A 57,671-nucleotide genomic window follows, 5' to 3' on the forward strand; every position below is an offset into this window, starting at 1 on the left:
TCAAACTGGGCGGATCGTCGACTGTGGCGCGCGTCGAACAGGGCGCTCGGCAACTGGTCATCAAGCGCTACAACATCAAGGGTTTCGGTCACTGGCTAAGGCGTTTCTGGCGCCCGAGCCGTGCGTGGCACAGTTGGTGCGAGGGCAATCGCCTGGAGTTTCTCGGCATCGCCACGCCCAAGCCGCTGGCTGTGTTGGAGCGACGTACCCTGTGGCTGCGCCGCCAGGCGTATCTGATTACCGAACACTCTCCGGGTGTGGATATAATTACCCGTTTCGCGCCCTACCAGGCAGACGAATTGCCGCCAGAGGCGGACCTGCAGGCGCTGCAGACCTTGTTCGCGACGCTGATGCGTGAGCGCATCAGTCACGGCGACTGCAAGGGCACCAACATTTTGTGGCAGGCCGGCCGCTGGGCATTGATCGATCTGGATGCCATGCATCATCACGGCAACGCCAGCAGCTTCAATACCGCCTACGCGCGGGATCGTGCGCGCCTGTTGCGCAACTGGCCGGCCGGGAGCGCTCTGTATCAAGAGCTGGACCGGCGTTTACCGACTATCACCTGAGCCCGCTCCAGGCGTGCTTGGCGAAACCAAACAATCGCGGTTGTCGACGCTCGGCAAACGCACTAAGAGGCTTTATCCGTGGCATTGACGATTCTTGGCCTATCCGGCGCCCTCAGCCATGACCCATCCGCTGCGCTGTACATCGACGGCAAGTTGATCGCGGCCGCCGAAGAAGAGCGCTTCGTGCGCGACAAGCACGCGAAGAATCGCATGCCCTATGAGTCGGCCAAGTTCTGCCTGGAGCAGGCTGGCATCAAGCCCTCGGATGTCGATGTGGTGGCCATTCCCTTCGCCCCCATCAGTTTGTTCGGCAAGGAGCGCTGGCACTACGCCAAGCGCTATTGGTATGCGCCCGATCGCGCGCTTGACGCCATCCTGATGGGCAACCGCCGCTACAAGCGCTATCGCAAGAAGATCGTCTGGTGCCTGGAGCAACTGGGCTTTGACGCCAAGAAGGTCAAGATCGAGCCGGTCGAGCACCACCTGGCACACGCCGCCAGCGCCTACCACTGCTCGGGCTTCACCGAGAAGACCGCCATCCTCGGTATCGATGGCAAGGGCGAATACGCCACGACCTTCTTCGGGTATGGCGAGAACGGCCGCATCCACAAGATCAAGGAGTTCTACGACCCGGATTCCCTGGGCGGTCTGTATGGCGCGGTCACCGAATTCCTCGGTTTCGAGATGCTCGACGGTGAATTCAAGGTCATGGGCATGGCGCCCTATGGCGATGCCAGCAAATACGATTTTTCCCGCCTGGCCAAGTTCGAGAATGGCGAGCTGGTGATCAACACCGACTACGCCAACGTCATCGGCCTGCGTCGCTACAAGGAAAAGGGCAAGGGCTTCTACTTCTCGCCCAAGCTGATCGAGTGGCTGGGGCCCAAGCGGGAGGGCGATATCGCCGACGATCCCTATATCCACTATGCCGCCAGCATGCAGGCGCTGTTCGAGAAGCTGGCGCTGGAGATGATGGATTACTACCTGGGCGACATCATCCGCGAAACCGGCAAGATCGCCTTCGCCGGCGGCTGCGCGCTGAACGTCAAGCTCAACCAGAAGATTATTGCCCGGCCCGAGGTCAAGGAACTGTTCGTTCAGCCGGCCTCCGGTGACGCAGGCACCGCGGTCGGCGCTGCCGCCTACGTGTCGCACAAGCGTGGTGTGCCGGTCGAGAAGATGGAGCACGTGTACCTCGGCCCGGCCTATAGCAACGAAGACGTGATTGCCGCCTGCGCACGCCATCCGAACGCGCCGAAATGGCAGAAGATCGAGGACACGCCGCAGCGCATCGCCCAGATCATGGTCGACGGCAACCCGGTGGCCTGGTTCCAGGGCCGCATGGAATTCGGTCCGCGCGCCCTCGGCGGCCGCTCGATCATTGGTTGTCCGAGCATCCCCGGCGTGGCCGACCGTATCAACGAGCAGATCAAATTCCGCGAGCGCTGGAGACCCTTCTGCCCGTCGATGCTCGACACCGTTGCCGAGCAGATGCTCAAGGTCGATCACCCGAGCCCGTTCATGACCTTCACCTTCGAGGTTAACGACGAATGGAAAGCGCGCGTGAGCGAAGTCGTCCACGAAGATGGCACTTCCCGCGCCCAGGTGCTCAAGCGTGAATACAACCCGCGCTGGTACGACCTGATGCTGGAGCTGGAAAAACTCACCGGCAACGGCGTGTCGCTGAACACCTCGCTGAACCGTCGCGGCGAACCGATGATCTGCTCGCCGACCGACGCTCTGAACATGTTCTTCGGCTCGGATCTGCAGTACCTGATCATGGAAGATATTCTGGTGATCAAGGACGATGTCGTTGCGCCGAGCAGTGACCCGTCCGGTAGCGTGGAGTCCTAGGTTTGGCTGGTAGCCAGGCAGGGTTGAAGACGCTGCTGTTCAACGACACGTCTTCGGAAGGTCACCACGGCTGCCATTTGGTGATGCAGCAGATCTACACGCTGGCCGAGCAGGCTGGCATGGAGATTCTGCGCGCCTGCCCCATGCACCATGACTGGCAGACAGATGAGCAGCTGCAACGTGACATTCGCGCTGCAGATATCTGTCTGGTCAATGGCGAAGGCACCATGCACGATGATGCGCCGCTGGCCCTGCGTTATGGGGCACTGGCGCGGTATTGTCGGGAGCATGGCGTGCCCTGTTTTCTGATCAATTCGGTGTGGCAGAACAATGTGCGGCTCAATGCCGATGCGCCCTTGTTCACGCGCATATTCGTGCGCGACGTGCTGAGTCAGGCTGCGTTGGGTGAGATCGGTGTGTCGGCCGAGGTTGTTCCGGATCTGACGCTTTCTTATCAATACCAGGGGGCTGCGCCCGCTCGTCAGGGCCTGCTGATCAACGGCAGTGTGCTCACGGAGCGGTTGCGCGAGGCGTGGCGCATCAGCTGTGCCAATCCTCACCTGCGCTATCCGCACCCTTGCAGCTGGACAAGGGCTTCAACGTCTATCTGCGCAAGAATCTGCGCAAGCGGCTGAAAGCCTATCGGCGTATCGCCGCCAGTTATCTGCACCGTTATCCGGCCGAGTTGCCCGGTTCGCGGATCGACAAGTTGCGCTGGCGTTATGCCGTGCTCGCGCCGCGCCGCTTCCTCGGCCTTTTGCGCCGTTCGCAGGGAGTGATCACCGGGCGTTTTCATCTGGTGACCTTGTGCCTGGTCACCGGCACCCCTTTCTATGCCATCGCTTCGAATACCCACAAGATCGAAGCCTTGCTTAAGCAGGTCGGATTAGGCGAGCGCCTGCGCTCCTCGTATGAGGAGGCTGTTAGTGATGCGCCGCGCATCGTATTCAGCGAAGCGGAGCAGTCGGGTATCGAAAGCTTCCTGCAGGATGCTCGCGGTCAGGCCTGCGCGATGTTTGCCGGGATGGCCCAGGTAGCCAGAGATCGGCGCGCTACGCGATAGCGGTGCAGAGAGCAGCCGCGGGCTGTTTTGCATGTGACCGAACGGTCAGAAAAATCCGCTCGGGCGCCGCTCATCAAATTCATTGAACGATGCGAATTCATGCATCTCCGACTGTGATGGTCGAGGTTTCGGCTGCGCGAAAATCAGGCTGGCATGCCTGATTTTCAGCTGCAGCCGATGCGACTTTGCCGGGTGCTTACCTGCACCTGAATCGTTGCCGTGAAAAGAGTTGGATCGATGAATACTAATAATATGAGCCAGGCATGGGTGCTGCAGATCTGTCATGGCTACGACGGGCCGTTTCTCGACTGTGCTCGACAATATGCCGTGCTTTTTGCCGACAGCCCTTACAAGGTCATGACCGTGTACCTGAGTGGCAAATATGACGCTCAGGTTGAAGCAGGGTCGGCCTCCGATGAGGTGGTCTTTCTCGAATACAGCAGCAAGGCGCTCAGAGGGCTGAAGCTCGGCGCGATTCGCGCGATTCGTCGGATCGCTTCTGAGCGCAACTTCACGCTGTGCATCGCCCATCGCTTCAAGCCAACCTATATCGCCTGTCTGGCCACGCGGGTACCCGTCATCGGTGTGAACCATGCCTTCGGTGTATATCACAGGCGATTTCGCCAATGGTTCGCCAATGCCTTCAGCAAGCGTCTGATGCTGCTCGGTGTGTCCAATGCCGTGCGTGACGATCTGCGTGCGAGCCTGCCTGCTTGGCCTGAGGCGCGCATCGAAACCTTGTACAATCGCATCGATATCGAGACCTTGAAGGCGCAGCAGGTAACGCGCGAGGATGCCAGGGAGTACCTCGGCTTGCCTCAGGATGTGTGGGTCGTCGGTAACGTAGGGCGTTTGCATCCAGACAAGGATCAGGAAACGCTCATTCGCGGCTTCGCCAAGGCCCTGCCGGATTTGCCTGCGGGTAGCCTGCTGGTGATCGTTGGTCGCGGGCGCCTCGAAGCCAGGTTGCGAGCCTTGACTGAAGAATTGGGCGTGGGGCACGCCGTACGCCTGCTCGGGCAGATCCCCAATGCCAAATACTATTTCAAGGCATTCGACGTCTTCGCCTTGACCTCGGATCATGAGCCCTTCGGCATGGTGCTCTTGGAAGCAATGGTGGCAGGGGTGCCGCTAATTTGTTCTGATTGTGGGGGCGGGCGTGAAGTGGTCGACAGCGTTGGCATACTGTTCCCTCAAGGCCAGATCGATGCGCTCTCGCAGAAAGTTGCAGCGGTCTGCACTTCAGCAGATGGCGAACTCAAGAACTACCGATCATCAATGATTGCTCGCCTGAATGATCAATTTTCCGATCAGGCGGTCGAGTCGCGCTTTTGGTCCTTGCCCTTCCTTTCCCGCTTATCCTGATTGACCCGGACGCGTATTAATGACATTGCTGCGAACCGTTGAAAACGGTTTACCACGTATCCGTTTTCTCATTCCGTATTTCGGGCGATGGCCATTCTGGTTTGCGTTTTTTCTGGAAAGCTGTCGACGTAATCCGAGCATCGACTGGCTGTTGTTTACTGATTGCGAAGTGCCTGAAGAAGCACCTGAAAACGTGCAGTTCGTTCAGATGTCCTATGCAGATTATTGTGCAAAGGTTTCTGAGCGGCTGGGTATCGATTTTCACCCTGGCAATGCGTACAAGCTGTGTGACATAAAGCCAGCCTTGGGTGCAGTGCATCAGGACGCGCTAGAAGGCTACGACTTCTGGGCGTTTGGTGATATCGACATCGTTTACGGAGACCTGCGCAGATATTTTACGGCGCAACGCTTGAGCACCAAGGACTTGTTTGCAACTCACCCGCGACGCATTTCAGGCCACTTGTGTCTATTGCGTAATACTCCGCTCATGCGCAACGCCTTCCGGCTGATACCGGGTTGGCAGAAGCGTTACGAGGATGAGAAACACCAGGCCTTGGACGAAGGGGCGTTCAGCCGCCTGTTCATCCGCCACAAGAACTGGCCTGAGCCGTTGCGCCGGCTCGCATCTCGATTTAATTCCTGGAACAGGCGTAGTGAATTTATTGAGGCACATAGCACCTACACGCTCCACGCCGATGGCCGTCGGGTTGTTGCAGATAGCTGGTTCTATCGTGATGGACTTTTGACCAATAGCGAGCAGGGCGAACAGATTCTTCCGTATCTACATTTTATGGTCTGGAAGAACGCGGACTGGAAAGGTCGGGTACCGGAAGAACTGCTGGGGCCAACGAACTTGCATCTTGCCAATTCTTGGCGAATCGATACTCAGGGCTGGCATGCCTGGCCGCAACAGGAGGCTGGCGCGTGAGTGTCTTAGAGCGGCCGCTCGTTTCAGTAATTGTGCCTTGTTATAACTATGCCGCCTATGTCGCCGATGCGCTGCGCAGTGTCTTGGCCCAGGATTATGAGAACTTCGAGCTGATCGTCATTGATGACGGTTCTTGTGATGAGAGCGCCGAGGTCATTGAGCAGGTTCTGCAGGCTCATCGTCAGTCGAGCAAGGTCAAGCGAATCGAGTTTGTCAGGCAGGAAAACCAGGGGGTAAGTGCCGCGCTTAACACCGGCCTGGCCTTGGCCAGCGGGGTTTTCGTGGCGACCTTCGATGCTGACGATGTAATGCCGGCTGGTCGCTTGGCGCTGCAGGCCGCCTATCTTGAAGGGCATCCGGAGGTAGGGTGCCTGGGAGGGGTGGCCGTGAGGATCGACGAGCACGGGACGGTTCTGCCCAAAAGGGACAAGAAACGCTTGGTTCGTCGCTATGACTTCCACGCAGCCCTAGCCATAGCGCTTGTGGTAGGTGGCAACATTGCCGTCTATCGCCGTGACGCCATGCATTCTGTTGGGGGCTACGATCCGGCGATCAAAGTGCAGGATTTCCAGATGACGCTAAAGATCGTCCACGCGGGATTTTACGTGGATGTGCTGCCCGACGTGGTAACGCTCTACCGTAAACATCCACACAGTTTGTCGAAGCAATACAAGTCTGAGTACGACTATGGAATGCAGGTGATAGAGGCATACCGTGATCATCCAGCCTATCCGTCTGCCAAGGCGCGGCTGATTACCAAGGCGCTACGTATGGCTGTCACCGACGACAAGGCATATGCCTGGCAGCTGTTGCGCCAGGTTCCGCTTAGGCAGTGGGATCGGCAGTTGCTCAAGCGCGTGAGGCACCTGCTTTTGAAAAAGGGCAGGGTAGAGAGAGAAGAGCATGTGTGAAACCATGGTTCAAGTTCGAGCACCATCAGATCAAGCTGTCTCTCTGGACGTAGTAATACTCAGCTTCGCCAAAGACGCGGCCTTGCGACAGGTCACCGAGCATTGCCTCGATTCGCTGGTGGCATCCGAAGACCCGGAGCGGATTCGCCTCCGTATCTGGGTGCTCGAGTCCAATGCTCAGGCACCGGCTTATACACAGCCGGGGGTTGCAACGCTCTATCCCGAGGCGCCCTTCAACTACCACGCCTACATGAATATTGGCATTCGCGAGGGGCAGGCGCCCTTCGTGGCTATCTGCAACAACGATCTGTCTTTCCATCCCGGCTGGGCTTCGGAACTGCTGCGCGTGTTCGAGCAAGATCCGAGCGTCAGCAGCGCCAGCCCTGCCTGCTCCCTGCACCATCCTCGCAATGGTTTCGCGCTCAACAGCGGTGTCTATCCAGGCTATGGGGTGCTGAAGGAAATTTCCGGATGGTGCCTGGTCTTTCGCCGCTCCATCCTCGAGGTGATCGGCGCTCTGGATGAGCGGTTTTTCTTCTGGTACGCGGACAACGACTATGCGCTGACGCTCCAGTCCAAGGGATTGCGGCATGTGCTGGTCACTTCTTCGGTCGTCGATCATCTCGACAGCCGCACGCTGCGTACACACACCTCGGCTCGGCAGTGGTTGATGACCAAGCGCGCCAAGTACACCTTCGAAGAAAAATGGCTTGGTCGCAGCAAGGGCTACCTGATGCGCAAGAAACTCAAGCTGTACCTCAAGTTTCCACTCTATTACCTAGGGCTGAAGAAAGTTAAATGAACGAGCGTTTTTCGCGGTGCCGGAGTTGATCTCCGTCATCATCTGCAGCGCCCAGCCCGCGCGGTTACAGACAGCGACCCGCAATATCGAAGCCACGATCGGTGTCGAATACGAGCTGATTGCCGTGGACAACAGCGTCGAGGGCCGAGGTATCTGCGCGGTCTACAATGAGGGCGCCTCCAGGGCGCGCTATCCGTTCCTGTGCTTTGTGCATGAGGATGTGGAGTTCTTGAGTCAGGATTGGGGCGTGCGGGCGCTCGCTCATTTTTCGCACGACGAGGGTCTTGCCCTCATTGGTCTGGCGGGGAGTCGCTACAAAGCGTTAACACCTTCTGGCTGGCACAGCGGTGATGACGACGATCTCTGTATCAACGTGCTGCATGGTGCGTCGAGAGCAAGTGCCAAGGCGGCTTTCTTCAAACCAACCGACAGCGGTTCGGCGACCTGTGTACCGGTCGTGGCGCTGGACGGTGTCTGGTTGTTCGCTCGTCGTACGGCGTGGGCCGAAACACGCTTCGATGAGCGGTTGGGCGGCTTTCATTTTTATGACGTCGATTTCAGCCTGCGTGTTGCCCAGCGAGGCAAGATCGCCGTCGTCTTCGATATCGAACTTTTGCACTTTTCCCTGGGCAGCTTTGCTGAGGCGTGGGCTAGGCAGGCGCTCGCCTATGCCGCTGCGGCACCAGTGGCACTGCCGTTTTCTTGCGCCACGCCCTCGAACCCGGGCCTGATGTGCCGCAAGGAGGCGGCGGCAGTGCGTTACTGGCTGCGCCTGTTGAGGCGAGCGCAACTGCCATGGGCTTTGCGGATTCGCTGGCTCCGGGCTGTCGGTATCCTGCGCTACCCCGCCCAGTGGCGCGTGGCGCTCAAGTTTCTGCTGCGTTGATGATTTCAGCGTAGCGGAAGCAGGATGCCCCCAGGATGTAGTCGGCGAGCTGGTGCGTGTCGATGGGGGCATCCGCGAGTTGCGCCAGTTCGTCGGCAATGGAAAAGCTGGGTATGCCATCGGCTATCAGGTTCAGGCTGCTCGCTTGGTACATGGCACAAGGTACGCCGAACAGCGTTGCTTCAAACAGGCTGGTGGTATTGAACCCAACTGCCAGGTCATAACCTCCGGCACGTAGCGCGTGTGCGAGGGTTGGGCTGTCGTCGAGCGAGGCGCTTGATGGCAAAGCAGCCATCAGTGCCGCGTCTTTGGCGAGCAGCGGGTGCAGACGCACCGTCAGCCGATAGTGCGCAGGCAGCGACGCCAGTAGATGGAGCAGTTGGATGCTGTCGGCCACATAGCGTTTGCCCGGCAGCACGCAGAGCAGGTGTTTGTGCAGTGTGGGCGATGGCCGCGACCCAGGCTGAGGCGCGGGTGGGTCGATATAGCCGGCGATCTGTATCCGGTAATCGGGAGTGCGGCCGATTTCACGGTGGAATGCAGCAATTTCGGCGCGGCAGAACTCGCTCCAGACCAACAGGGTGCTGGCCGTGACGTTTTCATAGTTGATGATGTCGATCGGTTGCTCGCCGCGATAACGATGATAAAGCCCGTGCTGCAGTGAGTAGGTCGGCAGGCCGTGATGTCGGCAGGCGGCGACCAGAAAGCACTCGGGAATGTTGGCGCTGTTGAAACTGACCAGTGAAGTCAGCTGTTGAGGGATCTGCAGCCTGTCGATGGCTCTGAAGTGCTTGATGGTATGGCACAGCGCGCTGAATACGTAGAACTGCAGCAGCAGGGGCAGCGAACAGCGCCGTGTTATCCTCCAGGCCGCGTACATGGCGCGCCAGTCCAGCGATTTGCTGGCGTCCTCCTTGATGGCAGGCATGTAACTTATGTTCCGAGGCTGCTTTTCGCTAAGCCGGTTGCCGATGCTCAGGGCAAGCTTGGTCTGGTCGTCGCGATCGCAGTGCCAGATGTAGGCGTCACCCTTGAGCTGATCATGGTGGCGGTAACGCGGGGTCAGGCGGATCAGCTTGAACGCGTTGCGGATCTTTTTACGGGCCGAGCGGTTGTCGAACAGCAGGTGCGCCAACACCGCTGCCGTTGGGTTGCAGAGGTTGTAGCCGCGGTAGGTGGCGAACCTGAGCTTTTCTTTTGTCTGGGCGTAGAGGCTATACATGAACCGGTCCATGGGGCAGCGGCATGCTGCACTGCAAGCACCTGATGCTCGCGGGGAGGCTTGAGGTGGGCAAGACCCTAGTCTTTCAAAATGAGCGCATCGGGCGCAAACAGATCCGGGCTTTATTGGCGCTTCTCATCGACCTCGAGGATTTTGCACCCGCCCGTGCGGTTGCCAGGATAGGCCAGGGAGACGAGGCGTTGTTCGTCAAACGCTATCGACGCTCCATGAAGCCCTGGTGGAAGCGGATCCTGCGCCGGCCCTATCAGTCTCCGCTGCGCAACGAGGCGATGCTGCTCGCCAGGCTGCAAACGCTTGGTTTTCCAGCGCCTGAGCCGCTGCTGTACACCGAGTCTCGGCATCCGGGGTTTCATCAAAGCCTGCTGCTCACGCGCTTCTTGCCAGGTGTGCCACTGGCTACGCTGACGGGGGAGGCATTGCAGCGAGGTGCGCACCAGGCACTGAGCCTGCTTGCCCAGTTGCATGCCCATGGGATCGCCCACGGCGACTGTAACCCATATAACTTTCTGGTGGCCGAGCAGGCTTATCTGCTGGATTTCGAGCGGGCGGATGATTTCAGCCGGGAAGCTGCCATCGATGACTTCAAGAAGATCATGCTGCGCCTGCGTGACCTGGGTTTGAGTGACCAGGTGCTCGAAGCGCTTGCCGCAAGCTACGCTTCAGAGGCCGATTCGCCTGTGCTCGATGCCAGGGCGATACTGGCCGAACTGCAAGGGTTGAGTGTGGTTCGCAAGCCAACGCGTTGGCGGCCACCCCAGCAGTTGCAAGGTTTACTCTGAACAGCAAGCCGGCAGCCATGCATTTTGCGGTGCGTGGCTCGCCGGCGTTCAGGCGCATTTGGTTGCGTGGTGCCTGATGGTACAATCGCAGGCTTAATCCTAGAGCCAGCATCTTATGCCTGATTCAAGCGCCAAATCGCCTTCGATCTCCAGCTTCAAGTTGTACATGCGGCTGTTGAGTTATATGAGGCGTTACTGGTTCATGTTCGGCGTCAGCATGATCGGTTACATCATCTTCGCCTCGACTCAGCCGATGCTCGCCGGGCTGCTCAAGTACTTCGTCGACGGCCTTGCCGCGCCCGAAGCCGGTATGGTCGAGTTACCGCTGCTGGGCAACATGCAACTGCTCTATGGTGTGCCGCTGGCGTTGTTGCTGATCACCATCTGGCAAGGCTTAGGCTCCTTTCTCGGCGGCTATTACCTTGCCCGGGTGTCGCTGGGGTTAGTGCAGGACTTGCGCATCGCGCTTTTCAACAACCTGCTGACACTGCCCAACCGTTATTTCGACAACCACTCCACGGGCTACCTGATTTCCCGCATCACCTACAACGTCGGGTCGGTTACCGGGGCGGCGACCGATGCCTTGAAAGTCATGGTGCGCGAAGGTCTGACGGTGGTTTTCCTGTTCGGTTATCTGCTGTGGATGAACTGGAAGCTGACCATGGTGATGGTGGCGATCCTGCCGCTCATTGCACTGATGGTTAAGAGCGCGAGCAAGAAATTTCGTAGCCAGAGTCGCAAGATCCAGAGCGCCATGGGCGAATTGACCCACGTGTCTTCCGAGACCATCCAGAACTACCGCGTGGTGCGCAGCTTCGGTGGCGAGCGCTACGAGCGTGAGCGCTTCTACGAGGCGAGCGAGGACAGCACCCGCAAGCAGCTGCGCATGACCCGTACCAGTGCGATCTACACGCCCAGCCTTCAACTGGTGAACTACGCCGCCATGGCGTTCCTGATGTTCCTGGTGCTGTTCCTGCGCGGCGATGCCAGCGTGGGTGATCTGGTGGCCTACATCACTGCGGCAGGGCTTCTACCCAAGCCGATTCGCCAGCTTTCGGAGGTCAGCTCAACCATCCAGAAAGGCCTTGCCGGCGCCGAGAGTATCTTCGAGCAGCTGGACGAAGTGACGGAGCCTGATAACGGCACGATCGAGAAAGAGCGGGTCAGCGGTGCGCTTGAGGTTAAGCACCTGAGTTTTGTTTACCCCGGAACCGAGAAAATCGTTTTGCAGGACATCAGCTTCACCGTCGAGCCCGGTCAGATGGTGGCACTGGTGGGCCGTTCGGGCAGCGGCAAGTCGACCCTGGCCAACCTGATTCCGCGTTTTTATCAGCATGATCAGGGACAGATTCTGCTCGACGGCACGCCGATCGAAGACTATCGCGTGGAAAACCTGAGAAAGCATATCGCCCTGGTCACCCAGCAGGTTTCGCTGTTCAACGACAGCGTCATGAACAACATCGCCTATGGCGACCTTCGTAACCTGCCGCGCGAGGCGGTCGAGCAGGCCGCCGAAGCCGCTTATGCCCGCGAATTCATCGATCTGCTGCCCCAGGGCTTCGAAACCCGGGTAGGTGAGAACGGCGTCATGCTGTCGGGCGGCCAGCGTCAGCGCCTGGCGATTGCCCGGGCATTGCTCAAGAGTGCGCCCGTGCTGATTCTCGATGAAGCGACCTCGGCCCTTGATACCGAGTCCGAGCGCTATATCCAGGCGGCGCTGGACAGGGTCATGGAAGGTCGCACGACGCTGGTCATTGCGCATCGGCTGTCGACCATCGAGAAGGCCGATCTGATCCTGGTCATGGATAAGGGACGCATCGTCGAGCGCGGTACTCACGAATCGCTATTGGCGCAAAACGGTTACTACGCCCGCCTGCATGCCATGGGACTCGAGGACAAGGATGAGCCGCAAGAGCAAGAACAGGCCGAGACCTGAGCCCGGCTTGGACGTTGAAGTAATAGCTCCATGGCGCTTCTAATGAGCGGATGCGCCCCGGTGAAGGTTTGCAGTACTTGATCATGGACGATTGTGGATTATGCGGGGAGTTCTGATGGCCGAGGTTTTAACGCACACTGATGCCCATCTATCAGTGTTGCCGGCTGATTGTCGGATCGCATTGGTGCCTTCTATGGGGCTCGGTGATGGATGCATTTACCTGGTGCTGGCGGCCAACCTGGCGCGTGCTGGCTATCAAGTAACGGTGTTGAGCAATCACTTTGGGGCGCTTAACGACTGGTTTCCGTTGTTCGAGGCTCGACCGTTGCCGGCGCCTGCGGAAACCTTTGCGGTGCTCGATGATTTCGATCTGGTCATCTCCGACCTGGGCAGCATGTTGACTCGCCATGCCGAGGCTGCCGAGGTGTTGGCCAGGCGCTATGTTTTCGTCGGTACGCTGAAAGTCGATTCACGATTCGTGCAGGAGCCGGCGGCCGATAGCCTGGCTCGACTGCCTGCGCAAAAGGCTCGTCTTCTCGGGCCCCTGGCTGCAGCCGCCGGGCCGCTGCGCTGCCTGCCGGATGATAGCGTCAACATGGTCGAGCAGGCCGTCGCCTTTTGTCGCACCCGTTTGGGGCTGGCCGAGGCCCACAGCGATATCGGGCTGCAGATGCCTTCCACACTCCGGCACCGCCGCCATGCAAAGCGGGTGATGCTGCACCCGCTTTCATACAACGTGAAAAAGAACTGGCCGGCGCATAAGTATCTGGCCTTGGCCAGGCGCCTACGCGCAGCGGGCTATCAGCCGCAGTTCGTGCTGTCACCCAAGGAGCGATGTGACCATCTCGAGGTGTTCGCGTCCGAGTTCGAGGTTCCCGAGTTTGCAGATGCCAAAGCCTTGGCCGCCTACCTGTACGAGTCCGGTTATGTGATTGGTAACGACTCGGGGGTTGGCCATCTTGCTTCGGCGTTGGGTGTGCCGGTGCTGACCCTGTACCGCAAGCGACGCGATGGTTTCTGCTGGCGGCCCGGTTGGGGGGCCGGCCAGGTCGTGCGCCCGATCCTGTCGCTAAATTTCATGCGTGATCAATGGGCTATGTTCATGAGCGTCAATCGGGTGGCCAGGGGTTTCCAGGTTTTGATTCAAAAGGTCGGAGTGGACCAATAATGAGTGGGTCTACCGCGATCACCATCGTCATTCCGGCGTACAACTATGCCAATACACTGGGGCGCACCGTTCGCTCAGTCGTGCCGCAGATGAATGATGACGATGAGTTGCTGATCATCGATGACGGTTCCAAGGATCACACGCCGCAAGTCATCGAGGCGCTGAAGGTCGAATTCCCGGGCCGGTTCACGGCGTTGCGCAAAGACAACGGTGGCCTGGCCTCTGTGCGCAATCTCGGTATTGAAATGGCCCGTCATGACTGGCTGATCTTTCTCGATGCGGATGATGAAATGGCGCCAGGCAGCCTGGCGCTGATTCGGGCGCATCTGGCAGCAAATGCTGAGTCACGAATGGTCATCGGGGGGCACTGGTCGGTCGATCAGGCGGGGCGACGCCGTCAGCACTCGCCCGACAAGCTGCCGCAGACGCCCATTCAACGGGTAAAGAGCTATCTGCTCGACAAAACCCTGAGCATTTCCAACGGGGCCTGTGTGATGCACCGTTCGATCTTCCAAGTCGGTAACTATCCCGAGCGTTTTCGCAACGCCGAGGACATTCCGGTATTCGCGCAAACGCTCGCCGCCTACCCGGTTACGCTGCTGCCAGAACCCCTGGCGATGATCCACAAACACAGCGACAGCCTGCGTCATGATTTTGGCTCAAGCCTAGCGGGCGGGGTTGAACTGGTCGATGAGGTGTTCGGAAGATTGCCCGCAGAGTTGCAGCAGCTACGTGCCGCGTTCTACCAGCAGCGTTGCCTGTCGCTGTTTCGCAGTGCCTGCCTGGCGGGTGATCCGGTTGCCGCCAAGCAGTTCTACTGCCAGGCGGTAACAAGCGACTGGCGCGTGCTCCTCAAACTGTCTTATTTGCGCAAGGCGATCCGCCTGTGGATGGGCCGCCTGGATGGCTAAAACGTTAAAAGTCCTGCAACTGCAGACCCGTTACAACGCAGCGGACACCAACTCTGACCTGGGTGAACAGATCCTGCAGGGGTTGCCTGCGGAGCGCTTCGAGGTGGTCAATGCCTATCTTGAAGGCCGGCCGGCAGACGATGCCGTGGACCCGCCGGGTCGCCGCCAGGTGTTCTTCGAGTTCAGCGAGAAGGACATGAGTGGTCTGCGCCGCAAGGTGCAGGCGCGCCTGCTGGCGTTCTGCCGGGAGGAACGTTTCGATGTGGTGTTGCTGCACCGCTTCAAAGCGGTCAATTTGTTCATGCACCTCAACAAGAAGCTGCGCATCGCCCGGTGTATCGGCGTATCCCACGGTTTTGGCGAGTACGACCGCTTCTATCGACGCTGGCAGGCCAGGCGTCTGATTGATGAGTGCTGGCGTTTTGTCGGCGTATCACCGGCGGTCTCCGATTATCTGGTCTCGTTGCGCTGCGGTTTTACCAATGCGAATACGGTCGCAATCACCAATGCCCTGGATATCGACCTTGCTGAGTCTCTTCAGCTGTCGCGAGAGCAGGCTCGGCAGGCTTTGGCGTTGCCGTCTGACGCGCTTGTCGTCGGGGCGATAGGCCGGCTGGTTCCTATCAAGGGCCATGTGCACCTCATCCGTGCGTTCTCAGCCTTGAGTGGCGAGTATTCGAACGTGCACCTGGCCATCATTGGCGGTGGTCGTGAGGAGGCGAACCTGTCGGCGCTGGTTGCCGAGCTGGGCCTGCAAACGCGTGTGCATCTCTGTGGCACTCGACCAGATGCCATGCGTTACGTGAAGGCGTTCGACGTTTTCGTCATGCCCTCGCTGCAGGAGGGGCTGGGCCTCGCGTTGCTGGAGGGTATGTGTGGTCGGTTACCTGTGCTCGGATCCGACATTCCAGCGATGCGCCCGTTGCTGGACGGGGCGCGAGGGCGCACGTTCGCACCGGGTGATGTGCCTGCGCTGACCGAACAATTGCGTGCCTGCCTGGCTGACAGCGACGAGACACGTGCGGAGCATGGCGAGCGTGCCTATCAGTATCTGCGGCGCGAGCACGACATCAATGATTTTCGTAACAAGTACCGCGCACTCCTTGAAGGTGATCGGCCGGTTCAAGGAGCGCCAACATGACAGAGGTTCAAAGCGGGCTGCCGTTGGTTTCAGTACTGATTTCGTCCTACAACCATGCCAACTTCATCGAAGCGAGCATTCGCAGCGTATATGCCCAGGATTATCCCTGCATCGAGTTGCTGGTTGTCGACGATGGCTCGCGCGACGACAGCGTTGCGGTGATACAGCGGCTGCAAGAGGAACTCGGCTTCAATTTGCTTGTGCAGGAGAACAAGGGGCTCTGCACGACGCTGAACGAGATGATTGCGCGCAGTTCCGGGCGTTACATCGCCCCGTTGGGCTCTGATGACGTCATGCTGCCCGAGCGTTTGTCGCTGCAAGTCGCCTTCATGGAGCAGCATCCTGAAACCGGCATCTGTGCGGGTGGTATCCTGCTGATCGATGGTGAAGGCCAGCCATTGCCTGACAGGAAGCAGCGTCACCGTCCTGCACGGCGTCTCGATTTCGATGATCTGTTCATGGACCGTCAGCCCGGCCCTCCGGCCCCAACCTTGTTGTTTCGCCGTAATGCACTTGAGGAGGTGGGTGGCTTCGATCCATCCATTCGCATCGAGGATTATTACGTAGAGCTTCGCATCGCTCATGCCGGGTACTTCATCGACATTCTGGAAGAGCCGCTTGCCCTGTATCGCGTACATGGAAACAACACGTACAAGAATCGCCGGTTGATGATCGATACCGAACTCGCCATCTACAAGCGTTTTGAAGATCACCCGGGTTATGAAGCCACCCGCTTGCGCTACCTGAATGCAATGTTTGCAAAGGTGGCAAGTGAGGACAAGGCCCTGGCGGGCGAGTTGCTAGCCCAGATTCCCTGGCGTTCGCGCAATCTCAAGACGCTCAAAGGATTCTGGCGCTACTGTTTCAAGCGAATTGCCTAGCAGCCGAGCGGCTGGCAGCGCGCTGGGAGATGCAGGTGCTTGTCTCTCTTCCGGCTGGTGAGCAGCCCTGCTGCAGGCGGGCGCGGTGTTATCGTCTCGTGGCGAGCCACTTGCCCACGTCGAGGCTGAAGCGCTCGCCGCTGCGAGGGCTGACGCTTTTGCGGTAGCCAGCCACCCACTCTTCGCGGTGCTGCTCGGTCAGCCATCCGATGTCTTCGGCATATCGCAGGATGTGCTGCAAATTGCGTCGGCGCTTCCAGGGTGCCAGCGCATTGCGCTCAAGCTTCATGTCCGACAGGTCGATCAGGCCGAAGCAGCCATCTGGTAGTAGCAGCACGTTGCCCAGGTGCAGCGAGCGAAAGTAAACGCCGGACTCATGCAGTTCGCCAAGAAAGGTCCCGAAGCGCATCACGTCCCGCGAGCGTTCCTCGGGTGTTGACTTGCGCAGGTGATTGCGCAGGGTATCGCCAGGCAGTGGTTGATAACGTACCGCACTGAGGCGGCGCTCGTTGATTATCAACACCTCCAGTACGGTCGGTGCGGTGATGCCCAGACGTAACAGGCCATTGGCATTGTCTGCAAACCGCTGCGCAGGCAGATCCCAGAGGTCGGAAGATAGCAGTCGCTTGCGCCGATAGAGCTTTAGAAACTCACCGCCCTGGAGTTGCGCGACCTTGATGCCCAAACCGTCTTCTTCGATGGTTTTGGCGTTGTCGAGCAGGGTGTCCAATTGAGCGGGTTCTATGCGCTTCATGCTTGTGACTGCCTATGCCGAATGGAAAGAGCGCACAGCAGCGCCAGAGGTATCCAGATCAGAAACCAGCTTTCATTGGGGCGCGAGAGGTAATTGCCACCCTCTGTCAGGCCGGCACACAGCCCGTAGATCAATAGCGCCGATGCGATCTGGAACTGTGGCTTGGCACGCAGGCGCAAGCAGCGCAAAAGCGCAAAGGCATACATGACGGCCCATAAACCAAGGCCGATCAGCCCAAGTTCGAGAAGCACGGCGAGTTCGACGTTGTGTGGATCATGCAACAGATAACCAATCTCGGGAATGTTGAACTCGAACTTGCTCTCGTAGCCAGCGCCAAGCCAGAGGTGCTCGCCCGCCTGGCGCACCGCATCGCTCCAGAGTTCCGGACGATATGATGTGCCGCGCTGCAGCAGTATTTCAGGAAAGGCCAGGTATACCGTGCCGGCACCGACCAGCAAGGCGCCGACCAGAACCATGGCGCGCTTTCCGCTCAGCAGCAGCATCCAGGCGCTGGTCAGGGCCAGGCCCATCAATGGCGTTCTCGAGCCTGTGGCGAGCAGCGCTGCCAGAAGAGGCAGCGTCATCAGTATTGGCAACCAGTCATGACGTTCGCTGCGTGATAGCCATGCGGCCACCCAGTACGTGCACAAGAAGCCCAGTACGTGAGATGTCAGCAATGGATTGCGCAATGCCCCGCTACCGATCAGGCGCTCACCTGGGGCAGCATGCTGCAGGAACCAAACGACATTGATTAGCGCCGCGAGGGCGCCCAGCGCTGCACCAATACGCAACGTTTTCATCAGCAACGATTCGCTTTTTAGCGCTATGAGGGCGCAGCCTGCGAACAGCATGAATACATAGAGAGGACGCTTGGCCAAGCTGCTGAAGCCGTCTTCGGCCTGGGTCCATCCCATGCTGATCAGCAACCAGGCACTCAGGGCCAGAAAACTCAATAACACCGGCTCATGCAGGATAGGCTTGATTTGTTGGGGCGCCAGTACGAGCCCAAGCAAGGCCGGCGCCGCGAACAGTGCGTAATAGACTTTTGTATAAAGGCTCCCGTCACCAACCCAGAACATGCCCGTGATTAAAACCAGATACCCGGTTACGAGCCAGCGGCCAGCAATGAAATCATGTATTCGGGGGCGTAAGGGATTCGGCTGTGAGTTCGATACCTGCACTAGAGGGTCCAGTGTGTTTATAAAAAAGGGCGCTATCTTAATGCATCCCCGCACAACTGCCAGCGAATGCCGTGCTAGTCTTGCCGGCTTTTTGGCCGGTACAGGCTTGGGTGCATGGGAGATCCGCCTTGCGGCAGATCAACTGCGTTGCTCAACGAGTAGTTTTCAAGCCAACCTGCCCGGCAGGCTAATGCACGATTTGTTTAATCGCGCCGTTCAATAACACCCCAGGCAGGATGCTTGATGTTCAATCCCATACAGCGTTGGCGTGAACGCGGTTGGCGCTCAATCAGCGCCCAATGTTACAGCGAGACCTGGTCGCGCCTGGGCGGAAGCGTTGCTACCCATCCTCAAATTGTCTCGCGGCTTTCCGCGTTGGCCCAGATTCCCGTGCGGTATCTCGGCTGGCCGCTGGACGGCGAGCTGCAGGCTGCTGTTCCTGTATGGGGTGCGACGCTAGCCCTGTCCCGCGACGTGCTCAAGCGCGCGGGACAGCGTGATTTGTTCGATCTCGGCAATGCCGAAGTGATCCTGCCGGTTGCCCAGGGTGCCATGGCGCCGGTACGGCAGCGCATGCGTTACGTTTCGGCGCTTCAAGAAACGAGCATCTCGACGCTGCGCAAGCAGCCCGAGGCGCTGGCAATCGCTCGGCAGCCCGAGGAGTACAGCAAGAAGTTTCGTTACAACCAGCGCCGCGAGTTGCGGATGCTGGAAGAGGCGGGCGGGCAGATATTGCCGGTTTCGCAGTTGTCGGCAGATGAGCTGGCGGCCATCTATACCGAGTTGTTCGAAAGTCGCTGGGGCTTCGCTGTGCCAGGAAAAGGACACCTTGCCGAAGTTTTCGAGGCGCTGCGTGACTTTCTATGGGGAAGTTATCTGCTACTCGACGGCAAGCCTGTTGCCGTTCAGGTTCTGTACAGGGTCGAGTCGCCAGAATGGATCAGCATCGAATACATCAATGGTGGAGTCGACCCTGCGTCCCGTGATTTCAGTCCGGGCAGCGTGCTCAGCTTCATCAACACGCAGTCGGCGTGGGAAGAGGCACGTTTGAAGGGAAAAGCATTACGCTATTCATTCGGCCGTGCCGATGTTGAATACAAGGATCGTTGGTGCAATCGCCAACCTGTTTTTCGAGTGTAAAGTGAATGGAAGCACGCAAGCAGCAGTTGGTACGTCGACATCGACGTAACAAGCGCATTCTCATGGTCGTGGCGTTGCCAATTCTGGTGGCCCTTGACTGGTTCGGTTCGTGGGGCACCGCGCCGGTTGTCCTGCTCCTGGCATGGATTGCCCACGAAGCCTGGTTTTCCGACCATCTGTTCTATTCGCCTAAAGATGACTATCACTACGACTTTCCAGCAGACAGCCTGAGCCTCTCGGTACGGATCGGGCGCGACGGAGTTGTGTCTCCCGCCACGGCTTCATTGCCTGGCACTGCAGATACCCTGATGTTGGCCGTGCATATTCGCAGTAGCTGGCTGGGACGTTGGCTCGACCCGAATGTGCTGGTTGGAGAGGGCGTGCATCGCGATCGCCAGGATTTCGAAAGGAGTGTGAACGGGGTGCGATTCGTCAACCTGTCCGGTTGCCTGGATTCGCTTCGCGATGGTCGTCTTAGAGTGCGAGGCCGTTTCTGCAGGTTATCCAGCGAGGCCACCCTGCATTGCTTCAGCAACCCCGATTACGCCGGGCGCCGGGTGATGGTCATCGCGCCACACGCCGACGATGCCGAGTTAGCCGCGTTTGGTCTTTACAGCCGCTGTATAGAGGCGTCCATCGTGACCCTCACGCAGGGGGAAATCGAGGCGAAGTTCTATCGGCGTCTCGGGCTGAGCGATACGGCGGCTGCGCGCTTGAAAGGGCGCTTACGCAGTTGGAGCAGTCATACCGTGCCGCTCTGGGGCGGTGTGCCGCCCAGCCACTGCGTCCAGTTGGGGTACTACTGCATGCAACTGACGAAGATGGAAGGCGAGCCTTGTATGCCGTTTGCTTCAAGGGAGTCCGGTGACTCCGACATCCGTAGCGTAAGGCGCTTCAATCCATTCAAGTTGCCCGGTGATGTCGATGGGTTACCCACCTGGAGCAACCTGGTGGCCGATATGGCTGCTTTGCTGAAGCATTTCCGGCCCGAGGTCGTGGTGCTGCCCCATCCGCAGCTGGATCCGCATCCTGACCATATTCAGTCCAGTCGGCTCCTGCATCAGGCTATCGAGCTCAGTGGGTGGCGTCCGGATGTGCAACTGCTGTACGCCAATCACCTTGTCGACAACGACCGTTGGCCAATGGGCCCTGCTGGCAATGGAGTGGCATTGCCTCCCTGTATCGAGGCGTTGCCTGCCGACATGCTGTGGAGCCCGCTGCTTGACGACCAGGTGCTGGTCGACAAGAGTCAGGCGCTGGCGATGCAGCACGATCTGCAAGCGCCGCTACCCTTCAAGAAGCGTTTGCGCCGCTTCATTCAGTGGTGTCTGGCCGCTCGCCGCTGGCCTTTAGAGGGGGAGGATGAATTCTTCCGCAAGGCGGTACGGCGGCACGAGCTTTTTTGGGTACGGCCTCTGGAACGCGACGTATCGCAGTAGCAGCCTGGCATCTCGGTGGCTGTGGCCGATATGCTATTCTCGCCGCCGATTTTGAAATTCCGGAGTTTCAGCATGAAGTTATCCATGCCCCGTTTCGATCAGGCCCCCGTTCTCGTGGTGGGCGATGTCATGCTTGATCGTTATTGGCACGGCGCTACCTCGCGTATCTCGCCTGAGGCTCCGGTGCCTGTGGTCAAGGTCGAGCAGATCGAGGATCGCCCGGGTGGCGCGGCCAACGTTGCGCTGAATATCGCGGCGCTTGGCGCACCGGTGGTGTTGGTGGGGGTTACCGGCCAGGACGAGGCTGCAAAAAGCCTGTATGAGAGCCTGGAGGCAATTGGCGTCAAGACCCATTTCCAGCGCATCGAGAGCCAGCCGACCATCGTCAAGCTGCGGGTGATGAGCCGTCATCATCAGTTGCTGCGTATGGACTTCGAGGAAGCGTTTCACACTGATGCCGACGCGCTGGCGCGCCAGGTCGAGCAGTTGCTGGATCAGGTCAAGGTGCTGGTGTTGTCGGACTACGGCAAGGGCGCGCTGCAGAATCACCAGGCGTTGATTCAAGCCGCCAGGGCGCGTGGCATTCCGGTGCTGGCCGATCCGAAAGGCAAGGATTTCTCCATCTACCGCGGTGCCAGCCTGATCACACCGAATCTCAGCGAGTTCGAGCTAATCGTCGGGCATTGCGAGGACGAAGCCGAGCTGGTCAACCGTGGCGCCAGCCTGATGCGCGAGCTTGATCTTGGCGCTTTGCTGGTCACCCGTGGCGAGCATGGCATGACCTTGCTGCGACCTGATCATGCCCCCCTGCATTTGCCAGCCCGGGCGCGCGAGGTGTTCGACGTGACAGGTGCTGGGGATACGGTGATCTCGACGTTGGCAGCGGCCATTGCTGCGGGCGAGGACTTGCCGCAGGCCGTGGCATTGGCCAACCTCGCTGCCGGTATTGTTGTTGGCAAACTGGGTACAGCAGCCATCAGCACGCCTGAGCTGCGCCGCGCCGTGCAGCGCGAGGAAGGTTCCGAGCGTGGCGTGTTGAGCCTGGAACAGTTGCTACAGGCAACAGAAGATGCCCGCGCGCACGGTGAGAAGATCGTGTTCACCAATGGCTGTTTCGACATTCTGCATGCCGGCCATGTCAGCTACCTTGAGCAGGCCCGCGCTCAGGGAGACCGCTTGGTGGTTGCGATCAATGATGACGCCTCCGTCAGCCGCCTCAAGGGGCCGGGGCGACCGATCAATGCAGTCGATCGACGCATGGCGGTGCTGGCCGGTCTGGGCGCCGTGGATTGGGTGGTGAGCTTCAGTGAAGACACGCCCGAGCGCCTGCTCAAGCAGGTTCAGCCTGATGTGTTGGTCAAGGGTGGCGACTATGGCGTCAATCAGGTAGTCGGCGCCGATATCGTGTTGGCCTATGGCGGCGATGTGCGGGTGTTGGGACTGGTCGAGAACAGCTCGACCACTGCCATCGTCGAGAAGATCCGCAGCCGCTAAGCACAGCAACCCCGCCCTTCGGCGGGGTTGTTCTTTCTAGTCTCCTGCGCTCATGTATGTCGCTGGCTTAGACTGCTGCGGCGGTTTCAAGGCGCACGCTGGGCGGCTCTGCGGTGCCAACTCGGCCAGCAGCAGAGCCGGATTTTTGCGCCTTCGGCGTGAGATTCTGCAATGTCAGCCAGTCTTTCCAGCGAATCCGCTCATCACGTACCAGCCATCCTTCTTGAGCAGCGAAGCTCTCTGCCAGCCATAAACCGCGAGTACTAGCCGGCACCAATTGGCCACTGCGAAGGGTCAGCAGCTCTGCGGTTGGGCGACCCTGCTCCAGGGGAATCAAGTAGAGGTCTGGACGGCTGTGGTCCAGGCGGGCGATCAGCTTGCCGTTCTCCAGGTACTCGTCCACGTGCAGCAAGCTCGGCAGTTTGGCTTCCTTGGGCAAATCCAGCTGCAGGTCGTAGACCAGTTGCAGTGAGGCTGTCGGTACGTGCACGTAAGCACGTGGACGTTCGAGCAGGGTCCGGTTACCGCATTGCACCGGGCGTGCAGCGCCAGACAATGGGCTAAGCCGGAAATGCACGCCGTCGCGGTATTTGAGCGCGCCCTCGTAAGGGGCTGGCAGCCAGGTGTCGCCGAAGCGGCCGTGCAGCCAGCCTTCGCTGGTTTCCAGCAGGCACTCTTCGGCCACCTCCTGGATAGCGGTCATCAACGGCAAGTTGAGTTCGTGGGCCGGCACGTAGCCAGAAATCAGCTTGAGCACCACGTCACCACGGTCGAGACGTCGCTGACGCACCAGCAACCAGTACTCGCGGCCTTGCCAGTTCAGGGTCAGGCGCACCGAGACGCCGAGGTTGGCCAGCTCCACCGCGAAGCGCTGGCTGTCATTCAGCTCAACCGGTTTGCGCCGTTCGAGCATCTCGCTGAAGTTCAGCGGGCGGCCCAGGCTCTGGTAGGCGATGGCGTCGGGCGAGGCCTCGACGAACAACGGCAGTGTCTTGAACGTGGCAGGGTCTTTGCGGGAAATAATGCGCGGCATGTCGGCTCCTTCTTGCGTCGGGGTCGGCCGCATAAGCGGCATTAACGGCGTGCAGCGCACGCCAGTCCATCACTCTCCTTGTGCTGTGTTACCGATAGTCGTGCCCATGATGACTTCCGCCGCCATGGCGACGTTGTGCGCCAGGTGCAGTGGATTGATAGTGCCGACGATGGCACTGCCCACGCCAGGATGAGCAAAAATCAGTTCAAAGCTTGCTCGTACCGGATCAACGCCGCTTTCCAGGCAGATGTGGCCGCTGGCCAGGGCTTTTTTGATCAGGATGCCTTTGGCGTGACGGGCAGCATAGTCCAATACTGGTAGCTCCTGCTGCTCGCCAAGGTTGTAGGTCACCATCGCGCAGTCGCCATGCTCGAGGGCCTGCAGGCCACCTTCGACGGTCTTTCCGGAAAAGCCAAAACCGCGAACAAGCCCGGCCTGCTTGAGCTCGGCGAGGGTTTCGTAGACCGCTTCATCGCGCAGGATCGACAGGTCATCACCATTGGAGTGCACCAGAACCAGGTCGATGTAGTCCGTTTCCAGACGTTTCAGGCTGCGCTCCACCGAGCGGCGGGTATGCGCCTTGGAGAAGTCGAAGTGCGACAGGCCGTTGTCGAACTCCTCACCGACCTTGCTGACAATCACCCAGTCCTGACGCTGGCCGCGCAGCAGCGGGCCGAGGCGCTGTTCGCTGATGCCGTAGGCGGGCGCGGTGTCGAGCAGGTTGATGCCCAGTTCGCGGGCCAGATCCAGCAGGCGGCGCGCTTCATGATCATCGGGAATGGTGAAGCCGTTGGGGTATTTGACCCCCTGATCACGACCGAGCTTGACGGTGCCCAGCCCCAGCGGTGAGACAAGCAGGCCGGTCGAGCCGAGTGGGCGGTGCAGCGCGTGCAGGTCGTGCATCAGAATGAGGTCTCCCAGGGGGTGCGGCCGATGACGGGGCGCGGCAGGTCGGGCGGCGCGTCGTGATCGGCAGGGCGGATGCCGTCGCGTTCGAGGCTGTTCAGCACCCGATCTGCAAAATCCGGTGCCAGGGCTAGCTTGGTCGGCCAGCCAACCAGCAGCGGGCCCTGATCGCTGAGAAATGCGTTGTCCGGGCGAACCAGGCCGCTTTGTGCCGGCTCGGCGCGCTCCACCCGCAAGGTGGCAAACTTCGCGCTGGAGAGGTCGACCCAGGGCAAAAGCTGGCCGAGTTCCTTACGCGCCGCGTCGATCTGCGCCGCTTCGTCGCGCGCCACGCCATCCGCTTCGGCCAAGTCACCGCCCAGGTACCAGACCCACTCACCATCAGCACTCGGATGGCTGGTGACGGTGATCCGCGGCTTGGGCCCGCCGCCCAGGCAGTGGGCATACAGCGGTTTCAGGGTCGGACCCTTGACCATCACCATATGCAGCGGGCGCAATTGCTGGCCGGGTTGCGCGACGTTAAGGCTGGTCAGCAGATCGGCATTGCCACGGCCGGCGCTGAGCACGATGCGCTGGGCACGGATGTCTCGGCCATCGACGCGCAGGCCAACCAGTTGCCCGTTTTCGTGCAGGGGCTGGATATCGTCAGCAGCGAGCAGGCTGTCGCCGGCAAGCTCGGCCAGGCGTGCGATCAGGCTCGGTACGTCCACCACCAGCTCTGCCAGGCGGTAGACCTTGCCCTTGAATTTCGGATGCTGCAGCGCAGGCGGCAATTGCTCGCCCTTGACCTGATCAACACGGCCGCGCACTGCCTTGCTGGCGAAAAAACTGGTGAGGTTGCCGGCCAGGGTGCCGGGCGACCACAGGTAATGCGCGTCGGACAGCAGGCGCACGCTCGAAAGGTCCAACTCACCATCGCCATCAAGGGCTTCGCGCCAGCGCCGCGGCATATCGGCGATGGCTTCGGAGGCGCCGCTCAGCGCGCCATGCAGGGCATATTTGGCGCCGCCGTGGATGATTCCCTGCGACTTGACGCTCTGCCCGCCGCCGAGGCTTTCCCGTTCCACCAGCAATGTGGCGTAGCCCTTGGCCCGCAGGCGCGCGTTCAACCAGAGGCCGGCGACACCGCCGCCGACGATCAGGACGTCTGTGCTCAGAGCTTGGGACATGCGGGCGCCTCGTCAGAAAAACAGGTGCGCAGTATAACCCGTCGCGTTCAGTGGCCGGTGACCCGGGAGAACAGCTGAATCACCACCACGCCGCTGACGATCAAGCCCATGCCCAGTACTGCCGGCAGATCCGGCTTCTGGTCATAGACGAACATCGCCGCGATGCTCACCAGCACGATGCCCAGCCCCGCCCAGATGGCATAGGCAATGCCCACCGGGATAGTGCGCACCACCAGAATCAGCATCCAGAAGGCGATACTGTAGCCAACGATCACCAGCAACAGCGGCAAGGGTTTGTTGAAGCCATCAACGGCCTTCATGGACGTAGTCGCCACCACTTCGGCGGCGATGGCCAAGGCGAGATAGAGATAACCATTCATCGGCAGCACTCCTCTTGATAGGCGATCGATTCTACCCGCCCATCTTGTTAGGTAAACTCATTGCCTATCTGATCTGGAGATGGGTTATGCGCTGGGGTCTCGAGCAGCTTGAGGTATTTGTCGCTGTAGCGGATGGCCGTTCGTTCTCGGCCGTGGCGCGACGCTTCGGCCGTGTGCAGTCCGCGGTCAGCAACGCCGTGGCAGCGCTGGAAGATGATCTCGGGGTGCGCCTGTTCGAGCGCAGCAGCGGTCGTCAGCCGCGGCTGACGGAGGCCGGTCAGGCATTGCTTGAGGAGGCGCGCGAGCTGCTGCGTCAGTCCGAGCGGTTGGAGGGCCGTGCGCTCGGGCTGTCGCGAGGCGAGGAAGTGTGTTTGCGCCTGGCGCAGGACGAGGCGCTGCCGATGCCGCCAGTGCTCGACAGCCTGGAGGCGCTGGCCCAGGCATTCCCTCGCGTCGAGGTGCAGATGACCAGTGGCGGGCAAGGCGTAGTGGCGCGGCAGCTGCTGGAGCGCCGCGCCGATCTCGGCCTGCTGTTTCAGCACGAAGGTATGCCTGCAGAGCTGGAGCGCCGCCGCCTGGGCATGGTTGATATGGTCATGGTCTGCGGGGCCGGTCATCCGCTGGCAGCGGTACGCTCCGTTGGCCGCCGTCAGTTGGCCCAGCACCGGCAGCTATTGATCACGCTGCAGGATAGCCACTACCCCGGTAACGAGCGGATCAGCCCCACGGCCTGGCGTACTGACAGCTTCTATGTGATGGCCGAGCTGTTGATGCGCAACCTGGGCTGGGCCTGCCTGCCTCGGCACGTGGCGCAGTACCCGACCTACCAGGGGCACCTGGTCGAGCTCAGCAGTGATTGGATCGCGCCGCCGCTGCCCGTGGAGCTGGTGTTTCGTCGCGATGAAGCGCTCGGCCCGGCCGCGCAATGGCTGGCCAACTATCTGGCAGAGCGCTTGCGTGTGCTGGCGCCCTGACGCGGGCCATACGGCCGGCTTGTGCTGCAGCCGCCACAGCCCCTAAGCTTCGCCGCCATGAACCGATCTCTCTATACCCTGCTGTTTCATCTCTGCCTGCCGCTTGTCGTCCTGCGCCTGGTGTGGCGTGCCTGGCGCGCGCCGGCGTATTCGCGACGGATCGGCGAACGGTTCGCGGTTGGCCTGCCGCCATTGCGTACCGGCGGCATCTGGGTGCATGCCGTCTCGGTTGGCGAAAGCATTGCGGCGGCGCCACTGGTGCGCGAGCTGCTGGCGCGTTACCCGGATCTGCCGATCACCCTGACCTGCATGACGCCCACCGGCTCCGAGCGTATCCGCGCGCTGTTTCCCGAGGCGCAATTTGCAGGTCGCGTTCAGCATTGCTACCTGCCTTATGACCTGCCCTGGGCTGCGTCGCGCTTTCTTGCGCGGGCGCAGCCCAGGCTGGCGGTCATCATGGAGACCGAGCTGTGGCCCAACTACATCCACCAGTGTGCCCGGCGGGACATTCCGGTCGCGCTGGCCAATGGGCGTTTGTCCGCGCGCTCGGCGAGGGGCTACGGGCGCTTTGCCAAATTAACGGCGCCGATGCTCGCTGAACTCAACCTGCTGGCTGTGCAGAGCCAGGCCGAGGCCGAGCGTTTCATTGCTCTGGGCGCTCGGCCCGAGACGGTCGAGGTCACCGGTTCGATCAAGTTCGACCAGCAGGTGGATGCCGGTGTGCTGGCGCGCGCTATGGCGCTACGTGAGCAGTGGCAGGCGCAGCAGCGGCCGGTGTGGATCGCTGCCAGTACCCGCGAAGGGGAAGACGCGCTGGTGATCCAGGCGCACCGGCAACTGCTCGCCACACAGCCGGATGCCCTGCTGATTCTCGTGCCGCGTCATCTGGAACGCTTCGACAGTGCCGCCACGCAGCTGCGGGAGGCGGGCCTGGCCTTTGTGCGACGCTCATCCGCTGCGGCGGTTGGCCCCGAAGTTCAAGTGCTGCTCGGCGACAGCATGGGCGAGTTGATGTTTCTGTATGCCCTGGCCGATATCGCCTTCGTTGGTGGCAGCCTGGTCGAGACCGGTGGTCACAACCCACTGGAGCCGGCGACGCTTGGGCTTCCAGTCATCATGGGGCCGCACCGTTTCAATTTTCTGGAGATTACCGCCAAGTTGCTTGAGCGCGGTGCGCTCTGCGAAGTGGCTGACGCCGAGGCGCTCGGTTCGCAGGTGGCGGCGCTGCTGGGTGAGCCGGCGCGGGCTGTGGCGATGCGTGAAGCTGGGCTGGCGGTCTTGAAGGCTAATCAAGGTGCCTTGCAGCGTCTATTGGATGGGCTGGGGCGGCTGATCGGTTAGGGCGTAGCTGCCAGCACCAACTCCCTGGGTGTCGCTGCGCTCGACTTAGGCTACGGGTTGCGGCCTGTGTGTGGGGTGAATGGCGCCTCACCCGTCCACCCTTTGCAGCGCCGGTCGCGGATTATTCTTCGCCCTGCAGTCGCGCTTCGCCGGCCTTGGCCAGGTCCGTGGGCAGGAAGTCGCGGTCCGGGGTGTAGTCCGGCTTCAGGTAGGCGCCCAGGGCTTCGAGATCGGCGGGGCTGAGGGTACCGGCAGCCTGTTTCAGGCGCAGGTTGTTGAGGATGTAGTCGTAGCGGGCGTCGTTGTAGTTGCGCACCGCACTGTACAGCTGACGCTGGGCATCGAGCACGTCGACGATGTTGCGGGTACCGACCTGATAGCCGATTTCCGTGGCTTCGAGCGCGCTCTGGTTGGAGATGATCGACTGCCGGCGCGCCTGCACGGTTTCCACGTCGGTATTCACCGCGCGATACAGGTTGCGGGTGTTCTGCACGACCTCGCGGCGCAGCCCCTCGCGGCGCTGCTCGGACTGGCTGAGGCGCTGGTAGGCCTCGCGGGCCTGGGAACTCGTCAGGCCGCCGCTGTACAGCGGAATGTTCAATTCCAGACCGATGCTGCGCTGCGATACGTCGCTGCCGTAAATCGGCTCGTTCGGCCTGCCCGAATTGGTGAAGCCCAGGCTGTCGTTGTCGCCACGCTGATAGCTGGCCACGGCGTCCAGGGTTGGCGCATGGCCGGCCTTGCGCTGGCGCAGGGTTTCCTCGGCGGCGTTGACCGCAAAGTTGCTTGCCTGCAAGTTGAGGTTCTGCGCCGCGGCGGTGTTGACCCAGGCGGTGGCGTCATTGGGCATCGGGGTAAGTATCGGCAGGCTGTGTTGAATGCCTTCGACGCTGCGGTATTCTCGGTTGGTCAGGGTGATCAGGGTTTCGAAGGCATCGTCGACCTGGCGCTGCGCGATGATGCGGTTGGCCCGCGCGGTGTCGAAACCGGCCTGGGCCTGGAGCACGTCGGTCTTGTCCGACAGGCCGACGTCGAAGCGCTCGTTGGCTTGATCCAGCTGGCGATTGAAGGCCGCTTCTTCGGCCTTGGTCGAGGCCAGGTTGTCCTGGGCGCGCAGCACCGAGAAATAGGCTTCGGCACTTTGCAGGATCAGGTTCTGTTCGGTCGCCGACAGCTCCAGCGCCGCCTGCTCGCTAACCGCCTCGGCGGCCTGTAACTGGAACCAGCGGTCGGCACGGAACAGTGGCTGGCTGAGGTTGGCCTGATACACCGTGCCGCTGCGTGACAGGGTGGCGGCCGGTTGTTCCAGCGCAGTGCGCGTGTCCTGTACCTGGGCGCCGGCACTGAGGTTTGGCAGCAGGCCGGCGCGGGCCTGGGGCACGCCTTCGCGACGGGCCTGGAAATCGGCACGGGCGGCGGCGAGATCGGCATTGTTGGCGGCGGCCTCCTGGTACACCGACATCAGGTCGGTGCGCACCGACAGCGGGGCGGGATCTGCCCAGGCCGTGGCGGTTGAGGCGGCAGTCACGGCAACGGCCAGGGAGAGTCTGCGCAGCATGTCAGCGAGTCCTAGAATAAGCAGTAGGCAGCGAGACTATGCCGGGCCATCGGGGTGGTCAAGGCGCGCTGCGCCGGCGAAGCCAACGTCACTATCCGACCTGCGGGTCCTGTCCTCATTGCTGCCGCTGGCCGCTGTGCGTATGCTGATCGAGTTCTTGTCGGGGTGCCTCGAAGCAGAGGCTGAGATCGGAGAGTTCCGGATCCCGTTGAACCTGATCAGGTTAAGGCCTGCGTAGGGAACAAGAGGTCTCCACCTCTACAGATCGTTTGAAAACGTAGGCGAGGCAGCCAGCGCAAGGCGAAACGGCGAAGAAGCGGAGTGTACGAGGAGTACATGAGCAATTTGAGGCTGTTTTTTACGCCGCGATGGCAACGCAGATAGTTTCTCAGCGACTTGCAAGTGGATACCCCCGCACCGCGTTCGTGGTGCGCCCGCGCCCTGGCTGTTTGATCATGCCGGCGCTCTTCACGGCTCCCGCATGTTCAAACAGCCCTGGCGTGGCGTTGCTTCATCACGTCTATCAGGTTCGCTCCGACATCATGCCGAGGAGCCAGCCGATGAGCAGCAAACAACAACAGCAAAATCTCAGTGAGTCCGCCCAGGTCGACCAGCAGTCGATCCAGCCTTTTCCCCGCTCGCAAAAAATCTATGTGCAAGGCTCACGCCCGGATATCCGCGTGCCGATGCGCGAGATCAGCCTGGATGTCACGCCGACAGACTTCGGCGGCGAGATCAACGCGCCGGTCACCGTCTACGACACCTCCGGCCCTTATACCGACCCGAGCGTGACCATTGATGTGCGCAAGGGCCTGCCCGACGTGCGCAGCGCCTGGATCGAAGGCCGCGGTGACACCGAGCGCTTAGGCGGCCTGTCCTCCGAATTCGGCCAGCGCCGCCTGGCCGATGAAGAGTTGACCAAGATGCGCTTCGCCCACGTGCGCAACCCGCGCCGCGCCAAGCCGGGCAAGAATGTCAGCCAGATGCATTACGCGCGGCAGGGCATCATCACCCCGGAGATGGAATACATCGCCATCCGCGAGAACATGAAGCTCGCCGAGCACCGCGCCGCCGGCCTGCTCAAGGAGCAGCATGGCGGCAACAGCTTCGGCGCCAGCATTCCCAAGGAAATCACCGCCGAGTTCGTCCGGGATGAAGTGGCCCGCGGCCGCGCGATCATTCCCGCCAACATCAACCACACCGAGCTGGAGCCGATGATCATCGGCCGTAACTTCCTGGTGAAGATCAACGGCAACATCGGCAACTCGGCGCTGGGCTCGAGCATCGAGGAGGAGGTCGCCAAGCTCACCTGGGGCATTCGCTGGGGCTCGGACACGGTGATGGACCTGTCCACCGGCAAGCACATCCACGAAACCCGCGAATGGATCATCCGCAACTCGCCGGTACCGATCGGTACTGTGCCGATCTATCAGGCGCTGGAGAAGGTCAATGGCGTCGCTGAAGACCTGACCTGGGAGCTGTTCCGCGACACGCTGATCGAACAGGCCGAGCAGGGCGTTGACTACTTCACCATCCACGCCGGCGTGCTGCTGCGTTACGTGCCGCTGACCGCCAAACGGGTTACCGGCATCGTCTCGCGCGGCGGCTCGATCATGGCCAAATGGTGCCTGGCGCACCACAAGGAGAACTTCCTCTACACCCATTTCGACGACATCTGCGAAATCATGAAGGCCTATGACGTCAGCTTCTCGCTCGGCGATGGCCTGCGCCCCGGCTCGATTGCCGACGCCAACGATGCCGCGCAGTTCGGCGAGTTGGAAACCTTGGGTGAGCTGACCAAGATCGCCTGGAAGCATGACGTGCAGTGCATGATCGAAGGCCCCGGCCACGTGCCGATGCAGCTGATCAAGGAGAACATGGACAAGCAGCTCGAATGCTGCGACGAGGCGCCGTTCTACACCCTTGGCCCGCTGACCACCGACATCGCACCGGGCTACGACCACATCACCTCGGGCATCGGCGCGGCGATGATCGGCTGGTTCGGCTGCGCCATGCTCTGCTACGTCACGCCCAAGGAACACTTGGGCCTGCCGAACAAGGATGACGTGAAGACCGGCATCATCACCTACAAGATCGCCGCCCATGCCGCCGACCTGGCCAAGGGGCATCCTGGCGCGCAGATCCGCGATAACGCGCTGAGCAAGGCCCGCTTCGAATTTCGCTGGGAAGACCAGTTCAACCTCGGGCTGGACCCGGATACCGCGCGCTCATATCACGATGAAACGCTGCCTAAGGATTCGGCCAAGGTCGCGCATTTCTGCTCCATGTGCGGGCCGAAATTCTGCTCGATGAAGATCACTCAGGAAGTGCGCGAATACGCCAAGGAGAACGGTCTGTCCGACGAGAGCAAGGCAGTCGAAGCCGGCTTCAAGGAGCAGGCCGAGCGCTTCAAAGAGGAGGGCTCGGTAATCTACCGACAGGTGTGACGCTCGGCCGGGTGAGCGGCAGATTGCCGCTCACCCGACTTTCACTCAGCGTGCCGCGGCGCTCGGCATATAGGCCGGGCGCAGGATGCCCTGCAGCTGGTTGTAGGGGATCTTGATCTCGGGGTGGCCGTCGGAGTAGGGCGCCAGCCGCGCGACATCGTATTTGAGCATCACTGCATCGCGGTTCAAGGCGATGTTTTGGGTGCGCTCGAACGGCCAGGTCTGGCGGTATTCGGCGTCGTCACCATGGCCTTGGGCGATCAGCCAGGCCTGATGGGCGCGCTCGGCGATCCGCCAGAACGCGGCTTCCTCGCCAGGCACCAGCATGTCCTGCAGGCTCAGCACCTGATTCAGCTCGCGGTCGTAGTTCAGGTAAGTGCGGCCCGGCACGCCGTGGGCGCCGCCGATGAAGTGGTAGCTGGACAGCTCGATCACCACCAGACGGTCATGCTGGTCGAGTACCTTGGCCTGCAGATAACTGACCCAGCCGGGCTTGCCGTTGGCCAGGAAGTCGCGTTCGTGATCGGCCAGCGATTGGGGGCGCGCGCCGGTGGCTGTGCTTACCAGGCCGAGCAGGGTCGATTCGATCCGTGCGTTGAGCTCGGGTTTGTCGACCAGGCGCTGCAACTCGACATTGACCAGCGGACAGTCCTTGGCGGCGCAGCCTGGCGTTTTGTGCTCCCAGCGCTCATGGCTGGTGGCAAGGGCTGGCTGCGCGTCCGGGCCGGACAGGCTCTGGCAGGCGCCGAGCAGCAGGCTCAGGCTGAGGATCGCGCCGAGGCGGGCAATGGTCGATGGTTTCATGCAAAAAGGCCGTTGGCGAAGGACGGGGGTTCGACTGCCTGGCGGCAGCGGAGTTCGCGATTATTCGTCAATGCGAGCGGATCGGCCAGGCTTTCCATACGTCGCTTGCGGGACAGCCTTAACAGCCCCTAGGATGCGCTTAATGTGCATGTAACCGAGAGAACAGCAGATGACCGAAACCTTCAAGCCCAGCCCGGATGCGGTGGAAATCATCGAGCGCGAAGAGTGCTTCCGCGGTTTCTATCGCCTGGATCGCTTTCACCTGCGCCACCAGCAGTTCTCCGGCGAAATGGGGCCAGTGCTAAGCCGTGAGCTGTTCATCCGCCACGATGCCGTGTGTGTGCTGCCCTACGATGCAGTGACCGACAGTGTGGTGTTGATCGAGCAGTTTCGCGTCGGCGCCATGCACAAGGCGGCCAACCCGTGGCTGGTCGAACTGGTTGCCGGGCTGATCGACAAGAATGAAGAGCCCGATGAGGTGGCACTGCGTGAAGCTGAGGAGGAAGCCGGGCTGACGCTGACGTCGTTGTGGCCGATCACCCGCTACTTCCCGTCGCCGGGTGGCTCCGACGAGTTCGTGCACCTGTTCCTTGGCCGTTGCGACAGTGCGGGCGTGGGCGGCATACACGGGCTAGAGGAAGAAGGCGAAGACATCCGCGTGCAGGTGTGGCCGCTCGAGGATGCCTTGCAGGCGGTCAAAGACGGCAAGATCAATAACGCAGCGAGCATCATCGCGCTGCAGTGGCTGGCGCTGAATCGCGCCGAGGTAAGGGGGCTATGGGGTTAAAACTGCTGCGTGAGCGCTATCGGGTCGATCTGATCGAGCTGCAGGCGGCTTGCGAAGCCAATTACGCGCGCTTGATGCGATTGCTGCCCGGCATGCGCGAAGCCTCGGGTGCGCGCCGTGTGGCGTTGAGTCAGGGCGAGCGCCAGCTTGGCGTGATGGCTCTGGAGGTGGTGGAAAACTGCCCGTACACCTCGACGGTCAAGGTGCGCCAGGAGCAAAGCCTGCCCTGGTTGCCGGTGCCGCAGCTGGAAGTGCGCGTCTACCATGATGCCCGCATGGCCGAGGTTACTGGCGCTCAGAGTGCACGGCGTTTCCGCGGTATTTATCCCTACCCGAATGCGGCCATGCACCAGCCCGACGAGAAGACTCAGCTCAATGTGTTTCTCGGCGAGTGGCTGAGCCATTGCCTGGCCTGCGGTCACGAAACCGAGCCGCAGGTGTGAAATAGCGTTTCGCCACCCTAAAGCTTCGGTTTTCTGTGAACCAGTGCCTGTTAGTGGCTTTACCCGGTTCACCCGACCCTTCCATAATTCACGGATACCTTCCAGGGAGAAGCACCTTGCTGAGTGCGTCCGTGTCGACCCCCGCCGAGTCTTCGGTCCTGCTAGTGCAGCTGACCGACAGCCACCTATTTGCCGACACCGGCGATACGCTGCTGGGTATGGACACCACCGACAGTCTGCAAAAGGTGATCGATCTGGTGCTCCAGGAGCAGCAGGCGGTCGATATGATCCTTGCCACCGGTGACCTGTCACAGGATGGCAGCTCGGCCTCCTATTCGCGCTTTCTCGAGCTGACCGCCGGGTTGAATGCGGCGAGTCGCTGGATTCCCGGCAACCACGACGACGTGCCGGCCATGCAGGCGGCTTGCGTCGGCACTGATCTGCTCGAGCCGGTGCTGGATATCGGCAATTGGCGCCTGACCATGCTCGACTCATCGATCCCTGGCGCGGTGCCCGGTTATCTGCAGCAGTCGCAGCTGGCCTTGCTGGAGAGGGCGTTGAGCGAGGCGCCGGAGCGTCATCACTTGATCTGTCTGCATCACCACCCCGTGGATATTGGCTGCCAATGGATGGCGCCGATCGGGCTGGGCAATCCCGACGCGCTGTTTGCCGTTGTGGATCGATTTCCGCAGGTTCGGGCGATTCTCTGGGGCCACGTTCACCAGACCATCGATGAAGTACGCGGCAAGATGCGCCTGCTGGCGTCACCGTCGACCTGCGTGCAATTCACTCCAGGCAGCGAAGAGTTCCAGGTCGATAGCACGGCGCCCGGTTACCGCTGGCTGCGCCTGCACAGCGACGGGCGTCTGGAAACCGAGATATCGCGGGTCAGCGGTATCGTTTTCGAACCCGATTACAGTGTCGGCGGCTACTAGCGAAGCGCACGCTGCTTGCGGCGCCTAGGGCGGCGCTAGTAGCCTCCCGTTATGACTACAGCCATTCTTTATATCCACGGGCTCAATAGCTCGCCGGCCTCCACCAAGGCCAGCCAGCTAACCGCCGCCATGACCTCCCTGGGGCTGCAGGCGCAACTGCGCGTACCGGCCCTGCATCACCACCCACGCCAGGCGATTGCCCAGCTCGAGGCGCTGATCACAGAGCTCGGGCGCCCCGTGCTGGTCGGCAGCTCCCTGGGCGGCTACTATGCGACCCACTTGGCCGAACGGCATGGCCTCAAGGCGTTGTTGATCAACCCGGCGGTGTGCCCGCACCGGTTGTTCGATGGTTACCTCGGTCCGCAGCGCAACCATTACAGTGGCGAAACCTGGGACCTGACAGCCGATCACGTCACGGCCCTGGCAGAACTCGAGACACCGCCGCCTGCGGACCCCACCCGTTATCAGGTGTGGCTGCAGACCGCCGATGAAACCCTCGACTATCGTCATGCCCAGACGTACTACCGGCACTGCGCGCTGCGCATCGAGGCAGGTGGTGATCATGGCTTCCAGGGTTTTGCCGAGCGGCTGCCGATGCTGTTTGCCTTCGCCGGCATCGCGCCCGCGTCCTGACCGGCCGCGCCCGACCCCCGTTTAATCAGAGCATTTCAGAGACCTATGGCCCAGCAAAACGCCTACAACGCAGATGCCATCGAAGTCCTTTCCGGCCTTGATCCGGTGCGCAAGCGGCCGGGGATGTACACCGATACCAGCCGCCCCAACCACCTAGCCCAGGAAGTCATCGACAACAGCGTCGATGAAGCCCTGGCCGGCCACGCCACCTCCATCCAGGTGATTCTCCACGAGGACAACTCCCTGGAAGTGAGCGACAACGGACGCGGCATGCCAGTGGACATTCACCCGGAAGAGGGTGTGCCGGGCGTCGAGTTGATCCTCACCAAGCTGCACGCCGGCGGCAAGTTCTCCAACAAGAACTACCAGTTCTCCGGTGGCCTGCATGGCGTCGGCATCTCGGTGGTCAACGCCCTGTCGACCCGCGTCGAAGTGCGGGTCAAGCGCGATGGCAATGATTACGCCATGGCCTTCGCCGACGGTTTCAAGGCCAGCGACCTGGAAGTGATCGGCACGGTCGGCAAGCGCAACACCGGCACCAGCGTGCATTTCTGGCCGGACGACAAGTATTTCGACTCCCACAAGTTCTCGGTCAGCCGCCTCAAACACGTGCTCAAGGCCAAGGCCGTGCTATGCCCCGGCCTGGCGGTGAGCTTCCATGACAAGGCCAGCGGCGAACTGGTTGAGTGGCTGTACGAAGATGGGCTGCGTTCCTACTTGGTCGACGCGGTCAGTGAGTACGAACGCCTGCCCAACGAGCCGTTCTGCGGCAGCCTGGCCGGTAACAAGGAAGCGGTCGACTGGGCGCTGCTGTGGTTGCCGGAAGGCGGCGACTCGGTGCAGGAAAGCTACGTCAACCTGATCCCTACCGCTCAGGGCGGCACCCACGTCAACGGCCTGCGCCAAGGCCTGCTCGATGCGATGCGCGAGTTCTGCGAGTTCCGCAACCTGCTGCCACGTGGTGTCAAGCTGGCCCCGGAGGATATCTGGGAGCGGATCGCCTTCGTCTTGTCGATGAAGATGCAGGACGCACAGTTCTCCGGGCAGACCAAAGAGCGCCTGTCTTCGCGCGAGGCCGCTGCGTTCGTCTCCGGTGTGGTCAAAGATGCGTTCAGCCTGTGGCTCAACGCCCATCCGGAGTTTGGCCAGCAGTTGGCCGAGCTGGCCATCAGCAACGCCAGTCGCCGCCTCAAGGCCGGCAAGAAAGTCGAGCGCAAGAAGATCACCCAAGGGCCAGCATTGCCCGGCAAGCTGGCCGATTGCGCCGGTCAGAACCCGATGCGCTGCGAGCTGTTCCTGGTCGAGGGCGATTCCGCCGGCGGCTCGGCCAAGCAGGCGCGCGACAAGGAGTTCCAGGCGATCCTGCCGCTGCGCGGAAAAATCCTCAATACCTGGGAAGTGGACGGCGGCGAAGTGCTGGCCAGCCAGGAGGTCCACAACATCGCCGTGGCGGTGGGCCTCGATCCCGGGTCCAGCGACCTCAGCCAGCTGCGCTACGGCAAGATCTGCATCCTCGCCGACGCCGACTCCGACGGTCTGCACATCGCCACGCTGCTGTGTGCCCTGTTCGTCCAGCACTTCCGCCCGCTGGTGGATGCCGGCCACGTGTATGTCGCCATGCCGCCGCTGTACCGCATCGACCTTGGCAAGGAAATCTTCTACGCCCTCGACGAGCCGGAGCGCGACGGTATCCTCGATCGCCTGGTGGCCGAGAAGAAACGCGGCAAGCCGCAGGTCACCCGTTTCAAGGGTCTGGGTGAGATGAACCCACCACAGTTGCGCGAAACCACCATGGACCCCAATACCCGGCGTCTGGTGCAACTGACCCTCGAGGACTTCGAGGGCACCCGTGAAATCATGGACATGCTGCTGGCGAAGAAACGCGCCGGCGACCGCAAATCCTGGCTGGAGTCCAAGGGCAACCTGGCCGAGGTGCTGCTCTGATGCGGCAGCTGCTCGGCGCCCTGCTGCTGGCGTCGGTGATGCCAGCCTTCGCCGACACCCCGGCGCTCGAGGAGCTCAAGCTGCTCAGCGAGCACCCGGTTGCCGGCATGGACACCGGCAATCTGTCGGGGCTGGCGTGGTGCGGCGACGCCCTGTGGGCAGTGTCCGACCGTGACGATGATCGCCTTTACCGCCTCGATGCCTCCGCACCAATCTGGCAGGCCGAGGCTGAGTCGTTCGTTGCGCCCCCCGCGCCAGTGATGCCGTTGCCCTGGGGCCTGCGCATGCGCGCCTGGGTGTCCGGGCTGGTGCGTGGCGGGCACCTGGATTTCGAAGGTATCGCCTGCGACGCCAAGGGCAACCGTTACCTGGTCAGTGAAAGCCGCGCCGCGGTGTTGCAGGTGCCACCCGCCGCGGATGCCCATTGGTTGGCTCTACCCGAAGGCATGGTGCGCCAGGCGCGAGCCAGCGGCATGTTGCTGCATTTCAACTCGCTGCTCGAAGGCATCGCCATCGACCCGGCCGGCGAGCGCCTGTGGCTCGCTGCGGAGAAGGAGCGACGTGGCCTGTTGGTGGTGCATCACCGTAATGCCACCTGGCGCTGCGAAGGCGGCTGCGTGCTGCTCAGCGAAGGCGGCCAGGAGCAGTCCCCGGCCGCATTGGGCGGCTCGCTGGCACCGGTGGATTTTTCCGGCCTGGCTTTTCACCAGGACAAACTCTTTACCCTGGAGCGCCAGGCGCATCGCATCTGCCGCCGCACAGCGGAAAGTGGTGACGTGGAGCGCTGCTGGTCGTTCGCCGCCGAGGCGCTGACCGATGAGCGCCGTTACCCGCTGCACTATGGTGTGGCGGAAGCGCTGGCGATCGATGCCGACGGTGCCTGGGTTGGCGTCGATAATGGCGGTCATGCCCGCGGCGACGGCGAGAATCGTCCGGTGGTCTGGCGCTTTACAGCGCCTGCTGGCGGCTGGGGTGCGACGCAGTGAGCGAGCAGACCGCCGGCCGCCGCGCGGGTCGGGTGATGCTGGTGCTGGCCTGGGGCGCGGGGTTGCTGCTGGCCACGCATTTCTTCGGTAAATGGGAAGATGAAAAAAGCCATCCCAACCGTCAGCCGCAGTCGGTGCATGGCAGCGATTACGTTGAAGTGCACCTGGCCAGCAGCCCTGGCGGACATTACCTGGTCGATGGACAGATCAATGGCGAGGCAGTGACGTTTTTGCTCGATACCGGCGCCACGCAGGTTGCTATTCCCAGCCAGGTTGCCCGCAGCCTGGGGTTACAGCCGGGGGCGCCGGTGCAGATCAGCACCGCTAATGGCCGCGCTACGGCACACCGCACGCGCCTGCAGCGTCTGCAACTCGGCGATATCGTCCTGCATGACGTGTCCGCGCTGATCGCGCCGGGCATGGACGGCGATGAAATCCTGCTGGGCATGAGTGCCTTGAAACAACTCGAATTCAGTCAGCGCGACGGCACCTTGATGCTGCGCCAATCAACCTTGCAATGAGGCACGCATGAGCGAAACCCTCGATCTGAGCCTGGACGGTGTCGAACGCCGCTCCCTTGCCGACTTTACCGAGCAGGCTTATCTGAACTACTCGATGTACGTGATCATGGATCGCGCGCTGCCGCACATCGGCGACGGCCTCAAGCCGGTCCAGCGGCGCATCGTCTACGCGATGAGCGAACTGGGCCTGGACGCTGACTCCAAGCACAAGAAATCCGCGCGTACCGTCGGTGACGTGCTCGGTAAATTCCACCCCCATGGCGACTCGGCCTGTTACGAAGCCATGGTGTTGATGGCCCAGCCGTTCAGCTACCGCTACACGCTGGTGGATGGCCAGGGCAACTGGGGCGCGCCGGATGATCCCAAATCCTTCGCCGCCATGCGTTACACCGAGGCACGCCTGTCGCGCTATTCCGAAGTGCTACTGACCGAACTCGGCCAGGGCACGGTGGACTGGGTGCCGAACTTCGACGGCACCCTGAACGAGCCTGCGACGTTGCCGGCGCGGTTGCCAAACATTCTGCTCAACGGCACCACCGGTATTGCCGTGGGCATGGCCACCGACGTGCCGCCGCACAACCTGCGCGAAGTCGCGACGGCCTGCGTGCGTTTGCTCGATGAGCCCAAGGCCACGGTCGAACAGCTCTGTGAACACATCCAGGGCCCGGACTACCCGACCGAAGCGGAAATCATCACGCCGCGCGCCGACTTGCTGAAAATCTACCAAACCGGCAAGGGCTCGGTGCGCATGCGTGCCGTGTACAGCATTGAGGACGGCGACATCGTGGTCACCGCGTTGCCGCATCAGGTGTCTGGCGCCAAGGTGCTGGAACAGATTGCCGCGATGATGCAGGCCAAGCCGTCAAAGGCGCCGCAGATCGCCGATTTGCGCGATGAGTCCGACCACGAGAATCCGTGCCGCATCGTGATCATCCCGACCGGTAGCCGCGTCGATCATGACGCGTTGATGCAGCACCTGTTCGCCAGTACCGATCTGGAGTCCAGTTACCGGGTCAACGCCAATGTCATCGGTCTCGACGGCAAGCCGCAGGTCAAGGATCTGCGCACCCTGCTGGTCGAGTGGCTGCAGTACCGCGTCGGCACTGTGCGCCGCCGCCTGCAGTTCCGCCTGGACAAGGTCGAGCATCGCATGCACTTGCTGGAAGGTCGCTTGATTGCTTTCCTCAACCTTGATGAAGTGATTCACATCATTCGCACCGAGGATCAGCCCAAACCGGTGCTGATGGAGCGCTTTGGCCTCACCGAAATCCAGGCCGAGTACATCCTCGAAACCCGCCTGCGCCAGCTTGCCCGTCTGGAAGAGATGCAGATCCGCGGCGAGCAGGACGCGCTGGCGAAAGAGCGCGACAAGCTGCTGGCGCTGCTGGGCAGCGAAACCAAGCTGAAGAAGCTGGTACGCAAGGAGATCATCGAAGACGCCGAGAAGTACGGTGATGACCGCCGTTCGCCGATCGTCGAGCGCGCGGAAGCCAAGGCGCTGTCCGAACATGATCTGCTGCCGAACGAAAAGATCACCGTGGTGCTCTCGGAGAAAGGCTGGGTGCGCTCGGCCAAGGGCCATGAAATCGACGCCACTGGCCTGTCCTACAAAGCCGGCGACGGCTTCAAGACGGCTGCGCCGGGGCGTTCCAATCAGTACGCGGTATTCATCGACTCCACCGGGCGTAGCTATTCGCTGGCCGCGCATACCTTTCCGTCTGCCCGTGGGCAGGGCGAGCCGCTGACCGGTCGTCTGACGCCGCCGCCGGGCGCCACTTTCGAGTGCGTGCTGCTGCCCGATGATGATGCGTTGTACGTGATCGCTTCGGACGCCGGTTACGGTTTCGTGGTCAGGGGCGAGGACCTGCAAGCCAAGAATAAGGCCGGCAAGGCCTTGCTCAGCCTGCCCAATGGCGCGCGGGTCGTGGCGCCAAAGCCGCTGGTCAGCCGCGAGGAAGACTGGCTGGCAGCGGTCACCACCGAGGGCCGCCTGCTGCTGTTCAAGGTCGCCGACCTGCCGCAGCTGGGCAAGGGTAAAGGCAACAAGATCATCGGCATTCCCGGTGAGCGCGTCGCCAGCCGCGAGGAATACCTCACTGACCTGGCCGTACTGCCGCAAGGCGCGACCCTTGTATTGCAGGCTGGCAAGCGTACCCTGTCCTTGAAGGCCGATGACCTTGAGCACTACAAGGGCGAACGCGGCCGGCGCGGCAACAAATTGCCGCGTGGTTTCCAGCGCGTCGACGGCCTGCTCGTCGAGTAGTCATCTGCTGGCAAATGGCCTGCCACTAGAGTTGCAGGCCGGTTTGGCGGATGATACTGCCCCTTGCGTGCCGTCCTGAGCGGACGGCCGTATGCCATATTTTCGGGTCAGCGCGCTCCGTGGCAGGCGCATTGCATATAGACAGGGATTCTTGACACCTTGCCGGAGTTCCTCTGGCGCGGTGATTTGCATATTTTTTTGTTTTTGACCCTTCACCTGTAGGCACGCTCGCTGGCGATAGCTGCCAGCTGGAAGACATTGATGATTGTTAGACGGCTTCCTCTCACGCTTCTCCTGGCTGGTCTGCTGACGCTGACCGGCTGTTCGCATTTCATGCCCGTGTCGCTCTACCAGTTGGACGGCGGCCCTAGCGCCACTAAAACCGCTGACAAGGACGGCATGAGCGTACTGTTGGGCCCCATTACCGTTGCCGACTACCTGCAACGTGAATCCCTGCTGCAGCGCCAGGAAGACGGTAGCCTGAGCGCCGCCGGTAATGCTCGCTGGGCAGGCAGCCTGGCGACCGACCTGGACCGCCAGGTGCTTCGTCAGTTGTCGAGCCGGATCAACAGCCAACGGCTGGTGCTGGCATCCGACAACCCCAGCTTCAAGGCTCAGGTGCAAGTGCTGCTGTCCGTGACTCGTCTCGACTCCGGCCCTCGCCAGCCTGCGGTGCTGGAGGCGCAATGGCGTCTGGTGGGGCGCGACGGGCAACTGCTCGACACCCGCCTGGTGCGCCTGGAAGAGAAACACCAGGGCGCCGTCGCCGATCAGGTGCGGGCGCAGAGCGTGGTGGTACAGGAGCTTGTCGAACAGTTGGCGACCGCCGTGAAGGCGCACGCCAATACGCCAATCGCAGCCGAGGAGCCGCGCCGAAAGGCGCCGACTCCTGCCGCGCGTCAGGAACCACCGAGAATGCCGGTGGCGGAGCCGATCCGTATCGATGCGGAAGTGTTTCGTTTCTAAGCGCTGAGGAGTGAGTCAGCAGTTGCCTGGCTCACTCGTGGTTTCGACCCTTTGATAGCCCTCCAGCACGCCGGCCGTGCGTAGTGCCTCATCGAGGAATACGGTCACGGCTGGATGTTTGCGCTCGCCCTTGCGATAAGCCAGGAAAATCTTCCGCTGAATGGCCGGAGCCAGCCGCACCGCGGTGACATTGTCGACGGGGCGCACCAGGCGCAGCCCCGAGACCACCGAGATCGAATTGCCAGAGGCGACCATCGCCGCGACCATTTCGAAGCCGGCACAGTGCGCGTTGATGCGCGGCACGAAGCCGGAGCGCCGACACAGGTTGCCGATGAACTCGCCAAACGAGCTGTTGGTGGAATCCAGCGCCCAGGCCTCGTCCTGCAGGTCGGCGATGGTCAGGGTGCTACGCGACGCCAGCGGGTGGTTTGTCGGTAACAGCACATGCAGGCGATCCTCGGTGAGCGGGATCAGCTCGTAGTGTTCCTGACGCGACTTCACCGCCCCCGCCAGGTCGTCGACCACCGCCACATCGATCTGCCAGGCGCTCAGGGCGCTGAGGCTTTCCTGCGGCTCGAGGTCTGCCACGATCACCTCCAGGCGCGGATAGATCGCGCGCAGGTTGCGCACGATGGGTGCCACCAGCGCCACGGCGATCGAGGGAAATGCCGCGACCCGCAGTTCCCCGGCAATTTCGCTGCGCATTTGTGCCAGCTCCGAGCGGGCTTCATCGAGAATTACCAGGATGCGTTCGACATGCGCCACCAACCGCCCGCCTGCTGGCGTCAGTACCACGCCGCGGCCGCGCCGCTCGATCAGCGCTACGTCTGTCTCGCGCTCCAATTGCGCGATCTGCTGGGAGACCGCTGATGGCGTGAGGTGCAGAAACTCGGCGGTAGCTGCCATGGTGCCGCAGCGTGCCAGTTCTCGAAGCGTACGTAAGCGAATGAGATCCACGATGGCCTGCTTTAACGGTTAGTTCTGCTAATCAATATAGTAAGGATAAATCAGTATACATAACGGAAAAGGCGTCTTAGTTTCGTGGTACCGATGGTGCGTAACCGGGCACTGTCTTCACCCCAATAAAAGAAATCATCGCCATGGCCGTTAGCGTATTCGACCTGTTCAAGGTGGGCATTGGCCCATCCAGCTCACACACCGTCGGGCCGATGCGTGCGGCGGGGTTGTTCACCCATGCCCTGGAAAACCACGGGCATATGCCGAACGTCGTGCGCGTGGTCGCCGAGCTGTATGGCTCGCTGGGTGCCACTGGGAAGGGCCACGGCAGTGACAAGGCGGTGTTGCTCGGCCTCAGCGGCTACGAGCCGGATACTGTGGATGTCGAGCAGGTGGCTGGCTATATCGAGGCTATCCGCACCGACAAACGTATAACGCTGCCAGGCGGCCATGCCGTCGCGTTCAACGAAAAGACCGACCTGAAGATGATTCGCAAGGCGCTGCCACTGCACGCCAACGGCTTGCGCTTTGCCGCCTTCGATGCGGCGGGCCTGCAGGTGCACGAAGCAACGTACTATTCGGTAGGCGGCGGTTTCGTGGTCAGTGAGGCGATTCTTGCCGACGGTTCCAAGCACAAGGTCATCGCCCCCGATGCCACAGCGTTGCCACTGCCGTTCCTTAGCGGCGCCGACCTGCTGCGCCTGACCCGTGAGCACGGCATCGGCATCGCCGAGGTGATGCGTCGCAACGAACGGCATTGGCGCACGGATGAGGAGATCGATAGCGGTCTGTTGTCCATCTGGCGCGTCATGCAGGCGTGTGTCGATCGTGGCTGTCGTACCGAAGGCATCCTGCCAGGAGGGTTCAAGGTGCGCCGTCGTGCCGCGATCCTGGCGCGCAAACTGGGCGGCTTCCAGCGCAGCTACACGGAAGACCCGCTGCGTATGCTCGATTGGGTCAACCTCTGGGCGCTGGCAGTCAACGAAGAGAACGCAGCCGGTGGCCGTGTGGTCACCGCGCCCACCAACGGCGCCGCCGGTATCATCCCAGCGGTACTGCATTACTATGCCAATGCCATTTCAGGCGCCAGCGATCGCGGCATCATCGACTTCCTGCTTACCGCTGGTGCGATCGGCATCCTGTACAAGGAGAACGCTTCAATCAGCGGCGCCGAAGTCGGCTGTCAGGGCGAGGTCGGCGTGGCCTGTTCGATGGCGGCTGGCGCGCTCTGTGCGGTACTCGGCGGCACGCCCGAGCAGGTCGAGAACGCCGCTGAGATCGGCATGGAACACCACTTGGGGCTGACCTGCGACCCGGTCGGCGGGCTGGTGCAGATTCCCTGTATCGAGCGCAACGCCATTGCCTCGGTCAAAGCCATCAACGCCGCGCGTATGGCGCTTTACGGCGACGGTTCGCACCACGTCAGCCTGGACAAAGTCATCAAGACCATGCGCGAAACCGGTGCTGACATGATGACCAAATACAAGGAAACCGCGCGCGGCGGCCTGGCTGTAAACATCATCGAATGCTGATCCGTTCGCTTACCTGAACACGCCAGTGGCACGGTCCGGCGGGCCGTGCCACGTCTGCAAGCTTTTACAACAATAACAAGCGAGACCTCCCCGTATGACCCCCAATACCACTTGAGTGGCGCTGATCCTGCCTGCCTCCCTTATAATCGACGGCTGTCGTGGTGGTGACCTGCCCGGTTTGGCCTGGCTCACGCCCTGCCTCACCTGTCCCCTCATGCCGTCAAGCCTAGAATCCTGGACAGCGTCTATTACATGAATACTCTAAAACGCATTGCTTCCGCCTATTCCAATACCAGCCTGGTGCTGCGCATCTTCATCGGCCTGGTGCTGGGCATCCTGCTCGCCTATTTCGCACCTGCAGCCGCCGTCAAGGTGGGCCTGCTAGGTGAACTCTTCGTGCTGGCCCTGAAAGCTGTGGCGCCAGTGCTGGTGCTGGTACTGGTGACCTCTTCGCTGGCGGCTCATCAGAGCGGGCAGCCTACTCACGTGCGTCCCGTGCTGGTGATGTACCTGATCAGTACCTTCAGTGCCGCTGCCCTGGCGGTGTGCGCCAGCTTCCTGTTCCCCACCACGCTGGCGCTGGACATCAGCTCGGCCGAAGGCAACCCGCCGAGTAGCATCATCGAGGTGCTGCACAACCTGTTGATCAGCATCTTCGTCGGTCCAATCCAGGCGCTCAACACCTCCAACTACATCGCCATTCTGGCCTGGGCAATCGCGTTGGGTCTGTTTCTGCGCCATGCTGCACCGACGACCCGAGTATTTCTCGCCGATATGTCCGATGCCTTTACGCGCATCGTGCGTTTCGTCATCGAGCAAGCACCGATCGGTATCTTCGGTCTGGTCGCCAGCACCCTGGCAGTGTCCGGCTTCGAGGCGCTGTATGGTTATGCGCGTCTGCTGATGGTGATGGTCGGCTGCATGCTGGTGGTGGCATTGCTGGTCAACCCGCTGCTCGCCTTCCTCCGGATGCGCCGCAATCCCTATCCGCTGTTGTTTACAGCCCTGCGCGAAAGCGCGTTGACCGCCTTCTTCACGCGCAGCTCGGCCGCCAACATTCCGGTCAACCTGCGCCTGTGCGAAAAGCTCAAGCTGAACAAGGACACCTACTCGATCACCATTCCGCTGGGCGCCACCATCAACATGGCGGGCGCGGCCATCACCGTATCCGTGATGGCGCTGGCCACCACCCACACCCTGGGTATCACCGTTGACCTGCCGACCGCATTGCTGCTGTGCATCGTGTCGTCCCTGGCAGCGGCCGGGGTTTCTGGCGTGGCCGGTGGCTCGTTGTTGCTGATTCCGATGGCGACCAGCCTGTTCGGCGTGGATACCGAAATCGCCATGCAGGTGGTGGCCATCGGTTTCATCATCGGTGTGGTGCAGGATTCCTTCGAGACAGCCCTGAACTCGCACACCGACGTGGTATTCACCGCCGCGGCGTCGTACGGCAGTGAGCATCCGGTGGCGACAGAACAAGCGGTTCGCTCGGGACCTCAAGCGTCACGCGAATAATTTCGCCGATGCTGAAAAAAACGCGCCTTCGGGCGCGTTTTTTTATACCTGTCTTCCTGTGGCTGGGCGGGGCGAGATCAGCAATTGCGCCCCGAGGCTTTGCAGGCGGCTCGACGCTACACGTATTGGGCTGCCGCGTAGCCCGACGCCCAGGCCCACTGGAAGTTGAAGCCGCCCAGGTGCCCGGTGACGTCCAGCACTTCACCGACGAAATACAGCCCCGGCGATTTCAGCGACTCCATGGTCTTGGACGACACCTCGTTGGTATCGATACCGCCCAGCGTCACTTCCGCCGTCCGGTAGCCCTCGGTGCCGGCGGGTACCAGCTGCCAGTCGGCCAGGCGTTCAGCAACGGCTTTAAGCTCTGCCGGGGTGTATTGCTTCATCGGTTTGGAAGCGAACCAGTGCTCGGCCAGCAGGCCGGCCATCTTCTTGGTGAACAGCTCGCCGAGCAGCGTTTTCAACTCGCTGTTGGGGCGCTCGCGTTGCTGTTCCTGCAGCCACTCGGGCAGGTCGATATGCGGCAGCAGGTCGATGCTCACGGTATCGCCAGGTTGCCAGTAGGAAGATATCTGCAGGATTGCCGGGCCACTGAGGCCGCGGTGGGTGAACAGGATGTTTTCGACGAAGCTCTGGCCGTTGCAGCTCACCCGGCAGTCCTCCACCGACGTGCCTGATAGTTCCGTGCACAAGGTCTTCAGTTGTGGGTCGGTCAGCGTGAAGGGCACCAACCCCGCGCGTGTCGGTAACAACGTATGGCCGAACTGGCGCGCGATCTGGTAACCGAAGCCGGTCGCGCCGAGGGTCGGAATAGACAGCCCGCCAGTGGCGATCACCAGTGATTCACAGCTCACCGGACCCAGGCTGGTGTTCAGTCGATAACCCTTTTCACTGCGTTCGATGGTGTTTACCGAGGTGTCGAGGCGGAGGTCGACGCCGATCTGCTCGCATTCGTCCAGCAGCAGGCCGAGGATGTCGCTGGACTTGTGGTCGCAGAACAGCTGGCCGAGCTTTTTCTCGTGGTAGGGCACACCATGCTTGGCGACCAGGGCGATGAAGTCCCACTGTGTGAAGCGCGCCAGCGCGGATTTGCAGAAGTGCAGGTTGTTCGAGAGAAAATTGCCGGGCTCGCAATACAGGTTGGTGAAATTGCAGCGCCCGCCACCGGACATGAGGATCTTCTTGCCCGCCTTGTTGGCGTGGTCGAGCAGCAGTACGCTGCGGCCACGCGCGGCGGCGCTCATGGCGCACATCAAGCCGGCTGCGCCTGCGCCGATGATGACGACCTGGGATGAAAGCACGGAATGTCCTCGCAGATGCTGGGCGCCAGACATTACTGCGGGCTGGCGCGAAACGACGCAGTTTACCTGAAGGCGGGTGCGGCTCGCGTGGCGGTGCCACCGCAATCTTTTCGACGCCAGTGCTGAGGGTTCGTGATTATGCCAGGGCGGGTATTTTGTGAACTGGCCTTGTCGGGGCAGGTCTAGCCATTATTCTCAATCAATGCCGAATATGGCGATTCGCTAGTAATGGATTTGCCGCTATGGTGTGTGTCTGCCAGACGCTGTCTGCGCAGCAGCTTTCCTTCCTGCTTGTCGAGGCCTGTCATCGTTGAAAAGCTGGCCAGCATGTTGCTTTTTCCTGCTGTTATTGGCTTGCGGCGCTGAAGCCGACGGCACCCAACCCCTGCGTCTTGTCGCCGATAGCTGGCCGCCGTTCACCGACAAACGGCTCCCGGGCAATGGTGCGGCGGTTGAACTGGTGGCGACGGCGTTGAGCCGAGCCGGCTATCCCAGCGAGTACCACGAGGTGCCGTGGAATCGCGCGATCCTCGGTCTGCGCAGGGCTAACTACGATGTGCTGGTGGATTCCTGGTTCAGTGACGAGCGCTCCGAATGGGGCCACTACTCGCAGCCATACCTGATCAATCGAATCCGGCTGGTGCAGCGCAAGGGCGCCGACTTCACCTTCACCCAACTGTCCGATCTGTATCCCTACCGCATTGCCGTCATGCGTGGCTATGCCTATTCCGGTGCCTTCAACGCCGACAAGAATCTGCAGACGATTGCGGTCAGCAGTTTCGAAAGTGCCGCGCACATGTTGCAGCTTGGCCGTGTGGATCTGGCTGTGGAGGATGAATACGTTGCCCGGTTTCAATTCAGCGAGCAGCTCAAGGATATTGCCGACCAGCTGGAATTTCTGCCGGTGCCGCTGAGCGAGAATGAGCTGCACATCCTTATCCGCCTCAGCCACGGCCAGCATGCCGAGATTGCCAAGCGCTTCGATGCGGCGATCGCGGCCATGCGCGCCGATGGCAGCTATGCGGCGATCATGGCGCGTCACGGTCTTTGAGAGAGGTCACTGCCAGAGCGTGCGGGCGCGACCCTGACGTTTGGCCTGATAAAGCTGCTGGTCGGCCAGGTGCAGCAGGCTTTCCAGGTCTTCCGGGGCGCCATGGTGGACGCCCGCGCTGAATGACAGCGGCGGCGCGCCGACGGCGTACTTGAGCTGCGCGCATTGCTCTCGCAGCCTGTCGAGTGCCTCGCTCAGTTGCTCGGCATTCTGCTGGCTGACCATGGCGAACTCTTCACCACCGAGACGCCCGAGCAGGGCATCCGGGAATGCCGCACTGAGCGCGCGGGTAAAGGCGATCAACGCTGCATCGCCAGTGGCGTGACCATGCTCATCGTTGATCTGCTTGAAGAGGTCCAAGTCGAGCATCGCCACGCTCAGTTCATAGCCACTGCGCTGTGCCAACTGGAACTGTTGGAGGCCTTGCTCGTAGAACGCGCGGCGGTTGTTCAGCCCGGTCAGCGCATCGAACTGCGCAGCCTGTTTCAGCGCGCGCATCAGGTCGCGGCGCTCCAGGGTCGAGATCACCCGGCAGTTCAGCTCTTCCGGGCAGAAGGGTTTGCGCAGGAAGTCATCGGCGCCGTGCTTGATGAACATCGCGCTCAGCGAGCCTTTGGTATCGGCGGACAGCCCGAGGATGACCAGCTCATTGCGCTTCATCTTCTGGCGCAGCAGCTTGACCAATTCGAAGCCGCTGATGCCGGGCATACTGTGATCGACCACCAGCATGTCGATGTCCGGCTGGGCCTGGAGAATGCGCAGGGCTTGCTCGCCATCGCTGGCCTCGAGAATCTGGTAGCGATGGGGTGCCAGTACGTGGCGAATGAAATGCCGCGTGGCTTCCGAATCCTCGGCAACCAGAATCTTTACCTGGCTGTTGCTTTGCAGGCGATGCAGCAGGCGGAAGGCATATTCGTAGGAGTGCTGGCTTTCCTTGAGCACGTAATCGACTACGCCCTTGAACAACAGCTCGTCGCGCCGCCGTTCGTTGTACGAGCCGCTGAGCACGATGCACGGCAGGGCGTAACGCATCACCAGATCGACGCTTTCGCCATCCGGCGCATCGGGCAGGTGCAGGTCGACGATGGCGGCGAAGAACAGCGACGCCGAGGTGTCCAGCATCACCTCGGCTTCAGCCAGGGAGGCGCAGAACACCGGTTGCAGATCCGCTTCCTGGCGGAACAGATGGTCGAGGATTTTCAGTACCAGCGGGCTGTCTTCGATGACCAGAATATTGCGCACGGAACCCCCTGTGCGGATCTGCAGTTACCTTGAGTCTACAACGTGCGCACGCGCAACGAGCGGCCTTTGATCTTGCCTTCGCTGAGGCACTTGAGCGCCTGCACGGCCAGGCTGCGCTCAACGGCTACATAGGCCTGGAAGTCGAAAATAGCGATCTTGCCGACCTGCGCGCCAGGGATACCACCCTCGCCGGTGAGTGCACCGAGAATGTCGCCGGGGCGCAGTTTGTCTTTGCGCCCGGCGCCGATACACAGGGTCATCATGAGCGGTTGCAGTGGCGCGCCGCCTTGATGTTTCAAGCTGCTCAGCGGGTGCCAGTTGAGTGGCGACTTTTGCAGGGTTTCGATAGCTTGGGCACGATGGCCTTCGGCGGGTGCAACCAGGCTCATCGCCAGGCCTTTCTCGCCTGCGCGGCCGGTGCGGCCAACGCGGTGAATGTGAATTTCCGAATCGCGCGCCAGTTCGACGTTGATCACCATGTCCAGGGCATCGATATCCAGACCGCGTGCGGCCACGTCGGTGGCGACCAGTACCGACAGGCTGCGGTTGGCAAACATCGCCAGCACCTGATCACGGTCGCGTTGCTCCAGATCACCGTGCAGGGCGGCTGCGGACATGCCTTTGGCGGTAAGGTGGTCGACGACTTCCTGGCACTGTTGCTTGGTGAAGCAGAAGGCCACGCAGGATGTCGGGCGGTAGCTATTGAGCAGTTTGACGACGGCGTCCATGCGCTCGTCAGGCGTGATTTCATAGAAGCGTTGTTCGATCTGGCTGTCGTCGTGCAGGGCTTCGACCTTGACCTGCTGCGGGTTGCGCATGAAGGTCGCCGACAACTGCTTGATGCCGGCCGGATAGGTAGCCGAGAACAGCAGCGTCTGGCGGCGTTCCGGGGTGTGCCCGATGATCTCGGCGATGCTGTCGTAAAAGCCCATGTCGAGCATGCGGTCGGCTTCGTCGAGCACCAGGGTATTTAGACCGTCCAGTTTCAGCGTGCCCTTGGCCAGGTGCTGCTGCACGCGACCCGGCGTGCCGACGATAATCTGCGCACCATGCTCCAGGGAGCCGATCTGCGGACCGAACGGCACGCCACCGCAGAGGGTGAGGATCTTGATATTGTCTTCGCCGCGCGCCAGGCGACGCAGCTCCTTGGCGACCTGATCGGCCAGCTCGCGGGTCGGGCACAGCACCAGCGCCTGGCAGCCAAAGTAGCGCGGGTTGAGCGGTGCCAGCAGGCCGATGCCGAAGGCGGCGGTCTTGCCGCTGCCGGTCTTGGCCTGGGCGATCAGGTCCATGCCCTTGAGCATGACCGGCAGGCTTTGGGCCTGGATCGGCGTCATCTCTGCGTAACCGAGGGACTCGAGGTTCGCCAGCATGGCGGGCGACAGGGCAAGCGAAGAGAAAGCGGTAGCGGTCACGGTAAAGAGCCTAAAGCGAACAGTCGAAGGCGCCTAGTGTAGCAGGCGCAGTGCCGGGGCCTGCGCCTATCGCTGTGCCTACTCGTCGACCTCGACCTTGACCCGCCGGGCGCTGCGGCCATCATCCGGCGACAACTGCAGGAATATCCCCGCAGCCAGGATCGTCAGCAGGCCGATGCACAGGTAGGTGGACTGGAAGGCGCTCAGCACGCCGTCGGCGGCGGCCTGATTGTCCAGGCTGAAGCCGCTCAGTAACGCGGCGCCTGTGGCGATGCCCATGCTGATCGACAGCTGCACCACCACCGACAGCAGGCCGTTGCCGCTGCTCGCTTCGCTGTCGGGCACGTCGATCAGGGTCACGGTGTTCATGGCAGTGAACTGCAGGGAGTTGAAGGCGCCGATCAGGCTCAGTTGGATGGCCAGCTGCAGGTGCGAGGTCTGCCCGTCGACCAGTGCCATGCTGGTGATCAGCAAGCCCAGCAGCACGGTGTTGAAGGTCAGGATGCGTCGGTAGCCAAGGCGGTCGATCAGTGGTTTGGCCAGCGGCTTCATGGCCATGGCGGCGAGTGCCAGGGGGATCATGCTCATGCCGGCCTGGGCCGGTGAATAGCCCATGCCCAACTGCAGCAGCAGCGGGGTAAGAAACGGCAAGGCACCGGTGCCAAGACGCGCGAAGATATTGCCGAAGATGCCCACCGCGAAACTGCGCGTGTTGAACAGCCGCGGCGGGAACAGCGCGTTGGCCGTACGTCCGGCGCGCAGCCAGTAGGCCGCCAGGCACGCCAGACCGCCGAGCAGCAAAAGCACCACGCGCATGTGCGGCAGGTGCAGCTCACCCAGGCCTTCCAGTGCCATGGTAATCAGCAGCATGCTGGCTCCGAACAGCAGGAAACCTGCCAGGTCGAAGCGCGTCCGCTCGCTGCCACGCAGCTCCGGCATGAAGCGATAGGCGGCCCAGCAGCCAACGGCGCCGACCGGCAGGTTGAGCAGGAAGATCCAGTGCCAGCTGGCGTACTCCACCAGCCAGCCGCCCAGGGTCGGGCCGATCAGCGGGCCGAGCAGGCCGGGCAGGGTGATGAAGCTCATGATGCGTACCAGTTCCGTGCGCGGGTAGGCGCGCAGGACCACCAGCCGCCCTACCGGCATCATCAGCGCGCCACCAAAACCCTGGATGATGCGTGCGATCACCAGCATGTTCAGCGACTGCGAGACCGCGCACAGGAGCGAGCCGAAGCTGAACAGCAGGATAGCGCTGAAGAAGATGTGCCGGGTACCGAAGCGATCCGCCAGCCAGCCGGATGCCGGGATCAGCAATGCCACGGTGAGCATGTAGGCAATGATTACCGACTGCATGCGCAGCGGGTCTTCGGACAGGTCGGCGGCCATGCTCGGCAGGGCCGTGTTGAGGATGGTGCCGTCCAGGGTCTGCATGAAGAACGCAATGGCGACGATCCAGGGCAGCAGGCGGGCAGTACGGGCATCGAGCAGGGTCATGGTGGTCTCACTACGGGGTCATACGCTATCCATGCCGGTCATCGAGACATGGGTGCTAGGATGAACGGTGGCCAGCACGGCCAGTGTATCGGGCTGCGGATGGTTCGGTGCAGCCCATGTCGCCGAGGGAAATATCGCTAGGTCAGGCCAAAGGTGTTCCGGCGCTGCCGTTGCGAAGAATCAACAGACCTCAGGGAGGATTGATATGCGTTGTCTGTTGTTGCTCGTTCTGCTCTGGTCGTGCCAGTCCTTGGCGGCCGGGTTCTCGCAGCCAGTCGTTATCGATGGTCAGTTGCGTAGCTATCAGCCCACAGGCGCCGCTAGTGAGCCCTGGCGGATCTGCGTGCTGATCCCGAATGCCAAGGACCGTTACTGGTGGGGCGTGACATGGGGGTTGCAGCAGGAAGCGCAACGCCTGGGCGTCCGACTCGGTATTTACGAGGCGGGTGGCTACGACCATCCCGACGTTCAAGTGAGGCAGTTCGACCATTGTGTTGCTAAAGGTGCCGATGGCTTTCTGATTGCTGCTATCAATCCTTCCGACCTGTGTTCGCGTATTGCGGTTCAGCAAAGCGCCGGACGCCCGGTGATTGATCTGATCAATGGCCTGGGCTGTGAGACGCTGAGCTCACGCTCGCGCGTTGACTTCGCCGATATGGCCAGCGCGACCGTGACGTACCTGAGCAAACTCAGCGCAGGTCGGCCCATTCGCGTCGGCTGGTTGCCAGGGCCGGTCGACGCTGGCTGGATAAAAGATGCCGAGCGCGGTTTGCACGCAGCCCTGCACGGCACAGCCATCACCCTCGTGCATGGCGGCTACGGTCCGCTGGACCGCAGCCGTCAGGCGCAGTTGACGCGCAAGCTGTTCAAGGCTGAGCCCAAACTGGACTACGTGATCGGCAACGCCGAAGCTGCCTTGTTCGCCACCGAGCTGGTGGGCAGTGCCCATTCGCGAACGCGGGTGCTGTCGCTTTACGCGACTGATCGCGTGCTTCAGCAGATACGCGAAGGTGATTTGCTGGCCGCGCCAACCGACTCGCCAGTAACTCAGGCACGTATCGCCCTGGATCTCGCGGTCCGCGGTCTCAAGGGCGAGGCGCTGCCCGCGATCATCAGCCCTCAGGTAGAGATGCTTGATATCCGTACCTTGCAACGCTTTGACCTGCAGCGCCTGGCTCCCCCAGGAGGCTATCGGATGACAACCCAGGAATTGCCCAACTAACTGGCCGAGCGCATCGCTTCGACTGAGCGTAGCGGCGTGCCACGCACCGGTGTGCCGTTGGCCTTGTAATACGCCGCTTTGCTGCGTGGCAGCGGTTGCTGGCCACGAATGCGGTCGGCGATCTTCTCGGCGATCATAATGGTGGTGGCGTTGAGGTTGCCGGTGATGATCTCCGGCATGATCGACGCATCCACCACACGCAGGCCCTGCAGGCCGTGCACGCGGCCCTGGCCATCGACCACCGCCATGTCGTCTTCGCCCATCTTGCACGAGCAGGACGGATGGAAGGCCGTCTCTGCATGTTCACGAATAAAGGCGTCCAGCTCGGCATCGCTCTGCACATGGGCGCCTGGGCTCAGTTCACGACCGCGGTACGGGTCGAGGGCTGGCTGGTTGATGATCTCGCGGGTCAGGCGGATGCCGTCGCGAAACTCCTGCCAGTCCTGCTCATGTGCCATGTAATTGAACAGGATGCTCGGGTGCTGACGCGGGTCTTTGGACTTGAGCTGCACGCGGCCACGGCTTGGCGAGCGCATCGAGCCGACATGGGCCTGAAAGCCATGCTCCTTTACCGCATTGCTGCCGTTGTAATTGATCGCCACGGGCAAGAAGTGATACTGCAGGTTCGGCCACTCGAACTCTTCGCGCGAGCGGATGAAGCCACCGGCCTCGAACTGGTTGCTGGCGCCGATACCGTCGCCGGCCAGCAGCCATTTGGCGCCGATCCCGGGCTGGTTGAGCATCTTCAGGGCCGGGTACAGCGACACCGGCTGGGTACAGGCGTACTGCACGTACACCTCCAGGTGATCCTGCAGGTTGGCACCCACGCCAGGCAGGTCATGCACGACATCAATGTCCAGGCCACGCAACAATTCACCGGAGCCGACGCCGGAGCGCTGCAGGATCTGCGGCGAGGCGATGGCACCTGCACACAGAAGTACTTCACAGCGTGCCGTGGCGACGGTGGCATCGTTCGAGTTGCCAATCAGGTAGCTGACGCCGCTGGCGCGCTTGCCGTCGAACAGGATGCGGTCGGTGGTCGCATGGGTGACGATGGTCAGGTTGGCGCGCTCGCGGGCCTGGTCCAGATAGCCGCGTGCGGTGCTGGCGCGCCGGCCTTCCGGGGTCACGGTGCGGTCCATCGGGCCAAAGCCTTCCTGCTGGTAACCGTTGAGGTCATCGGTACGCGGGTAGCCAGCCTGCACGCCGGCTTCGACCATGGCGTGGAACAGCGGGTTGTTGTCGGCCTTGGGCGTGGTGACGCTCACCGGGCCGCTGTCGCCGTGGTAATCGTTGGCACCGATATCACGGGTTTCCGCCTTGCGGAAGTACGGCAGGCAGTCCAGGTAACTCCAGTCTTCGAGACCGGGCTGCTTGGCCCAATTGTCGAAGTCCATGGCGTTGCCGCGGATGTAGCACATGCCGTTGATCAGCGATGAACCGCCCAGGCCCTTGCCGCGCCCGCATTCCATCCGGCGGTTGTCCATGTAAGGCTCGGGGTCGGTCTCGTAGGCCCAGTTGTAGCGGCGACCCTGCAGCGGAAACGCCAGGGCGGCGGGCATCTGGGTACGGAAGTCGAGGCGATAATCCGGGCCGCCGGCTTCCAGCAGCAGCACGCTGACGCTGGCGTCTTCGGTCAGGCGGGTTGCCAGTACGTTGCCGGCAGAGCCGGCGCCGATGATGATGTAATCGAATTCGTGGGACATGGTGGCCTCCTGGTAGGTGGCTGAGCCTTGGGCCAAGCGGATCGCAGGCCCGTGTCCGGCTCATGGAGCAGGTTGTGCCGCGCTGCCGGGGCGCCGGTTGGCGCCGCTCGGCAAACGCATTCAGAACACCGAGGCGTATTCGCCGAGTTCGACCTGCACGGATTTGATGCGGGTGTAATGGGCCAGCGTGGTCAGGCCGTTCTCGCGGCCGACGCCGGATTGCTTGTATCCGCCCACTGGCATTTCGGCAGCGGACTCACCCCAGGTATTGATCCAGCAGATACCTGCTTCCAGCTTGTGGATAACCCGGTGCGCGCGGTTCAGATCGCGCGTGACGATGCCAGCGGCCAGGCCGTAGTCGGTATCGTTGGCGCGTCGGATGACTTCCTCTTCGCTGTCGTAGATGAGGATGCTCATCACCGGGCCGAAGATCTCCTCGCGCACGATGGTCATATCGTCACGGCAGTCGGTAAACACCGTCGGTGCCACATAGGCGCCATTGGCGTAGTCGCCCTCGATCACGCGTTCGCCGCCGGTTAGCAGGCGTGCGCCTTGCTGGCGACCTGTTTCGATGTAGCCCAGCACGCGCTCCATGTGGGCGAAGCTGACCAGCGGGCCGAAGTTGGTCTGATCGTCCTGCGGACTGCCCAGGCGAATGCGCTTGACGCGCTCCAGCACCTTGCTTTCGAAGCGTGCCTGCAGCGCACGCGGCACGAACACGCGGGTGCCGTTGGTGCACACCTGGCCGGAACTGTAGAAGTTGGCCATCAGCGCGATGTCGGCGGCGCGATCCAGGTCGGCGTCTTCGAAAACAATCAGTGGCGACTTGCCGCCCAGTTCCATGGTCACTTCCTTGAGCGACGAGCTGGAGGCGCTGGCCATGACCTTTTTGCCGGTGACGGTGCCGCCGGTGAAGGAGATCTTCTCGATCCGCGGATGCTCGGTGAGCCACTGGCCGACTTCGCTGCCGGTGCCGGTCAGCACGTTGAACACGCCATCCGGTAGGCCGGCTTCGCTGTAAATCTCGGCCAGCTTGAGGGTGGTCAGCGAGGTGACTTCGCTGGGTTTGAAGATCATTGCGTTGCCGGCGGCCAGGGCTGGGGCGGATTTCCACAGGGCGATCTGAATCGGGTAGTTCCAGGCGCCAATACCGGCAACCACGCCCAGCGGCTCGCGGCGGGTGTAGACGAAGCTGGTGTCGCGCAGCGGGATCTGTTCACCCTCGATGGCCGGGATCAGACCCGCGTAATACTCGAGCACATCGGCGCCAGTGACGATGTCGACGTAACGGGTTTCGCTCAGCGGCTTGCCGGTGTCGAGGGTTTCCAGCTCGGCCAGCTCGTCGTTGCGCTCACGCAGGATATCCACGGCGCGGCGCAAGATGCGCGAACGCTGCATGGCGGTCATCGCCGCCCAGACTTTCTGGCCCTGCTCGGCACTGGCGACGGCACGTTCGACATCGTCCCGGCTGGCGCGCTGGATGTTGGCCAGCACTTCGCCGTTGGCCGGGTTGATGCTTTGCAGCGTCGCGCTGCTGCTGGAGTCGACGTAACGGCCGCCTATGTAAAGCTTCTGGTCTTCGAATCGGGCCATGGGGCGTTCTCCTGATCGGGCCAGGACGCTGCAGGCGCTCTGGCGGATGAATCGGCGTGAACGAGGTGAAAAGACATGCCAGCCGATTTGGTTAAAAAACAGCCTACT

General features: G+C 61.6%; 50 protein-coding genes and 1 riboswitch (1 of these 51 running past the window's edge). Of the genes, 34 read left to right on the forward strand and 16 right to left on the reverse strand.

Going from position 1 to position 57,671, the window contains the following annotated elements; all coding sequences use genetic code 11:
- The 9 genes from BLS60_RS12980 to BLS60_RS13020 all read left to right on the forward strand — a co-directional run.
- Positions 1-569, forward strand: the 3' end of a protein-coding gene (locus BLS60_RS12980; protein WP_092368678.1) for a lipopolysaccharide kinase InaA family protein. 862 nt of this gene lie to the left of the window's left edge; the window shows 569 of its 1,431 coding nt (coding positions 863-1,431); its start codon lies beyond the left edge, outside the window; its stop codon occupies positions 567-569.
- 78 nt (positions 570-647) lie between these two features.
- Positions 648-2,423, forward strand: a complete 1,776-nt coding sequence (locus BLS60_RS12985) for a carbamoyltransferase family protein (protein ID WP_092368680.1) — start codon at positions 648-650, stop codon at positions 2,421-2,423.
- 2 nt (positions 2,424-2,425) lie between these two features.
- The gene (locus BLS60_RS21730; protein ID WP_092368683.1) at positions 2,426-3,058 is read left to right on the forward strand and encodes a polysaccharide pyruvyl transferase family protein; all 633 of its coding nucleotides are present in this window, start codon (positions 2,426-2,428) and stop codon (positions 3,056-3,058) included.
- Positions 3,001-3,486 (forward strand): polysaccharide pyruvyl transferase family protein, encoded by a 486-nt coding sequence (locus BLS60_RS21735; protein ID WP_092368686.1) that lies wholly within the window; start codon positions 3,001-3,003, stop codon positions 3,484-3,486. Before BLS60_RS21730 ends, BLS60_RS21735 begins: the two co-directional genes overlap by 58 nt.
- A gap of 252 nt (positions 3,487-3,738) precedes the next feature.
- Entirely contained in the window at positions 3,739-4,851 is a 1,113-nt protein-coding gene (locus BLS60_RS13000; protein ID WP_244153404.1) for a glycosyltransferase, read from the forward strand.
- Positions 4,852-4,870: 19 nt separating this feature from the next.
- Entirely contained in the window at positions 4,871-5,779 is a 909-nt protein-coding gene (locus BLS60_RS13005) for a DUF6625 family protein (RefSeq protein WP_208597301.1), read from the forward strand.
- Positions 5,776-6,690: a glycosyltransferase family 2 protein gene (locus BLS60_RS13010; RefSeq protein ID WP_070880919.1), complete on the forward strand. Its 915-nt coding sequence runs from the start codon at positions 5,776-5,778 to the stop codon at positions 6,688-6,690. Before BLS60_RS13005 ends, BLS60_RS13010 begins: the two co-directional genes overlap by 4 nt.
- Positions 6,691-6,772: 82 nt before the next feature.
- Positions 6,773-7,492, forward strand: a complete 720-nt coding sequence (locus BLS60_RS13015) for a glycosyltransferase family protein (RefSeq protein ID WP_208597302.1) — start codon at positions 6,773-6,775, stop codon at positions 7,490-7,492.
- A gap of 16 nt (positions 7,493-7,508) precedes the next feature.
- Complete coding sequence (locus BLS60_RS13020; protein WP_092368692.1) at positions 7,509-8,378, forward strand: glycosyltransferase; 870 nt, start codon at positions 7,509-7,511, stop codon at positions 8,376-8,378.
- Here BLS60_RS13020 and BLS60_RS13025 read toward each other — a convergent pair.
- The gene (locus BLS60_RS13025) at positions 8,359-9,600 is read right to left on the reverse strand and encodes a hypothetical protein (RefSeq protein WP_092368695.1); all 1,242 of its coding nucleotides are present in this window, start codon (positions 9,598-9,600) and stop codon (positions 8,359-8,361) included. The two genes, BLS60_RS13020 and BLS60_RS13025, sit on opposite strands and share 20 nt — an antisense overlap.
- Positions 9,601-9,623: 23 nt before the next feature.
- Between BLS60_RS13025 and BLS60_RS13030 the strand changes: the two genes are divergently transcribed.
- From BLS60_RS13030 to BLS60_RS13055, 6 genes are all read left to right on the forward strand, one after another.
- Positions 9,624-10,400 (forward strand): lipopolysaccharide kinase InaA family protein, encoded by a 777-nt coding sequence (locus tag BLS60_RS13030; protein WP_092368698.1) that lies wholly within the window; start codon positions 9,624-9,626, stop codon positions 10,398-10,400.
- Positions 10,401-10,515: 115 nt separating this feature from the next.
- Complete coding sequence (msbA, locus tag BLS60_RS13035; protein ID WP_092368701.1) at positions 10,516-12,336, forward strand: lipid A export permease/ATP-binding protein MsbA; 1,821 nt, start codon at positions 10,516-10,518, stop codon at positions 12,334-12,336.
- Positions 12,337-12,451: 115 nt separating this feature from the next.
- Positions 12,452-13,504, forward strand: coding sequence for a glycosyltransferase family 9 protein (locus tag BLS60_RS13040; RefSeq protein WP_167357671.1), 1,053 nt, complete (start codon positions 12,452-12,454; stop codon positions 13,502-13,504).
- Positions 13,504-14,415: a glycosyltransferase family 2 protein gene (locus BLS60_RS13045; RefSeq protein WP_092368707.1), complete on the forward strand. Its 912-nt coding sequence runs from the start codon at positions 13,504-13,506 to the stop codon at positions 14,413-14,415. Before BLS60_RS13040 ends, BLS60_RS13045 begins: the two co-directional genes overlap by 1 nt.
- Positions 14,408-15,556, forward strand: coding sequence for a glycosyltransferase (locus BLS60_RS13050; RefSeq protein ID WP_092368709.1), 1,149 nt, complete (start codon positions 14,408-14,410; stop codon positions 15,554-15,556). The genes BLS60_RS13045 and BLS60_RS13050 overlap by 8 nt, the downstream gene beginning before the upstream one ends.
- Positions 15,553-16,437, forward strand: a complete 885-nt coding sequence (locus BLS60_RS13055; RefSeq protein ID WP_092368712.1) for a glycosyltransferase — start codon at positions 15,553-15,555, stop codon at positions 16,435-16,437. The genes BLS60_RS13050 and BLS60_RS13055 overlap by 4 nt, the downstream gene beginning before the upstream one ends.
- Positions 16,438-16,525: 88 nt before the next feature.
- Here the strand turns inward: BLS60_RS13055 and BLS60_RS13060 are convergent, their stop codons facing one another.
- Positions 16,526-17,191, reverse strand: coding sequence for a BUD32 family EKC/KEOPS complex subunit (locus tag BLS60_RS13060; protein WP_208597303.1), 666 nt, complete (start codon positions 17,189-17,191; stop codon positions 16,526-16,528).
- Entirely contained in the window at positions 17,188-18,372 is a 1,185-nt protein-coding gene (locus tag BLS60_RS13065) for an O-antigen ligase family protein (RefSeq protein WP_244153405.1), read from the reverse strand. The genes BLS60_RS13060 and BLS60_RS13065 overlap by 4 nt, the downstream gene beginning before the upstream one ends.
- 243 nt (positions 18,373-18,615) lie before the next feature.
- Between BLS60_RS13065 and BLS60_RS13070 the strand changes: the two genes are divergently transcribed.
- The 3 genes from BLS60_RS13070 to hldE all read left to right on the forward strand — a co-directional run bounded on the left by BLS60_RS13070 (position 18,616) and on the right by hldE (position 22,445).
- The gene (locus BLS60_RS13070; protein WP_092368715.1) at positions 18,616-19,512 is read left to right on the forward strand and encodes a GNAT family N-acetyltransferase; all 897 of its coding nucleotides are present in this window, start codon (positions 18,616-18,618) and stop codon (positions 19,510-19,512) included.
- Between the two features lie 5 nt (positions 19,513-19,517).
- Positions 19,518-20,951, forward strand: coding sequence for a PIG-L deacetylase family protein (locus BLS60_RS13075; protein ID WP_092368718.1), 1,434 nt, complete (start codon positions 19,518-19,520; stop codon positions 20,949-20,951).
- Between the two features lie 72 nt (positions 20,952-21,023).
- Positions 21,024-22,445, forward strand: coding sequence for a bifunctional D-glycero-beta-D-manno-heptose-7-phosphate kinase/D-glycero-beta-D-manno-heptose 1-phosphate adenylyltransferase HldE (gene hldE / locus BLS60_RS13080; RefSeq protein ID WP_092368721.1), 1,422 nt, complete (start codon positions 21,024-21,026; stop codon positions 22,443-22,445).
- Positions 22,446-22,512: 67 nt separating this feature from the next.
- Here hldE and BLS60_RS13085 read toward each other — a convergent pair whose 3' ends face one another.
- The 4 genes from BLS60_RS13085 to BLS60_RS13100 form a co-directional block, all read right to left on the reverse strand.
- A complete protein-coding gene (locus BLS60_RS13085; protein ID WP_092368724.1) occupies positions 22,513-23,478 on the reverse strand; it encodes a metal ABC transporter ATPase in 966 nt (321 codons plus the stop codon).
- A gap of 69 nt (positions 23,479-23,547) precedes the next feature.
- On the reverse strand, positions 23,548-24,381 hold the full coding sequence (locus BLS60_RS13090) for an aldo/keto reductase (protein ID WP_092368727.1): 834 nt from the start codon (positions 24,379-24,381) through the stop codon (positions 23,548-23,550).
- Entirely contained in the window at positions 24,381-25,553 is a 1,173-nt protein-coding gene (locus tag BLS60_RS13095; protein ID WP_092368730.1) for an NAD(P)/FAD-dependent oxidoreductase, read from the reverse strand. The genes BLS60_RS13090 and BLS60_RS13095 overlap by 1 nt, the downstream gene beginning before the upstream one ends.
- A 47-nt stretch (positions 25,554-25,600) precedes the next feature.
- Complete coding sequence (locus BLS60_RS13100; protein WP_070880903.1) at positions 25,601-25,933, reverse strand: DMT family transporter; 333 nt, start codon at positions 25,931-25,933, stop codon at positions 25,601-25,603.
- A gap of 86 nt (positions 25,934-26,019) precedes the next feature.
- Here BLS60_RS13100 and BLS60_RS13105 point away from each other — a divergent pair, with 86 nt between their 5' ends.
- Together BLS60_RS13105 and waaA are read left to right on the forward strand one after the other, a co-directional pair.
- On the forward strand, positions 26,020-26,907 hold the full coding sequence (locus tag BLS60_RS13105) for a LysR family transcriptional regulator (protein WP_092368733.1): 888 nt from the start codon (positions 26,020-26,022) through the stop codon (positions 26,905-26,907).
- A gap of 57 nt (positions 26,908-26,964) precedes the next feature.
- Positions 26,965-28,248 (forward strand): lipid IV(A) 3-deoxy-D-manno-octulosonic acid transferase, encoded by a 1,284-nt coding sequence (gene waaA / locus BLS60_RS13110; RefSeq protein ID WP_092368736.1) that lies wholly within the window; start codon positions 26,965-26,967, stop codon positions 28,246-28,248.
- A 121-nt stretch (positions 28,249-28,369) separates the two neighbouring features.
- Here waaA and BLS60_RS13115 read toward each other — a convergent pair whose 3' ends face one another.
- Positions 28,370-29,806 carry a TolC family outer membrane protein gene (locus BLS60_RS13115; RefSeq protein WP_092368739.1) on the reverse strand — a complete coding sequence of 479 codons (1,437 nt, stop codon included), beginning with the start codon at positions 29,804-29,806 and terminating at the stop codon, positions 28,370-28,372.
- Positions 29,807-29,957: 151 nt separating this feature from the next.
- Positions 29,958-30,064, forward strand: a riboswitch (TPP riboswitch).
- A 302-nt stretch (positions 30,065-30,366) separates the two neighbouring features.
- On the opposite strand from BLS60_RS13115, the gene thiC reads away from it, so the two are divergent.
- Positions 30,367-32,253 carry a phosphomethylpyrimidine synthase ThiC gene (gene thiC / locus BLS60_RS13120; protein ID WP_092368742.1) on the forward strand — a complete coding sequence of 629 codons (1,887 nt, stop codon included), beginning with the start codon at positions 30,367-30,369 and terminating at the stop codon, positions 32,251-32,253.
- A gap of 45 nt (positions 32,254-32,298) precedes the next feature.
- Here thiC and BLS60_RS13125 read toward each other — a convergent pair whose 3' ends face one another.
- Positions 32,299-33,057 carry an RsiV family protein gene (locus tag BLS60_RS13125; RefSeq protein ID WP_092368745.1) on the reverse strand — a complete coding sequence of 253 codons (759 nt, stop codon included), beginning with the start codon at positions 33,055-33,057 and terminating at the stop codon, positions 32,299-32,301.
- Positions 33,058-33,226: 169 nt separating this feature from the next.
- On the opposite strand from BLS60_RS13125, the gene BLS60_RS13130 reads away from it, so the two are divergent.
- From BLS60_RS13130 to BLS60_RS13170, 9 genes are all read left to right on the forward strand, one after another.
- On the forward strand, positions 33,227-33,844 hold the full coding sequence (locus BLS60_RS13130) for an NUDIX domain-containing protein (protein WP_092368748.1): 618 nt from the start codon (positions 33,227-33,229) through the stop codon (positions 33,842-33,844).
- Positions 33,835-34,287, forward strand: a complete 453-nt coding sequence (locus tag BLS60_RS13135; RefSeq protein ID WP_070880897.1) for a DUF1249 domain-containing protein — start codon at positions 33,835-33,837, stop codon at positions 34,285-34,287. Before BLS60_RS13130 ends, BLS60_RS13135 begins: the two co-directional genes overlap by 10 nt.
- A gap of 116 nt (positions 34,288-34,403) precedes the next feature.
- The gene (gene cpdA, locus BLS60_RS13140) at positions 34,404-35,222 is read left to right on the forward strand and encodes a 3',5'-cyclic-AMP phosphodiesterase (protein WP_092368751.1); all 819 of its coding nucleotides are present in this window, start codon (positions 34,404-34,406) and stop codon (positions 35,220-35,222) included.
- Positions 35,223-35,273: 51 nt separating this feature from the next.
- On the forward strand, positions 35,274-35,855 hold the full coding sequence (locus tag BLS60_RS13145; RefSeq protein ID WP_092368754.1) for a YqiA/YcfP family alpha/beta fold hydrolase: 582 nt from the start codon (positions 35,274-35,276) through the stop codon (positions 35,853-35,855).
- A 45-nt stretch (positions 35,856-35,900) separates the two neighbouring features.
- Entirely contained in the window at positions 35,901-37,799 is a 1,899-nt protein-coding gene (gene parE, locus BLS60_RS13150) for a DNA topoisomerase IV subunit B (RefSeq protein ID WP_092368756.1), read from the forward strand.
- Complete coding sequence (locus BLS60_RS13155; protein WP_092368759.1) at positions 37,799-38,785, forward strand: esterase-like activity of phytase family protein; 987 nt, start codon at positions 37,799-37,801, stop codon at positions 38,783-38,785. Before parE ends, BLS60_RS13155 begins: the two co-directional genes overlap by 1 nt.
- On the forward strand, positions 38,782-39,306 hold the full coding sequence (locus BLS60_RS13160; RefSeq protein ID WP_092368762.1) for a retropepsin-like aspartic protease family protein: 525 nt from the start codon (positions 38,782-38,784) through the stop codon (positions 39,304-39,306). Before BLS60_RS13155 ends, BLS60_RS13160 begins: the two co-directional genes overlap by 4 nt.
- Positions 39,307-39,313: 7 nt before the next feature.
- Positions 39,314-41,569: a DNA topoisomerase IV subunit A gene (gene parC / locus BLS60_RS13165; RefSeq protein ID WP_092368765.1), complete on the forward strand. Its 2,256-nt coding sequence runs from the start codon at positions 39,314-39,316 to the stop codon at positions 41,567-41,569.
- A 261-nt stretch (positions 41,570-41,830) separates the two neighbouring features.
- Entirely contained in the window at positions 41,831-42,535 is a 705-nt protein-coding gene (locus tag BLS60_RS13170) for a PqiC family protein (protein ID WP_070880890.1), read from the forward strand.
- Between the two features lie 15 nt (positions 42,536-42,550).
- Here BLS60_RS13170 and BLS60_RS13175 read toward each other — a convergent pair whose 3' ends face one another.
- Positions 42,551-43,492, reverse strand: coding sequence for a LysR family transcriptional regulator (locus BLS60_RS13175; protein ID WP_092368768.1), 942 nt, complete (start codon positions 43,490-43,492; stop codon positions 42,551-42,553).
- 143 nt (positions 43,493-43,635) lie between these two features.
- On the opposite strand from BLS60_RS13175, the gene BLS60_RS13180 reads away from it, so the two are divergent.
- Entirely contained in the window at positions 43,636-45,024 is a 1,389-nt protein-coding gene (locus tag BLS60_RS13180) for an L-serine ammonia-lyase (RefSeq protein WP_092368771.1), read from the forward strand.
- 252 nt (positions 45,025-45,276) lie between these two features.
- On the forward strand, positions 45,277-46,539 hold the full coding sequence (gene sstT / locus BLS60_RS13185) for a serine/threonine transporter SstT (protein WP_092368774.1): 1,263 nt from the start codon (positions 45,277-45,279) through the stop codon (positions 46,537-46,539).
- 116 nt (positions 46,540-46,655) lie between these two features.
- On the opposite strand, the gene BLS60_RS13190 is transcribed toward sstT, so the two are convergent.
- A complete protein-coding gene (locus BLS60_RS13190; RefSeq protein ID WP_092368777.1) occupies positions 46,656-47,840 on the reverse strand; it encodes a BaiN/RdsA family NAD(P)/FAD-dependent oxidoreductase in 1,185 nt (394 codons plus the stop codon).
- 301 nt (positions 47,841-48,141) lie between these two features.
- Here BLS60_RS13190 and BLS60_RS13195 point away from each other — a divergent pair, with 301 nt between their 5' ends.
- Positions 48,142-48,891 carry a substrate-binding periplasmic protein gene (locus BLS60_RS13195; RefSeq protein ID WP_420848463.1) on the forward strand — a complete coding sequence of 250 codons (750 nt, stop codon included), beginning with the start codon at positions 48,142-48,144 and terminating at the stop codon, positions 48,889-48,891.
- A gap of 6 nt (positions 48,892-48,897) precedes the next feature.
- On the opposite strand, the gene BLS60_RS13200 is transcribed toward BLS60_RS13195, so the two are convergent.
- The 3 genes from BLS60_RS13200 to mdtD all read right to left on the reverse strand — a co-directional run bounded on the left by BLS60_RS13200 (position 48,898) and on the right by mdtD (position 53,042).
- Complete coding sequence (locus tag BLS60_RS13200) at positions 48,898-50,133, reverse strand: diguanylate cyclase domain-containing protein (RefSeq protein WP_092368780.1); 1,236 nt, start codon at positions 50,131-50,133, stop codon at positions 48,898-48,900.
- Between the two features lie 35 nt (positions 50,134-50,168).
- Positions 50,169-51,548: an ATP-dependent RNA helicase DbpA gene (gene dbpA / locus BLS60_RS13205; RefSeq protein WP_083328619.1), complete on the reverse strand. Its 1,380-nt coding sequence runs from the start codon at positions 51,546-51,548 to the stop codon at positions 50,169-50,171.
- 78 nt (positions 51,549-51,626) lie between these two features.
- A complete protein-coding gene (gene mdtD / locus BLS60_RS13210; RefSeq protein ID WP_070880883.1) occupies positions 51,627-53,042 on the reverse strand; it encodes a multidrug transporter subunit MdtD in 1,416 nt (471 codons plus the stop codon).
- A 205-nt stretch (positions 53,043-53,247) separates the two neighbouring features.
- Between mdtD and torT the strand changes: the two genes are divergently transcribed.
- Positions 53,248-54,264 (forward strand): TMAO reductase system periplasmic protein TorT, encoded by a 1,017-nt coding sequence (gene torT, locus BLS60_RS13215; protein ID WP_092368783.1) that lies wholly within the window; start codon positions 53,248-53,250, stop codon positions 54,262-54,264.
- On the opposite strand, the gene betA is transcribed toward torT, so the two are convergent.
- Both betA and betB read right to left on the reverse strand, forming a co-directional pair.
- A complete protein-coding gene (gene betA / locus BLS60_RS13220; protein ID WP_092368786.1) occupies positions 54,261-55,970 on the reverse strand; it encodes a choline dehydrogenase in 1,710 nt (569 codons plus the stop codon). The genes torT and betA overlap by 4 nt on opposite strands.
- A gap of 120 nt (positions 55,971-56,090) precedes the next feature.
- Positions 56,091-57,563, reverse strand: a complete 1,473-nt coding sequence (gene betB, locus BLS60_RS13225) for a betaine-aldehyde dehydrogenase (RefSeq protein ID WP_070880880.1) — start codon at positions 57,561-57,563, stop codon at positions 56,091-56,093.
- Between the last annotated feature and the right edge of the window lie 108 nt (positions 57,564-57,671).

This window comes from Phytopseudomonas seleniipraecipitans (assembly GCF_900102335.1).
GTDB classification, from domain to species: domain Bacteria; phylum Pseudomonadota; class Gammaproteobacteria; order Pseudomonadales; family Pseudomonadaceae; genus Aquipseudomonas; species Aquipseudomonas seleniipraecipitans.

Coding starts and splice junctions, on each gene's coding strand:
- BLS60_RS13000 (WP_244153404.1), top strand. CDS start 3,739: ATGAGCCAGGCATGGGTGCTGCAGATCTGTCATGGCTACGACGGGCCG.
- BLS60_RS13005 (WP_208597301.1), top strand. CDS start 4,871: ATGACATTGCTGCGAACCGTTGAAAACGGTTTACCACGTATCCGTTTT.
- BLS60_RS13025 (WP_092368695.1), bottom strand. CDS start 9,600: ATGTATAGCCTCTACGCCCAGACAAAAGAAAAGCTCAGGTTCGCCACC.
- BLS60_RS13030 (WP_092368698.1), top strand. CDS start 9,624: ATGCTGCACTGCAAGCACCTGATGCTCGCGGGGAGGCTTGAGGTGGGC.
- msbA (WP_092368701.1), top strand. CDS start 10,516: ATGCCTGATTCAAGCGCCAAATCGCCTTCGATCTCCAGCTTCAAGTTG.
- BLS60_RS13040 (WP_167357671.1), top strand. CDS start 12,452: ATGGCCGAGGTTTTAACGCACACTGATGCCCATCTATCAGTGTTGCCG.
- BLS60_RS13045 (WP_092368707.1), top strand. CDS start 13,504: ATGAGTGGGTCTACCGCGATCACCATCGTCATTCCGGCGTACAACTAT.
- BLS60_RS13050 (WP_092368709.1), top strand. CDS start 14,408: ATGGCTAAAACGTTAAAAGTCCTGCAACTGCAGACCCGTTACAACGCA.
- BLS60_RS13055 (WP_092368712.1), top strand. CDS start 15,553: ATGACAGAGGTTCAAAGCGGGCTGCCGTTGGTTTCAGTACTGATTTCG.
- BLS60_RS13060 (WP_208597303.1), bottom strand. CDS start 17,191: ATGAAGCGCATAGAACCCGCTCAATTGGACACCCTGCTCGACAACGCC.
- BLS60_RS13070 (WP_092368715.1), top strand. CDS start 18,616: ATGTTCAATCCCATACAGCGTTGGCGTGAACGCGGTTGGCGCTCAATC.
- BLS60_RS13075 (WP_092368718.1), top strand. CDS start 19,518: ATGGAAGCACGCAAGCAGCAGTTGGTACGTCGACATCGACGTAACAAG.
- hldE (WP_092368721.1), top strand. CDS start 21,024: ATGAAGTTATCCATGCCCCGTTTCGATCAGGCCCCCGTTCTCGTGGTG.
- BLS60_RS13085 (WP_092368724.1), bottom strand. CDS start 23,478: ATGCCGCGCATTATTTCCCGCAAAGACCCTGCCACGTTCAAGACACTG.
- BLS60_RS13090 (WP_092368727.1), bottom strand. CDS start 24,381: ATGCACGACCTGCACGCGCTGCACCGCCCACTCGGCTCGACCGGCCTG.
- BLS60_RS13095 (WP_092368730.1), bottom strand. CDS start 25,553: ATGTCCCAAGCTCTGAGCACAGACGTCCTGATCGTCGGCGGCGGTGTC.
- BLS60_RS13100 (WP_070880903.1), bottom strand. CDS start 25,933: ATGAATGGTTATCTCTATCTCGCCTTGGCCATCGCCGCCGAAGTGGTG.
- BLS60_RS13105 (WP_092368733.1), top strand. CDS start 26,020: ATGCGCTGGGGTCTCGAGCAGCTTGAGGTATTTGTCGCTGTAGCGGAT.
- waaA (WP_092368736.1), top strand. CDS start 26,965: ATGAACCGATCTCTCTATACCCTGCTGTTTCATCTCTGCCTGCCGCTT.
- BLS60_RS13115 (WP_092368739.1), bottom strand. CDS start 29,806: ATGCTGCGCAGACTCTCCCTGGCCGTTGCCGTGACTGCCGCCTCAACC.
- thiC (WP_092368742.1), top strand. CDS start 30,367: ATGAGCAGCAAACAACAACAGCAAAATCTCAGTGAGTCCGCCCAGGTC.
- BLS60_RS13125 (WP_092368745.1), bottom strand. CDS start 33,057: ATGAAACCATCGACCATTGCCCGCCTCGGCGCGATCCTCAGCCTGAGC.
- BLS60_RS13130 (WP_092368748.1), top strand. CDS start 33,227: ATGACCGAAACCTTCAAGCCCAGCCCGGATGCGGTGGAAATCATCGAG.
- BLS60_RS13135 (WP_070880897.1), top strand. CDS start 33,835: ATGGGGTTAAAACTGCTGCGTGAGCGCTATCGGGTCGATCTGATCGAG.
- BLS60_RS13145 (WP_092368754.1), top strand. CDS start 35,274: ATGACTACAGCCATTCTTTATATCCACGGGCTCAATAGCTCGCCGGCC.
- parE (WP_092368756.1), top strand. CDS start 35,901: ATGGCCCAGCAAAACGCCTACAACGCAGATGCCATCGAAGTCCTTTCC.
- BLS60_RS13155 (WP_092368759.1), top strand. CDS start 37,799: ATGCGGCAGCTGCTCGGCGCCCTGCTGCTGGCGTCGGTGATGCCAGCC.
- parC (WP_092368765.1), top strand. CDS start 39,314: ATGAGCGAAACCCTCGATCTGAGCCTGGACGGTGTCGAACGCCGCTCC.
- BLS60_RS13170 (WP_070880890.1), top strand. CDS start 41,831: ATGATTGTTAGACGGCTTCCTCTCACGCTTCTCCTGGCTGGTCTGCTG.
- BLS60_RS13180 (WP_092368771.1), top strand. CDS start 43,636: ATGGCCGTTAGCGTATTCGACCTGTTCAAGGTGGGCATTGGCCCATCC.
- sstT (WP_092368774.1), top strand. CDS start 45,277: ATGAATACTCTAAAACGCATTGCTTCCGCCTATTCCAATACCAGCCTG.
- mdtD (WP_070880883.1), bottom strand. CDS start 53,042: ATGACCCTGCTCGATGCCCGTACTGCCCGCCTGCTGCCCTGGATCGTC.
- torT (WP_092368783.1), top strand. CDS start 53,248: ATGCGTTGTCTGTTGTTGCTCGTTCTGCTCTGGTCGTGCCAGTCCTTG.
- betA (WP_092368786.1), bottom strand. CDS start 55,970: ATGTCCCACGAATTCGATTACATCATCATCGGCGCCGGCTCTGCCGGC.
- betB (WP_070880880.1), bottom strand. CDS start 57,563: ATGGCCCGATTCGAAGACCAGAAGCTTTACATAGGCGGCCGTTACGTC.